This window comes from Streptomyces sp. NPDC057099 (genome assembly GCF_042671245.1).
Classification (GTDB): domain Bacteria; phylum Actinomycetota; class Actinomycetes; order Streptomycetales; family Streptomycetaceae; genus Streptomyces; species Streptomyces purpurascens.
Genome location: NZ_JBHUTX010000024.1, coordinates 1 through 55,434, shown reverse-complemented (window position 1 = coordinate 55,434; position 55,434 = coordinate 1). Strand labels below are relative to the sequence as shown.

At 71.2% G+C, this 55,434-nt stretch carries 56 protein-coding genes and 2 riboswitches (1 of these 58 only partly in view); of the genes, 21 read left to right on the top strand and 35 right to left on the bottom strand.

The annotated features are described in order from the left end of the window. The 5 genes from metF to ACFT4A_RS26160 form a co-directional block, all read right to left on the bottom strand. Positions 1-277, bottom strand: the 5' end (the start) of a protein-coding gene (gene metF / locus ACFT4A_RS26180) for a methylenetetrahydrofolate reductase [NAD(P)H] (protein WP_382834153.1). Its footprint begins 647 nt before the window's first position; 277 of the gene's 924 nt are visible here — the first part of the coding sequence; the start codon lies at positions 275-277; its stop codon lies beyond the left edge, outside the window. A gap of 105 nt (positions 278-382) precedes the next feature. Next, complete coding sequence (thiE, locus tag ACFT4A_RS26175) at positions 383-1,042, bottom strand: thiamine phosphate synthase (RefSeq protein WP_382834150.1); 660 nt, start codon at positions 1,040-1,042, stop codon at positions 383-385. Between the two features lie 555 nt (positions 1,043-1,597). Further along, positions 1,598-1,963, bottom strand: coding sequence for an Rv2175c family DNA-binding protein (locus tag ACFT4A_RS26170; RefSeq protein WP_184596507.1), 366 nt, complete (start codon positions 1,961-1,963; stop codon positions 1,598-1,600). 77 nt (positions 1,964-2,040) lie between these two features. Then, complete coding sequence (locus ACFT4A_RS26165; protein WP_382834147.1) at positions 2,041-3,282, bottom strand: NAD(P)/FAD-dependent oxidoreductase; 1,242 nt, start codon at positions 3,280-3,282, stop codon at positions 2,041-2,043. A 32-nt stretch (positions 3,283-3,314) separates the two neighbouring features. Continuing rightward, the gene (locus tag ACFT4A_RS26160) at positions 3,315-3,665 is read right to left on the bottom strand and encodes a hypothetical protein (RefSeq protein ID WP_382834144.1); all 351 of its coding nucleotides are present in this window, start codon (positions 3,663-3,665) and stop codon (positions 3,315-3,317) included. Between the two features lie 52 nt (positions 3,666-3,717). Next, positions 3,718-3,829: riboswitch (TPP riboswitch) on the top strand. Here ACFT4A_RS26160 and thiO point away from each other — a divergent pair. From thiO to ACFT4A_RS26135, 5 genes are all read left to right on the top strand, one after another. Beyond that, the gene (thiO, locus tag ACFT4A_RS26155; protein ID WP_382834141.1) at positions 3,827-4,996 is read left to right on the top strand and encodes a glycine oxidase ThiO; all 1,170 of its coding nucleotides are present in this window, start codon (positions 3,827-3,829) and stop codon (positions 4,994-4,996) included. (Overlaps the previous riboswitch by 3 nt.) After that, positions 4,993-5,193 carry a sulfur carrier protein ThiS gene (gene thiS / locus ACFT4A_RS26150; RefSeq protein WP_059423245.1) on the top strand — a complete coding sequence of 67 codons (201 nt, stop codon included), beginning with the start codon at positions 4,993-4,995 and terminating at the stop codon, positions 5,191-5,193. The genes thiO and thiS overlap by 4 nt, the downstream gene beginning before the upstream one ends. A 2-nt stretch (positions 5,194-5,195) precedes the next feature. Next, positions 5,196-5,993 (top strand): thiazole synthase, encoded by a 798-nt coding sequence (locus ACFT4A_RS26145; protein WP_382834138.1) that lies wholly within the window; start codon positions 5,196-5,198, stop codon positions 5,991-5,993. 93 nt (positions 5,994-6,086) lie between these two features. Next, on the top strand, positions 6,087-8,021 hold the full coding sequence (pknB, locus tag ACFT4A_RS26140; RefSeq protein WP_382834135.1) for a Stk1 family PASTA domain-containing Ser/Thr kinase: 1,935 nt from the start codon (positions 6,087-6,089) through the stop codon (positions 8,019-8,021). A 59-nt stretch (positions 8,022-8,080) separates the two neighbouring features. Further along, positions 8,081-8,959 carry a deoxyribonuclease IV gene (locus tag ACFT4A_RS26135; protein ID WP_382834132.1) on the top strand — a complete coding sequence of 293 codons (879 nt, stop codon included), beginning with the start codon at positions 8,081-8,083 and terminating at the stop codon, positions 8,957-8,959. Between the two features lie 19 nt (positions 8,960-8,978). Here ACFT4A_RS26135 and ACFT4A_RS26130 read toward each other — a convergent pair whose 3' ends face one another. Continuing rightward, entirely contained in the window at positions 8,979-9,629 is a 651-nt protein-coding gene (locus tag ACFT4A_RS26130; RefSeq protein ID WP_382834129.1) for a sulfite oxidase-like oxidoreductase, read from the bottom strand. Between the two features lie 175 nt (positions 9,630-9,804). On the opposite strand from ACFT4A_RS26130, the gene bfr reads away from it, so the two are divergent. Continuing rightward, positions 9,805-10,281, top strand: coding sequence for a bacterioferritin (gene bfr / locus ACFT4A_RS26125; RefSeq protein WP_215122005.1), 477 nt, complete (start codon positions 9,805-9,807; stop codon positions 10,279-10,281). A 10-nt stretch (positions 10,282-10,291) separates the two neighbouring features. On the opposite strand, the gene ACFT4A_RS26120 is transcribed toward bfr, so the two are convergent. Together ACFT4A_RS26120 and ACFT4A_RS26115 are read right to left on the bottom strand one after the other, a co-directional pair. Next, positions 10,292-10,534: a bacterioferritin-associated ferredoxin gene (locus ACFT4A_RS26120; RefSeq protein WP_251057968.1), complete on the bottom strand. Its 243-nt coding sequence runs from the start codon at positions 10,532-10,534 to the stop codon at positions 10,292-10,294. A 148-nt stretch (positions 10,535-10,682) separates the two neighbouring features. After that, positions 10,683-12,035: a class II 3-deoxy-7-phosphoheptulonate synthase gene (locus ACFT4A_RS26115; protein ID WP_382834125.1), complete on the bottom strand. Its 1,353-nt coding sequence runs from the start codon at positions 12,033-12,035 to the stop codon at positions 10,683-10,685. Between the two features lie 96 nt (positions 12,036-12,131). Here ACFT4A_RS26115 and ACFT4A_RS26110 point away from each other — a divergent pair, with 96 nt between their 5' ends. Both ACFT4A_RS26110 and ACFT4A_RS26105 read left to right on the top strand, forming a co-directional pair. Next, positions 12,132-12,188, top strand: coding sequence for a trp operon leader peptide (locus ACFT4A_RS26110; RefSeq protein WP_082319877.1), 57 nt, complete (start codon positions 12,132-12,134; stop codon positions 12,186-12,188). 114 nt (positions 12,189-12,302) lie between these two features. Beyond that, a complete protein-coding gene (locus tag ACFT4A_RS26105) occupies positions 12,303-14,159 on the top strand; it encodes an anthranilate synthase family protein (protein WP_382834122.1) in 1,857 nt (618 codons plus the stop codon). A 39-nt stretch (positions 14,160-14,198) separates the two neighbouring features. Here the strand turns inward: ACFT4A_RS26105 and ACFT4A_RS26100 are convergent, their stop codons facing one another. The 4 genes from ACFT4A_RS26100 to ACFT4A_RS26085 are packed head-to-tail and all read right to left on the bottom strand — an operon-like array spanning position 14,199 to position 18,044. Then, complete coding sequence (locus ACFT4A_RS26100) at positions 14,199-15,227, bottom strand: 6-phosphofructokinase (RefSeq protein ID WP_382834119.1); 1,029 nt, start codon at positions 15,225-15,227, stop codon at positions 14,199-14,201. A 53-nt stretch (positions 15,228-15,280) separates the two neighbouring features. After that, the gene (locus ACFT4A_RS26095) at positions 15,281-15,970 is read right to left on the bottom strand and encodes a response regulator (protein WP_382834116.1); all 690 of its coding nucleotides are present in this window, start codon (positions 15,968-15,970) and stop codon (positions 15,281-15,283) included. Then, entirely contained in the window at positions 15,967-17,193 is a 1,227-nt protein-coding gene (macS, locus tag ACFT4A_RS26090; RefSeq protein ID WP_382834113.1) for a MacS family sensor histidine kinase, read from the bottom strand. Before macS ends, ACFT4A_RS26095 begins: the two co-directional genes overlap by 4 nt. Before the next feature lie 29 nt (positions 17,194-17,222). Further along, complete coding sequence (locus tag ACFT4A_RS26085) at positions 17,223-18,044, bottom strand: lysophospholipid acyltransferase family protein (protein WP_382834110.1); 822 nt, start codon at positions 18,042-18,044, stop codon at positions 17,223-17,225. A gap of 202 nt (positions 18,045-18,246) precedes the next feature. Between ACFT4A_RS26085 and ACFT4A_RS26080 the strand changes: the two genes are divergently transcribed. After that, positions 18,247-19,044 (top strand): alpha/beta hydrolase, encoded by a 798-nt coding sequence (locus ACFT4A_RS26080; protein ID WP_382834107.1) that lies wholly within the window; start codon positions 18,247-18,249, stop codon positions 19,042-19,044. Further along, positions 19,037-19,669, top strand: a complete 633-nt coding sequence (locus tag ACFT4A_RS26075; RefSeq protein ID WP_382834104.1) for a hypothetical protein — start codon at positions 19,037-19,039, stop codon at positions 19,667-19,669. The genes ACFT4A_RS26080 and ACFT4A_RS26075 overlap by 8 nt, the downstream gene beginning before the upstream one ends. Here the strand turns inward: ACFT4A_RS26075 and ACFT4A_RS26070 are convergent. The 6 genes from ACFT4A_RS26070 to ACFT4A_RS26045 form a co-directional block, all read right to left on the bottom strand. Then, the gene (locus ACFT4A_RS26070) at positions 19,666-20,409 is read right to left on the bottom strand and encodes an endonuclease/exonuclease/phosphatase family protein (protein WP_382834101.1); all 744 of its coding nucleotides are present in this window, start codon (positions 20,407-20,409) and stop codon (positions 19,666-19,668) included. The two genes, ACFT4A_RS26075 and ACFT4A_RS26070, sit on opposite strands and share 4 nt — an antisense overlap. A 138-nt stretch (positions 20,410-20,547) precedes the next feature. Then, positions 20,548-21,501, bottom strand: coding sequence for an ROK family glucokinase (locus ACFT4A_RS26065; RefSeq protein WP_184596461.1), 954 nt, complete (start codon positions 21,499-21,501; stop codon positions 20,548-20,550). A 71-nt stretch (positions 21,502-21,572) separates the two neighbouring features. After that, on the bottom strand, positions 21,573-22,073 hold the full coding sequence (locus ACFT4A_RS26060; protein ID WP_382834097.1) for a DUF5304 domain-containing protein: 501 nt from the start codon (positions 22,071-22,073) through the stop codon (positions 21,573-21,575). A gap of 57 nt (positions 22,074-22,130) precedes the next feature. Continuing rightward, positions 22,131-23,300 carry an ArsA family ATPase gene (locus ACFT4A_RS26055; protein ID WP_382834094.1) on the bottom strand — a complete coding sequence of 390 codons (1,170 nt, stop codon included), beginning with the start codon at positions 23,298-23,300 and terminating at the stop codon, positions 22,131-22,133. Positions 23,301-23,432: 132 nt separating this feature from the next. Then, a complete protein-coding gene (locus tag ACFT4A_RS26050; protein ID WP_261680591.1) occupies positions 23,433-23,870 on the bottom strand; it encodes an SRPBCC family protein in 438 nt (145 codons plus the stop codon). A gap of 111 nt (positions 23,871-23,981) precedes the next feature. Continuing rightward, a complete protein-coding gene (locus tag ACFT4A_RS26045) occupies positions 23,982-24,737 on the bottom strand; it encodes a metallophosphoesterase (RefSeq protein ID WP_189729217.1) in 756 nt (251 codons plus the stop codon). 339 nt (positions 24,738-25,076) lie between these two features. On the opposite strand from ACFT4A_RS26045, the gene ACFT4A_RS26040 reads away from it, so the two are divergent. Then, positions 25,077-26,873 (top strand): AMP-dependent synthetase/ligase, encoded by a 1,797-nt coding sequence (locus ACFT4A_RS26040; protein ID WP_382834090.1) that lies wholly within the window; start codon positions 25,077-25,079, stop codon positions 26,871-26,873. A gap of 13 nt (positions 26,874-26,886) precedes the next feature. Here ACFT4A_RS26040 and ACFT4A_RS26035 read toward each other — a convergent pair whose 3' ends face one another. Both ACFT4A_RS26035 and ACFT4A_RS26030 read right to left on the bottom strand, forming a co-directional pair. Continuing rightward, the gene (locus ACFT4A_RS26035; RefSeq protein WP_382834087.1) at positions 26,887-28,473 is read right to left on the bottom strand and encodes a GMC oxidoreductase; all 1,587 of its coding nucleotides are present in this window, start codon (positions 28,471-28,473) and stop codon (positions 26,887-26,889) included. A 165-nt stretch (positions 28,474-28,638) separates the two neighbouring features. Then, a complete protein-coding gene (locus ACFT4A_RS26030) occupies positions 28,639-29,781 on the bottom strand; it encodes a glycosyltransferase family 4 protein (protein ID WP_382834084.1) in 1,143 nt (380 codons plus the stop codon). Between the two features lie 119 nt (positions 29,782-29,900). Between ACFT4A_RS26030 and ACFT4A_RS26025 the strand changes: the two genes are divergently transcribed. After that, a complete protein-coding gene (locus tag ACFT4A_RS26025; protein ID WP_382834081.1) occupies positions 29,901-31,136 on the top strand; it encodes a glycosyltransferase 87 family protein in 1,236 nt (411 codons plus the stop codon). On the opposite strand, the gene ACFT4A_RS26020 is transcribed toward ACFT4A_RS26025, so the two are convergent. Beyond that, positions 31,097-32,419 carry an MATE family efflux transporter gene (locus tag ACFT4A_RS26020; protein ID WP_382834078.1) on the bottom strand — a complete coding sequence of 441 codons (1,323 nt, stop codon included), beginning with the start codon at positions 32,417-32,419 and terminating at the stop codon, positions 31,097-31,099. The two genes, ACFT4A_RS26025 and ACFT4A_RS26020, sit on opposite strands and share 40 nt — an antisense overlap. A 136-nt stretch (positions 32,420-32,555) precedes the next feature. Between ACFT4A_RS26020 and ACFT4A_RS26015 the strand changes: the two genes are divergently transcribed. Then, a complete protein-coding gene (locus tag ACFT4A_RS26015) occupies positions 32,556-33,086 on the top strand; it encodes a PadR family transcriptional regulator (RefSeq protein ID WP_382834075.1) in 531 nt (176 codons plus the stop codon). Here the strand turns inward: ACFT4A_RS26015 and ACFT4A_RS26010 are convergent. From ACFT4A_RS26010 to ACFT4A_RS25990, 5 genes are all read right to left on the bottom strand, one after another. Then, positions 33,074-34,264 (bottom strand): hypothetical protein, encoded by a 1,191-nt coding sequence (locus tag ACFT4A_RS26010; RefSeq protein WP_382834072.1) that lies wholly within the window; start codon positions 34,262-34,264, stop codon positions 33,074-33,076. The two genes, ACFT4A_RS26015 and ACFT4A_RS26010, sit on opposite strands and share 13 nt — an antisense overlap. A gap of 33 nt (positions 34,265-34,297) precedes the next feature. Beyond that, a complete protein-coding gene (locus ACFT4A_RS26005; protein WP_382834069.1) occupies positions 34,298-35,311 on the bottom strand; it encodes an NlpC/P60 family protein in 1,014 nt (337 codons plus the stop codon). 202 nt (positions 35,312-35,513) lie between these two features. Continuing rightward, positions 35,514-36,554 carry an NlpC/P60 family protein gene (locus ACFT4A_RS26000; protein WP_382834066.1) on the bottom strand — a complete coding sequence of 347 codons (1,041 nt, stop codon included), beginning with the start codon at positions 36,552-36,554 and terminating at the stop codon, positions 35,514-35,516. Between the two features lie 248 nt (positions 36,555-36,802). Continuing rightward, the gene (locus ACFT4A_RS25995; protein WP_382834063.1) at positions 36,803-38,152 is read right to left on the bottom strand and encodes an NYN domain-containing protein; all 1,350 of its coding nucleotides are present in this window, start codon (positions 38,150-38,152) and stop codon (positions 36,803-36,805) included. Positions 38,153-38,188: 36 nt separating this feature from the next. After that, on the bottom strand, positions 38,189-38,428 hold the full coding sequence (locus ACFT4A_RS25990) for a hypothetical protein (RefSeq protein WP_184596435.1): 240 nt from the start codon (positions 38,426-38,428) through the stop codon (positions 38,189-38,191). A gap of 159 nt (positions 38,429-38,587) precedes the next feature. Between ACFT4A_RS25990 and ACFT4A_RS25985 the strand changes: the two genes are divergently transcribed. The 7 genes from ACFT4A_RS25985 to ACFT4A_RS25955 all read left to right on the top strand — a co-directional run bounded on the left by ACFT4A_RS25985 (position 38,588) and on the right by ACFT4A_RS25955 (position 44,811). Continuing rightward, on the top strand, positions 38,588-39,340 hold the full coding sequence (locus ACFT4A_RS25985) for a rhomboid family intramembrane serine protease (protein WP_382834060.1): 753 nt from the start codon (positions 38,588-38,590) through the stop codon (positions 39,338-39,340). After that, positions 39,337-39,618 carry an Lrp/AsnC family transcriptional regulator gene (locus ACFT4A_RS25980; RefSeq protein ID WP_097216160.1) on the top strand — a complete coding sequence of 94 codons (282 nt, stop codon included), beginning with the start codon at positions 39,337-39,339 and terminating at the stop codon, positions 39,616-39,618. Before ACFT4A_RS25985 ends, ACFT4A_RS25980 begins: the two co-directional genes overlap by 4 nt. An 87-nt stretch (positions 39,619-39,705) precedes the next feature. Next, positions 39,706-40,017, top strand: a complete 312-nt coding sequence (locus tag ACFT4A_RS25975) for a small secreted hydrophilic protein (protein ID WP_382834057.1) — start codon at positions 39,706-39,708, stop codon at positions 40,015-40,017. Next, positions 39,947-41,458: an ATP-binding protein gene (locus ACFT4A_RS25970; protein WP_382834253.1), complete on the top strand. Its 1,512-nt coding sequence runs from the start codon at positions 39,947-39,949 to the stop codon at positions 41,456-41,458. Before ACFT4A_RS25975 ends, ACFT4A_RS25970 begins: the two co-directional genes overlap by 71 nt. After that, positions 41,455-42,114 carry a response regulator transcription factor gene (locus ACFT4A_RS25965; RefSeq protein WP_215121980.1) on the top strand — a complete coding sequence of 220 codons (660 nt, stop codon included), beginning with the start codon at positions 41,455-41,457 and terminating at the stop codon, positions 42,112-42,114. Before ACFT4A_RS25970 ends, ACFT4A_RS25965 begins: the two co-directional genes overlap by 4 nt. Positions 42,115-42,191: 77 nt before the next feature. Then, a complete protein-coding gene (locus tag ACFT4A_RS25960) occupies positions 42,192-43,607 on the top strand; it encodes an SLC13 family permease (protein ID WP_382834055.1) in 1,416 nt (471 codons plus the stop codon). 10 nt (positions 43,608-43,617) lie between these two features. Beyond that, complete coding sequence (locus ACFT4A_RS25955; RefSeq protein ID WP_382834052.1) at positions 43,618-44,811, top strand: glycerate kinase; 1,194 nt, start codon at positions 43,618-43,620, stop codon at positions 44,809-44,811. On the opposite strand, the gene ACFT4A_RS25950 is transcribed toward ACFT4A_RS25955, so the two are convergent. The 6 genes from ACFT4A_RS25950 to ACFT4A_RS25925 form a co-directional block, all read right to left on the bottom strand. Beyond that, the gene (locus tag ACFT4A_RS25950; protein WP_382834049.1) at positions 44,766-46,133 is read right to left on the bottom strand and encodes an aminotransferase class V-fold PLP-dependent enzyme; all 1,368 of its coding nucleotides are present in this window, start codon (positions 46,131-46,133) and stop codon (positions 44,766-44,768) included. The two genes, ACFT4A_RS25955 and ACFT4A_RS25950, sit on opposite strands and share 46 nt — an antisense overlap. A gap of 134 nt (positions 46,134-46,267) precedes the next feature. Further along, positions 46,268-46,384: riboswitch (SAM riboswitch) on the bottom strand. A gap of 74 nt (positions 46,385-46,458) precedes the next feature. Continuing rightward, the gene (gene trpD / locus ACFT4A_RS25945; RefSeq protein ID WP_382834047.1) at positions 46,459-47,523 is read right to left on the bottom strand and encodes an anthranilate phosphoribosyltransferase; all 1,065 of its coding nucleotides are present in this window, start codon (positions 47,521-47,523) and stop codon (positions 46,459-46,461) included. A 125-nt stretch (positions 47,524-47,648) separates the two neighbouring features. Then, positions 47,649-49,271 (bottom strand): cytochrome bc complex cytochrome b subunit, encoded by a 1,623-nt coding sequence (locus ACFT4A_RS25940; protein ID WP_382834044.1) that lies wholly within the window; start codon positions 49,269-49,271, stop codon positions 47,649-47,651. Next, on the bottom strand, positions 49,268-50,338 hold the full coding sequence (locus ACFT4A_RS25935) for a Rieske 2Fe-2S domain-containing protein (protein ID WP_382834041.1): 1,071 nt from the start codon (positions 50,336-50,338) through the stop codon (positions 49,268-49,270). The genes ACFT4A_RS25940 and ACFT4A_RS25935 overlap by 4 nt, the downstream gene beginning before the upstream one ends. Beyond that, on the bottom strand, positions 50,335-51,147 hold the full coding sequence (locus tag ACFT4A_RS25930) for a c-type cytochrome (RefSeq protein ID WP_184596416.1): 813 nt from the start codon (positions 51,145-51,147) through the stop codon (positions 50,335-50,337). Before ACFT4A_RS25930 ends, ACFT4A_RS25935 begins: the two co-directional genes overlap by 4 nt. 81 nt (positions 51,148-51,228) lie before the next feature. Beyond that, positions 51,229-51,849 carry a heme-copper oxidase subunit III gene (locus ACFT4A_RS25925; RefSeq protein ID WP_328338040.1) on the bottom strand — a complete coding sequence of 207 codons (621 nt, stop codon included), beginning with the start codon at positions 51,847-51,849 and terminating at the stop codon, positions 51,229-51,231. A 145-nt stretch (positions 51,850-51,994) separates the two neighbouring features. On the opposite strand from ACFT4A_RS25925, the gene ACFT4A_RS25920 reads away from it, so the two are divergent. After that, positions 51,995-52,396 carry a hypothetical protein gene (locus ACFT4A_RS25920; RefSeq protein ID WP_382834036.1) on the top strand — a complete coding sequence of 134 codons (402 nt, stop codon included), beginning with the start codon at positions 51,995-51,997 and terminating at the stop codon, positions 52,394-52,396. A gap of 76 nt (positions 52,397-52,472) precedes the next feature. Here ACFT4A_RS25920 and ACFT4A_RS25915 read toward each other — a convergent pair whose 3' ends face one another. The 3 genes from ACFT4A_RS25915 to ACFT4A_RS25905 form a co-directional block, all read right to left on the bottom strand. After that, positions 52,473-53,735, bottom strand: a complete 1,263-nt coding sequence (locus tag ACFT4A_RS25915; protein WP_382834034.1) for an Ig-like domain-containing protein — start codon at positions 53,733-53,735, stop codon at positions 52,473-52,475. Between the two features lie 143 nt (positions 53,736-53,878). Further along, entirely contained in the window at positions 53,879-54,277 is a 399-nt protein-coding gene (locus ACFT4A_RS25910) for a cytochrome c oxidase subunit 4 (protein ID WP_382834031.1), read from the bottom strand. Further along, on the bottom strand, positions 54,274-55,434 hold a 1,161-nt coding region (locus tag ACFT4A_RS25905), incomplete at its 5' end, for a cbb3-type cytochrome c oxidase subunit I (protein WP_382834029.1). The genes ACFT4A_RS25910 and ACFT4A_RS25905, both read right to left, overlap by 4 nt.

Below are 55,434 nucleotides of genomic sequence, written 5' to 3'. Positions count from 1 at the left end.
CCGTGAGGTGCGCGATCGGGGTGAGGGTGGTGTCGGAGGCGATCGCCTCGGTCGCCTTGACCGTGCCCGCACGGGTGGAACCGCCCGCTCCGTAGGTCACGGACACGAAGTCGGGCGCCACCGCCTCGACCCGGCGCAGCGCGTTCCAGAGATTCCGCTCGCCCTTCGGGGTCTTGGGCGCGTAGAACTCGAACGAGTACGTCGTCTTGCCTGACGCGAGCATGTCGCGGACGGTGCGTGCGTGGTCCGACCTGATGGATGCGGTGCCGAGGGCCATACCGGCAGGTTAGCCAGGGGCGGTCGGTCCCCCAACCGGGCATCGATATTTGACCGATTTGTGTACTTGTTGTCCACGCCTTGGACATCCAGCCCAACCGGCGTACTACTTCTCCCGCAGCCTCTTCGCGAACTCGGCCGCCGCCTCGCCCGGGTCGTCGGCCTCGGTGATCGCCCGTACGACGACGACGCGCCGGGCGCCCGCTTCCAGGACCTGGTCGAGGTTGCCGAGGTCGATGCCGCCGATGGCGAACCAGGGGCGCTCGGTGCCCAGGGCGGCGGTGTACCGGACGAGGTCCAGGCCGGGGGCGTGGCGGCCGGGCTTGGTGGGGGTGGGCCAGCAGGGGCCGGTGCAGAAGTAGTCCACGCCGTCCTGTGCGGCGGCCGCGGCGGCCTCGGACTCGGCGTGCGTGGACCGGCCGATCAGGACGTCGTCGCCGAGGATCGCGCGGGCCGCCGGGACCGGGAGGTCGCCCTGGCCGAGGTGCAGGACGTCGGAGCCGGCGGCGTGGGCGACGTCCGCGCGGTCGTTGACCGCGAGCAGCTTCCCGTGCCGGGCGCAGGCGTCGGCGAAGACGGCCAGCTGCTCCAGCTCCTCGCCCGCCTCCATGCCCTTGTCCCGCAACTGCACGATGTCGACCCCGCCGGCCAGCACGGCGTCGAGGAACTCCACGAGGTCGCCCTGCCGCTTGCGGGCGTCGGTGCAGAGGTAGACCCGGGCGTCGGCGAGCTGAGCCCGTGCGGTGGTGGCGGCGGTGGCGGGCATGCGTGTCCCTCTGGGTGTCGGTGGCGTACGGGTGCGGGCACCCGCGCCGGTGGCGGTGGCAGTGGCAGTGGCAGTGGCGTACGGGTGCGAGACGCCTCCGAGCCGGTGGAATCCCGGGCCCAGGCGCCCGTGTCGGCGTCCGGGCCGGGCGGGCGGCCGAAGCGCCTTGGCGTACGGGGCGCGACCAGGGCGCCGGAGCGCCCCGTGCCGGTGCCGGCAGGGCGGCTGCCAGGCCACTCTGCCGACGAGGTGCGGGCGGCGGCCCGCTGTCGGTCGCTGCCCTCGGGGACCGCGGCGAGCCCCGGGCGGGTCCCGGGTCCGTCACCCGGACCGGGCCGCAGCCCAGCCCTGACGGTCCGCGGAGACCCGCCCCGGGCCGGGCAGCCCAAGGCCCCCGGCAGGGGTCCGGAACCGCCCGCCCCGGCGGCCCACGCCCGAACCGGGCGCGAGCCACCCCGGGGCCGCGGCCCCGCGAGCCGCGGCCCGTACTCCGGGCAGGTGTTCAGGTCCGGCCCCGCTCGCACGGCACCGGACGGTTGTTCCGTCGAGGCCGGGTCAGACCGCGAGCGCCTGGGCGCGGCGCTTCACCTCCGTGCCGCGATTCTCACTCAGTGCCTGCGCGGGGGTGCCGGGCAGGCTCGGGTCGGGGGTGAAGAGCCACTCCAGCATCTCCTCGTCCGTGAAGCCGTCGTCCCGCAGGAGCGTCAAGGTCCCGGACAGGCCCTTGACGACCTTGTCCCCGTCGATGAAGGCGGCGGGGACGTGCAGCGCGCGGTTCTCACCTCGGCGTACGGCGATGAGCTGGCCGTCCTTGACCAGCTGCCGCACACGCGTCACCTCGACATCGAACTGTTCGGCGATGTCGGGGAGGGTGAGCCAGGCGGGGACGAGAGCATCGATCTTTGCGTCAATCTCGGTCACGGAACCAGCCTGCCATCCCCCACTGACAGTCGGAAGTCGGCCCGGCCCGCCCGGGCCGGCCACCCGCTCCCCGGCGGCTACGCCGTCGCCGCCTTCAGCGGCCTGGCCGGGTCCTCCAGCAGCACCGGATTCATGGCGGCGCCCGACTCGATCAGGCGACGCCCCTGCGCCAGGTCCCGGGGGCGGCCCACCGCCAGCAACGCGACCAGCCGGTCACCGCGAAGCCAGCACACCGTCCAGGCCGGCCCGGCCGGGTCGCCCCGCCACAGGGTCGTGTCGGCCCCCGCGTGGTGCCCGGCGTACTGCACGAACCGCCCGAACTGCTCGGACCAGAAGTACGGCACCGGGTCGTACACAGCCGGAGCCTCCCCCGAGGCGCGGCCGACGATGTTCAGGGCCACCGTGCGCGGCCCCTGGAGGGCGTTGTCCCAGTGGTGCACCAGCAGGCGCTCGCCGTACCTCCCCGAGGGGAAGGAGGCGCAGTCGCCGACCGCGTACACGTCCGGCACCGACGTGCGCAGGTGCTGGTCGGACACGATCTCGCCCTGGGCACCGAGTTCCACTCCGGAGCCGGCCAGCCACGCCGTCGCGGGGCGGGCGCCGATGCCGACCACGACCGCGCCCGCCGGCAGCCGCGTGCCGTCGTCGAGGAGCACCGCCCCGGGCTCGACGCGCTCCACGCGCGCGTGGGTGCGCAGCACCGCCCCCGCGTCGGCGTACCAGCCGGCCATCGGGGCCGCGACCTCGGCGGGCAGGGCCCCGGCGAGCGGCCGTTCGGCGGCCTCCACGACGGTCACCGCGCAGCCCGCCTCGCGCGCGGCCGTGGCGAACTCCGCGCCGATCCAGCCCGCGCCGACGACCACGATGTCGTGCTTGCGGGCCAGCACGGGCCGCAGCCGCTCGGCGTCGTCCAGGGTGCGCAGCAGATGCACGCCCGGCACGCCCTCCGCGCCGGGCAGCCGGATCGGTTCGGCGCCGGTCGCGACGACGAGGGCGTCGTACGGCACGGGCCCGTCCTCGGTGTCCAGCTCGTGATCGCCGGGGCGCAGGCCCAGCACCTCGCAGCCGAGTCGCAGTTCGATGCCGAGGGCCTCGAAGTCGAGGTCGAAGGCGGAGCCCTCGGCCTTGCCGAGCAGGACGGCCTTGGACAACGGGGGCCGGTCATACGGCTGGTGGGGTTCGGCGCCGATGAGGATCACGGTGCCGGTGAATCCCTGCTCCCGCAGGGCGACCGCGGTCTGCACACCGGCCATGCCCGCACCCGCCACGACCACGCGCCGGGGCGCCGACGGACCTGGTTCCTGTGTCTGCTCGCTCACCTGATCACCATAGACACCTGACGTTCTGTCAGTCAGTGCTCATGCGCAGTGACCTGCTCCACAACGCTCGTCCCGCTGCCCCGCTGGGACTCCCATTCCCACGTCTCGTCCAGCCGCACCCGCCCGTCGGGCAGCTCCACGACCGTCGACACACAGTGCCCCGAGGACGTGGTTCCGTCCTCCTTGAGCTGTACGTAGCGGAAGTCCAGCCGGTCACCTTCCCGGGTACCCACGAGATGCCCGCGTACGACGTCGCCGCCGGTGTACTCGGCCCAGATCTCGCCGTCCTTCTCGTGGTACGTGAACCGGGTGCGGGTCCCCACCTGGCCCGGCGCCTGGTCGGCGACCGGGGCGAGGAGAAGACCGTCGAGGGATCGGGCCATGGACGGAGGCTCCCTTACTGCGACATACGGCATCGGGCTAGGGTGGCCAACCTAGAGCACTCGCGGGAGCCCGGACGCACCGGGCTGAGAGGGAGGCTGGCGGCCTCCGACCGTACGAACCTGATCCGGGTCATGCCGGCGAAGGGAGGGGCTGGACGCCCATGTCGCGCACGCGAACGTCAGACGTCCTCGTCATCGGGGGCGGCATCATCGGCCTGGTCACCGCGTGGCGGGCCGCACAACGCGGGCTGGCCACGGCCGTGGTGGATCCCGAGCCGGGCGGCGGGGCCGCTCAGGTGGCGGCCGGCATGCTGGCCGCCGTCACGGAACTGCACTACGGAGAGCAGACCCTGCTCGGGCTGAACCTCGCCTCCGCCCGGCGCTATCCGGACTTCGCGGCCGAGCTCACCGACCTCACGGGCCATGACCTCGGCTACCGCCGCTGCGGCACGCTCGCCGTGGCCCTGGACGCCGACGACCGGGCCCATCTGCGTGAACTGCACGCCCTGCAGCAGCAGTCCGGTCTGGAGTCGCAGTGGCTGTCGGGGCGGGAGTGCCGTCGCCTGGAGCCGATGCTCGCGCCGGGCGTGCGCGGCGGGCTGCGGGTCGACGGCGACCACCAGATCGACCCGCGGCGGCTGTCCGGGGCGCTCGTGACGGCGTGCGAGCGGGCGGGCGTGGTCTTCCACCGGGCGTGGGCGGAGCGGCTCACCGTCGTACAGGACCGGGCCGCGGGTGTCGTCACGGCCGACGGGACCGCGCTGGACGCCGGGCAGGTGGTGCTGGCCGGGGGCAGCCTCAGCGGGCGGCTCGCGGGCGTCCCGGAGGACGTGCTGCCGCCCGTGCGGCCGGTGAAGGGGCAGGTCGTACGGCTGGCCATGCCGGAGCGGCACGGGCCCTTCCTGAGCCGGACCGTGCGCGCGGTCGTGCGCGGCAGCCATGTCTATCTGGTGCCGCGCGAGAGCGGCGAGCTGGTCATCGGGGCGACCAGCGAGGAACTGGGCTGGGACACCACCGTGACCGCGGGCGGCGTGTACGAGCTGCTGCGCGACGCGCACGAGCTGGTCCCGGGCGTCACCGAGCTGCCGTTCACCGAGACCCGGGCCGGGCTGCGGCCCGGGTCCCCCGACAACGCGCCGCTGCTCGGCCCGACCGGCCTCGAGGGACTGCTGCTGGCCACCGGGCACTACCGCAACGGTGTCCTGCTCACACCGGTGACCGGCGACGCCATGGCGCACGTCCTGGCGACGGGCGAACTCCCCGAGGAGGCCCGTCCCTTCACCCCGAAGCGCTTCAGTACCGCCACCGCACTCACGGAGCAGCCCGTATGAACATCTCCGTCAACGGGGAGCCCCGGGACGTCCGGCCCGGCACGGCTCTCGACACCGTCGTGAGGTCGCTCACCGCATCGCCCTCCGGAGTGGCCGCCGCCCTCAACGAAACCGTCGTCCCGCGCGCGCAGTGGCCGTCCACTCCCCTGGCAGAGGGAGACCGCGTGGAAGTCCTCACCGCCGTCCAAGGAGGCTGACCATGGCCGACGATCCGTTTGTCCTCGGTGGTACGTCCTTCACGTCCCGCCTGATCATGGGTACGGGCGGGGCACCCAGCCTCGACGTGCTGGAGCGTTCGCTCGTCGCGTCCGGGACGGAGCTGACGACGGTCGCGATGCGCCGGGTGAACCCCTCGGTGCACGGTTCCGTGCTGTCCGTCCTGGACCGGCTCGGCATCCGGGTGCTGCCCAACACGGCGGGCTGTTTCACCGCCGGAGAGGCCGTCCTCACGGCCCGTCTCGCGCGCGAGGCCCTCGGCACCGACCTGGTCAAGCTGGAGGTCATCGCCGACGAGCGCACGCTGCTGCCGGACCCGATCGAGACGCTGGAGGCGGCCGAGACGCTGGTCGACGACGGGTTCACGGTGCTGCCGTACACCAATGACGACCCCGTGCTGGCCCGCAGGCTGGAGGACGCCGGCTGCGCGGCGATCATGCCGCTCGGCTCGCCGATCGGCTCCGGGCTCGGCATCCGCAACCCGCACAACTTCCAGCTGATCACCGAGCACGCGCGCGTGCCGGTGATCCTGGACGCCGGGGCGGGTACGGCGTCGGACGCGGCGCTGGCGATGGAGCTGGGCTGCGCGGGTGTGATGCTCGCCTCGGCGGTGACACGGGCGCAGGAGCCGGTCCTGATGGCCGACGCGATGCGGCATGCCGTGGAGGCGGGGCGGCTGGCGTACCGGGCCGGGCGCATCCCGCGGCGGCATTTCGCGGAGGCGTCGTCCCCGACGGAGGGAAGGGCCGCGCTGGATCCGGAGCGCCCCGCTTTCCAGTAGGCGCCGGCTTACACGTCACAGGTCAGTCGCAGTACCGGGCCCGAGAGCGGACGGGGCGGCGGGCTGTCGGTCGTGGCTCGTACACTCGCCTGCGTGGACACGACCCTTCAGGACCCCTTGGTCGGGCAGGTGCTCGACGGCCGGTATCGCATCGACGCGCGCATCGCCGTCGGCGGGATGGCGACGGTCTACCGGGCTGTGGACACCCGGCTGGACCGCGTTCTCGCGCTCAAGGTGATGCACCCCTCGCTCGCCGTCGACGGCTCGTTCGTCGAGCGGTTCATCCGCGAGGCGAAGTCCGTCGCCCGGCTGGCCCATCCGAACGTGGTGCAGGTATTCGACCAGGGCACCGACGGCTCGTACGTCTATCTCGCCATGGAGTACGTCGCGGGCTGCACCCTGCGGGACGTGCTGCGCGAGCGCGGGGCCCTGCAGCCGCGCGCCGCCCTGGACATCCTGGAGCCGGTGCTGGCCGCGCTGGGCGCCGCCCACCGCGCCGGATTCGTGCACCGGGACATGAAGCCCGAGAACGTCCTCATAGGGGACGACGGCCGGGTGAAGGTCGCCGACTTCGGACTCGTCCGGGCCGTGGACACGGTGACGAACACCACAGGGACCGTGCTCGGAACTGTCGCGTACCTCGCGCCCGAGCAGATAGAGAACGGCACCGCGGACCCCCGCGTCGACGTGTACGCGTGCGGCGTGATGCTGTACGAGATGCTGACCGGCGACAAGCCGCACGACGGGGACTCCCCGGCCGTGATCCTGTACAAGCACCTGCACGAGGACGTCCCGCCGCCGTCGGCCGCCGTGCCCGGTCTGGCCTACGAGCTGGACGAGATGGTGGCCTCGGCGACCGCCCGCACCCCGGACGTCCGCCCGCACGACGCGGTGGCGCTGCTCGCCCACGTTCGCGACGGGCGCGCCGGGCTGAGCACGGAGCAGCTGGACCTGGTGCCGCCGCAGGCGCTCACCGCGGATCACGACGGCGCCGACGACCGTACGAGCGTGATCCCGCGCGCGCTGACCGTGGTGCGCCCGCTGCCGGTCAACGAGGACGACGAGACGTCCGAGGCGGCGCTCAACCGCACCAGCCGTTTCGAGTCCCCGCCACCCCCGCCGTCCCGGCGCCGCCCGGGGTCCCGGCGCGGCCCGCTGGCGATCGTCGTCGCCGTGCTGCTCGTACTGGGCCTCGGCGCCGGCATCTGGTACATCAACTCGGGCCAGTTCACCGAGGTCCCCCCGCTGCTGGCCAAGACCCAGTCCCAGGCCGAGAGCCGGCTGGAGGACGCCGGGCTCGATCTCGGCAAGGTCGAGCACGCCTACAGCGACACCGTGGAGCGGGGCCAGATCATCAGCTCCGACCCGAAGCCCGGGGCGCGCATCCGCGGCAGCGACTCGGTGAGCATCACCGTCTCCGACGGCCCCGAGACCGTGCGGGTGCCCGCCCTGGAGGGCCAGACGCTGGTCAAGGCGCGGGCCCAGCTGAAGGAGGACGGTCTTGAGCCGGGCATGGTCACCCGGGAGTTCAGCGAGGACGTGCCGAAGGGCTCGGTGATCTCCGCGCGGCCCGCCGACGGCACGAAGGTGCGCGCGGGCACGGCCGTCGCGCTCGTCGTCAGCAAGGGCAGCCCCATCGACATCCCCGACGTCAGCGGCGCGGACGAGGCCGACGCCCGGGCGCAGCTGCAGGACGCCGGGCTCAAGGTGAAGGTCGCCACCGAGCGGGTCAACTCCTCCGAGTTCGACAAGGGCCAGGTCGTCAAGCAGAGCCCGAATCCCGGCGGCCGTGCGGCGGAGGGCGACACGGTGACGCTGACGCTCTCCAAGGGCCCCGAGATGATCGAGGTGCCGGACGTGGTCGGCCAGAACGTCGACGACGCCACGCAAGCGCTGGAGAGCGCCGGGTTCCAGGTCGACGAGGACCGTGGTCTGCTCGGCCTGTTCGGCGACGAGGTCAAGGGACAGTCCGTCGAGGGCGGCGAGACGGCGCCCAAGGGTTCGACGATCACCATCAAGATCAGGTGACGAGCGCGGGCCGGGAGCCCGTGGACGGAGCGGGGCCGGCCGCATGACACCCTGAACGGGTGAACAATCAGCTGTCCGGCCCCTCCCGCAACCCGGTGGGCGGCCATGTCCCCGTGGCCGGTGGGCTGCACTCCGTCGGTCTGTCGTACGCCCGTGATCTGAGGGCGGAGACCGTCCAGGTCTTCGTCGCCAACCCGCGCGGCTGGGCCACACCGACCGGGAACCCACAGCAGGACGAGGCGTTCCGCGCGGCCTGCGAGGCCGAGTCGATCCCGGCGTACGTGCACGCCCCCTACCTGATCAACTTCGGCTCGCACACCGAGGCGACCGTGGAGAAGTCGGTGGAGTCGCTGCGGCACTCGCTGCGCCGCGGGCGGGAGATCGGGGCGCTGGGCGTGGTCGTGCACACCGGCAGCGCGACCGGCGGCCGGGAGCGGTCCGTGGCGCTGAAGCAGGTGCGGGAGCGGCTGCTGCCGCTGCTCGACGAGCTGACCCACGACGACGACCCGTATCTGCTGCTGGAGTCGACCGCCGGCCAGGGTGCCTCGCTGTGCTCGCGGACCTGGGACTTCGGCCCGTACTTCGAGGCGCTGGACGCCCACCCGATGCTCGGCGTGTGCCTGGACACCTGCCACATCTTCGCCGCGGGGCACGACCTGACCGGCCCGAGCGGCATGCACCAGACGCTGGACCTGCTGGTGGACACGGTCGGCGAGGGCCGGCTGAAGCTGATCCACGCCAACGACTCCAAGGACGTGGTGGGCGCGCACAAGGACCGGCACGAGAACATCGGCGTGGGCCACATCGGCGAGGACCCGTTCCGGGCCCTGATGACGCACCCCGCGACCGAGGGCGTGCCGCTGATCATCGAGACGCCGGGCGGCAAGGAAGGGCACGCGGCGGACGTGGAGCGGCTGAAGAAGCTGCGCGACTGCTGACGGCCTGGACGGCCTCGGGTCAGAGGTCGGGGCCGTCCCCGGGCTCCTCCTGGTACGAGTAGCGCTGCTCCTGCCACGGGTCGCCGAGGTTGTGGTAGCCGCGCTCCTCCCAGAAACCGCGCCGGTCGGCGGTCATGTACTCCACGCCGCGCACCCACTTGGGGCCCTTCCAGGCGTACAGGTGGGGCACGATCAGGCGCAGCGGGAAGCCGTGCTCGGCGGTGAGGAGTTCGCCGTCCTTGTGGGTGGCGAACAGGGCCTGCTCGGAGGCGAAGTCGGACAGCCGGAGGTTGGAGCTGAAGCCGTACTCGGCCCACACCATCACATGGGTGACGTCGTCCGCGGGCGGAGCGATGTCGAGGATGGTGCGCGCGGGGACCCCGCCCCACTCGGCGCCCAGCATGCTGAACTTCGTGACGCAGTGCAGATCGGCCACGACCGTGGTGTACGGCAGGGCCGTGAACTCCTCGTGGGTCCAGCAGTGCTTGCCGCCGTCGGCGGTGGCGCCGAAGACCCTGAACTCCCAGCGCTCGGGCCGGAACTTGGGGACGGGCCCGTAGTGCGTGACCGGCCAGCCGCGCTGCAATCGCTGTCCCGGCGGAAGCCCGGGCTGCGTCGCTCCCGCTGGATCGCGCCCTTCTCCCGATTCACGTCCCACCGGCTGACCCATGTGTCCATCCTGACAGACCTCGGGTCATGCCCCTGACCCGGGCCATTCCAAATCGGGACATTAAGAACTAAGCATGCCCTTACTTACTAAGTGAAGACTTACTGGACGATCTTCTTCCGCGGTGGAATCATGCGGCGCAACCTGCCAGTTCTTACGCGTGGAAGGAGCCTCTGCGATGCAGGGCGACCCCGAGGTCCTCGAATTCCTGAACGAGCAGTTGACCGGCGAGCTGACGGCGATCAACCAGTACTGGCTGCACTACCGGATCCAGGACAACAAAGGCTGGACCAAGCTCGCCAAGTACACGCGTGAAGAGTCCATCGATGAGATGAAGCACGCGGACAAGATCACCGAGCGCATCCTCATGCTGGACGGCCTGCCCAACTACCAGCGGCTCTTCCATGTCCGGGTGGGCCAGACGGTCACCGAGATGTTCCAGGCCGACCGGCAGGTCGAGGTCGAGGCGATCGACCGTCTCAAGCGGGGCATCGAGGTGATGCGCACCAAGGGCGACATCACGTCCGCGAACCTCTTCGAGTCGATCCTCGAGGACGAGGAACACCACATCGACTATCTGGACACGCAACTGGAACTCATCGAGAAGCTCGGCGAGGCGCTGTACCTCGCGCAGCAGATCGAGCAGCCGAGCTAGGGCCCGCCTCCTAGGCGGCGTCCTCCAGATCCGACAGGTCCGAGAGCACCGGTTCCCCCCGGTCGGCCATGTCCCGGCGAGGGCAGGCTCCCCTGCCGAGGAGCGCCTGGATACGACGGACGCACGACCCGCAGTCCGTGCCCGCCTTGCAGGCGGAGGCTATCTGGCGGGGGGTGCAGGCGCCGCTGTCCGCGTGCTGTTTGACCTGCTGCTCGGTGATCCCGAAGCAACTGCAGATGTACACGCGGCTCACCTCCCGGCAGGTTCGTTCTCTCGGCGCCGTCCCGTTGATCGGTGAGGCTAACCTAACCTTACCCGCCGGGTCGGAGCCACAAAAGTGGAGAGGGGCGCGGATCGTGTGATCCGCGCCCCAGTCCATGTCCGGGTAACAGGCGATCCCGTTACTGGTCCCTGTACATCTCGGCCACGAGGAACGCCAGGTCGAGCGATTGGCTGCGGTTGAGCCGCGGGTCGCAGGCCGTCTCGTAGCGCTGGTGCAGATCGTCGACGAAGATCTCGTCGCCGCCGCCCACGCACTCGGTGACGTCGTCGCCGGTCAGCTCCACGTGGATGCCGCCCGGGTGGGTGCCGAGCGCCTTGTGGACCTCGAAGAAGCCCTTGACCTCGTCGAGCACGTCGTCGAAGCGGCGGGTCTTGTGCCCGGAGGCCGCCTCGAAGGTATTGCCGTGCATCGGGTCGGTCACCCAGGCCACGGTGGCGCCCGAGGCGGTGACCTTCTCGACCAGCTCGGGGAGCTTGTCCCGGACCTTGTCGGCGCCCATGCGGACGATGAAGGTCAGCCGGCCCGGCTCACGCTCCGGGTCGAGGCGCTCGATGTACTGCAGCGCGTCCTCGGCCGTGGTCGTCGGGCCCAGCTTGATGCCGATCGGGTTGCGGATCTTCGAGGCGAACTCGACATGCGCGTGGTCCAGCTGCCGGGTGCGCTCGCCGATCCACACCATGTGCCCGGAGACGTCGTACAGCTGCCCGGTGCGCGAGTCGACCCGGGTCAGGGCGGACTCGTAGTCGAGCAGCAGCGCCTCGTGCGAGGCGTAGAACTCGACGGTCTTGAACTCCTCCGGGTCGGCCCCGCAGGCGTGCATGAAGTTCAGCGCGTTGTCGATCTCGCGCGCCAGCTGCTCGTAGCGCTGTCCCGAGGGGGACGACTTCACGAAGTCCTGGTTCCAGGCGTGCACCTGGCGCAGGTCGGCGTAGCCGCCGGTGGTGAAGGCGCGCACCAGGTTCAGCGTGGAGGCGGACGCGTGGTACATCCGCTTCAGGCGCTCGGGGTCCGGGATGCGGGCGGCCTCGTTGAAGTCGAAGCCGTTGACCGAGTCGCCGCGGTAGGTCGGCAGGGTCACGCCGTCGCGGGTCTCGGTGCCCTTGGAGCGCGGCTTGGAGTACTGGCCGGCGATGCGGCCGACCTTCACCACGGGCACGGACGCGGCGTACGTGAGCACGGCGCCCATCTGGAGCAGCGTCTTCAGCTTGTTGCGGATGTGGTCGGCCGATACGGCGTCGAAGGCCTCGGCGCAGTCGCCGCCCTGGAGGAGGAACGCCTCTCCCTTGGCGACGGACGCCATCCGGGCGCGCAGCTGGTCGCACTCGCCCGCGAAGACGAGCGGCGGATACGACTCGAGGTCCGCAACGACTGCGCGCAGAGCCTCGGTGTCGGGGTACTCGGGCTGCTGCGCCGCGGGCAGGTCTCGCCAGGTGTTGCCAGCACTCGCGCTGGTCTTAGCGTTCACGGTCACGACCTCAACATTACGGGGTCGTGTCGGGCGTCCTGACCCATGCCCAGCAATTGAGACACCGCGTACGCTCCTCGGACATGGGGTAGGGTGCGTCGCATGTTCGCGCATTCGATCCAGACCTGGTGGTGGACCGCTCATCCGGCGGCCCACTGACTGCGCGTACGACTGACTTCGCGAAGGCCGCCCGAGGGGCGGCCTTCGGCGTTTCCGGGGTCCGTTCCTCACCGACATCGATCTACGTCGATCGACATCCACGGAAGAGGAACCATGGACCTGGCACAGCTCCTGCACGATCCGCGCCCCTTCGCGCTGCTGCGCCGCCGCACCCCGGGCCAGGACCACGAGCAGGTCGAGGTCCTGATCGGCCCGGTCGCCACCTGCGACCGTCTCGCCGACCTTCCCGACGAGGGCCTCGCGCTCGTCCCCTTCAGGCAGATCCGCGAGCGCGGCTTCGACGTCCGCGACGACGGCACGCCCCTGGCGGTGCTGACGCCCGAGGAGTCGTACGAGATCCCGCTGGCCGACGCGCTGGACCAGCTCCCGGGGCATGACGTGCGGGTCGAGGGCGGCGGCTTCGACGTCGGGGACGAGGAGTACGCGGAGATCGTCGGGCGGGTGCTGCGGGAGGAGATCGGGCGCGGCGAGGGCGCGAACTTCGTGATCCGGCGGACGTACGAGGGTGAGATCCCCGGGTTCGGGCGGGCCGACGCGCTGGCGCTGTTCCGGCGGCTGCTGGAGGGCGAACGGGGCGCGTACTGGACGTTCGTCGTGCACACCGGAGACCGGACGCTGGTCGGGGCGAGCCCGGAGGTGCATGTCCGGATGTCCGGCGGCACGGTCGTCATGAACCCGATCAGCGGCACCTACCGCTACCCCGCCGAGGGGCCGACCCCCGAGCATCTGCTCGGCTTCCTCGCCGACGGCAAGGAGATCGAGGAGCTGTCGATGGTCGTCGACGAGGAGCTCAAGATGATGTGCACCGTCGGCGACATGGGCGGGGTCGTGGTCGGGCCCCGGCTGAAGGAGATGGCGCACCTCGCGCACACCGAGTACGAGCTGCGCGGGAAGTCCTCGCTGGATGTGCGGGAGGTGCTGAAGGAGACCATGTTCGCGGCGACCGTCACGGGCTCGCCGGTGCAGAACGCCTGCCGGGTCATCGAGCGGCACGAGGCCGGAGGACGGGGCTACTACGCCGGGGCGCTGGCGCTGCTCGGGCGGGATTCCGGCGGGGCGCAGACCCTGGACTCCCCCATCCTCATCCGTACCGCCGACATCGACGCGGACGGCGCGCTGCGGGTGCCGGTGGGCGCCACGCTCGTGCGCGGGTCGGACCCGGAGGGTGAGGTCGCGGAGACGCACGCGAAGGCGGCGGGCGTGCTGGCGGCCCTGGGCGTACGGCCGGGCAGGCCGCGTGCGGAGTCCGTGCGGCCGAAGCTCGCCGACGATCCACGCGTGCGTGCCGCGCTCGACGGGCGCCGGGCGTCGCTGGCGCCGTTCTGGCTGCGGATGCAGGAGCGGTCCGAGGGGCTCGCCGGACACGCCCTGGTCGTCGACGGCGAGGACACCTTCACGGCGATGCTCGCGCATGTGCTGCGGTCGAACGGTCTGGAGGTGACCGTCCGGCGGTACGACGAGGCGGGGCTGCGGGAGGCGGTGCTGGCGCACGAGGGGCCGGTGGTGCTCGGCCCGGGTCCCGGGGACCCTGCCGATCTCACCGACCCCAAGATGCGGATCCTGCGCGGTCTCACCGCCGAGGTCATCCGCGGCCATGCGCACGGTGTGCTCGGCGTCTGCCTCGGGCACGAGCTGATCGCGGCCGAGCTGGGGCTGGAGATCGTACGGAAGGACGTGCCGTACCAGGGCGCGCAGACGGAGATCGAGCTGTTCGGGCGGCGTGAGACCGTCGGCTTCTACAACAGCTTCGTGGCGCGCTGCGACGAGGAGGCCCACCAGGAGCTGGCCGCGCACGGCGTCGAGGTCAGCCGGGCCGCGAACGGCGAGGTGCACGCGATGCGCGGGCCTGGGTTCGCCGGTGTGCAGTTCCATCCGGAGTCGATCCTGACGCTGAACGGCGCCGCGGTCGTGCGGGAGCTGGTGGGGCAGTTGCGCAACACGACCGTGTAGCCGTTCGGGGGCGGTTGCCCCCGGACTTCCCTGTCCCGGTCAGCCGAAGAAGACGCCGACCTCCTCGTACAGCGTGGGGTCCACCGTCTTCAGGCGGGCCGTCGCGTCGGCGATCGGGACCCGGACGATGTCGGTGCCGCGCAGGGCGACCATCGTGCCGAAGTCGCCGTCGCGGACGCAGTCGATGGCGTGCAGGCCGAAGCGGGTGGCGAGCCAGCGGTCGAAGGCGCTGGGGGTGCCGCCGCGCTGGACATGGCCCAGGACCGTGGTGCGGGCCTCCTTGCCCGTGCGCTTCTCGATCTGCTTGGCCAGCCATTCGCCGACGCCGGAGAGGCGGACGTGCCCGAAGGAGTCCAGCGACTGGTCCTTGAGGACCATGTCGCCGTCCTTCGGCATCGCCCCTTCGGCGATGACGACGATCGGCGCGTACGACGCCTTGAAGCGGGAGGTCACCCAGGCGCAGACCTGCTCGACGTCGAAGCGCTGCTCGGGGATGAGGATGACGTTCGCCCCGCCGGCCAGGCCCGAGTGGAGGGCGATCCAGCCGGCGTGCCGGCCCATCACCTCGACGACCAGGACCCGCATATGGGACTCGGCGGTGGTGTGCAGCCGGTCGATCGCCTCGGTCGCGATGCCGACCGCGGTGTCGAAGCCGAAGGTGTAGTCGGTGGCGGACAGGTCGTTGTCGATCGTCTTCGGGACGCCGACGCAGGGCACGCCGTGATCGTCGGACAGCCGGGCGGCCACGCCCAGGGTGTCCTCGCCGCCGATGGCGATGAGCGCCTCGACCTCCATCGCGGCGAGGTTCTCCTTGATACGGCGGATGCCGTTCTCCACCTTCAGCGGGTTGGTCCGCGAGGAGCCGAGGACGGTACCGCCGCGGGGCAGGATGCCGCGCACGGCGGGGATGTCGAGACGGACGGTGTCGCCTTCCAGGGGTCCTCGCCAGCCGTCCCGGAAGCCGGTGAAGTCATAGCCGTACTCCTGCACGCCCTTGCGGACGATCGCCCGGATGACGGCGTTGAGCCCGGGGCAGTCGCCGCCTCCGGTCAGTACTCCGACGCGCATGGAACAGTCCCTTCGCCGCAGGTGCCTGACGAAGGGTCAGTGTGACGTGCGCCTCACTCGTCGTCGAGGCCGCGTTCTATCGCGTACCTGACCAGCTCCACGCGGTTGTGCAGCTGGAGCTTGCCGAGGGTGTTCTGGACGTGGTTCTGCACCGTGCGGTGGGAGATGACCAGCCGTTCGGCGATCTGCTTGTAGCTCAGGCCCTTGGCGACCAGGCGCAGCACCTCGGTCTCCCGGTCGGTGAGCCGGGGCGCCTTCGGTTCGTCGGTGTCCTGGGCGGGGGCGGGTTCGGAGGCCAGGCGGCGGTACTCGCCGAGGACCAGTCCGGCGAGGCCGGGGGTGAAGACCGGGTCGCCGACGGCAGTGCGGCGCACCGCGTCCTGGAGTTCCCCGGTGGAGGCCGACTTCAGCAGATAGCCGGTCGCGCCGGACTTCACGGCCTCCAGGACGTCGGCGTGCTCACCGCTGGCGGACAGCACGAGGACGCGCAGCGCGGGGTTGGCGGCGACGACCTCCTTGCAGACCTGGACGCCGGGCTTGGCGGGCAGGTTCAGGTCCAGCACGAGGACGTCGGGTGCGGCGGCCTTGGCGCGGCGCACGGCCTGGTCGCCGTCGCTCGCGGTGGCGACCACCTCGAATCCCGACTCGGCCAGGTCACGGGCGACGGCGTCGCGCCACATGGGGTGGTCGTCGACGACCATGACCTTGATCGGCTCCCGCCGGTCCGCACTGCTCTCCGTCATCGCTGCTCCGCCTTCCCCCGTGCGTCCGTCACGTCCTTCGGTACCTTCAGCTCGACCTCCGTGCCCTGGCCCGGCACCGAGATCAGTTCCGCGCTGCCGCCGAGGTCGCGCAGCCGGCCGCGGATCGACAGGGCGACGCCGAGCCGCCCCTCGCCCTCGGCCTGGGCGAGCCGGCCCTGCGGGATGCCGGGTCCGTCGTCCCGGACGGTGACGATCACCTCGTCCGGCTCGTCCTCGACCAGGATCCACGCGCGCGCCTGCTCCCCGGCGTGCCTGCGGACATTGTCCAGGGCGGCACCGACGGCCGCGGCCACCTCGCGGGCGGCGACCGGGGGCAGCGGTACGGTCGCGCCGGGCTCGGCGAGGCTGACCTTGGCCCCGGCGTAGGGCGCGAGCAGGGCGCGCAGGTCGACGGGGCCGCTGTCCTGCGGCTCCTCGTCGACCGTCCGGACGACCGCGCCCTCGGCGGCGTCCTCGGAGACCCGGGAGACGGGCACGAGCCCGCCGGAGACCAGGGTGCGCAGCGCGACCTCCTGCTCGCCGGCCATCCGGCCCAGCTCGGCCGCCTCGCCGCCGATCACCGCCCCGCGCCGCTGCACCATGGCCAGGACCTGGAGCACGCTGTCGTGGATGTCGCGGGCGAGCCGCTCCCGCTCCCTGGTGGCGGCCTCGATCTCCAGGGCGCGGGCGAGGGTGCGCTCGGAGGCGCGGGCGACCTCGACGACGTAGCCGATGGCGACGGAGGCGATGCAGACGAGGATGACGTTGTGGACGGTGTCGCGGGCCGGGGTGCCGCGTTCGACCAGGTTGGCGACGGCCACGAGGCCGGAGGCGAGGGCCGCCCAGCGCCAGCCGCCCTTGACGGCGAAGGCGAGGACGGCTCCGGCGGTCCAGATCGACGGCAGCGTCGGGCCCCCGGCCTGGACCCGCTCGTGGGTGTCGGCGACGGGCGTGAGCATGATGCCGGCGATCGCGATGGTGAGGTCGGCGGCGAGGAACCGCTTGGTGCAGCCCGCGGCGTTCGCGACCCGGGGCAGGGTGGCCAGGGTCCACACGCCCAGCACGGCGTAGTAGGCGACGGCGACCCAGGGGCGGGTGAACTCGTCGTAGGCGGTGGCGAACAGGCCGACCGCGTACAGCATCGTGAGCACCCGGTAGCCGGACAACGCCCGCCACAGCGGCTGCTCGACCGACATCCTCATGACGCGCTCGCGCTTGGCCATCTCCCCCGCCCCCCGGCGTCGAGCCCCGACTAGGGCTCGGTCCGCCGCTGCTCCGTCTGGTCCTTCTCGGCCTGGTCCTTCTCGGCCTGGTCCCGCTCGGCCTTTTCCTTCGCGGCCTGTTCCTTCTCCGCCCGCGCGAGTGCGGCCTTCGCCGCCTTCTCGGCTTCCTTCTCCGCCTTCGCCGCGTCCGCGATCTGCCGCTTCATGGCCGTCGCGTACATGTCGACGTACTCCTGGCCGGAGAGCCTCATGATCTCGTACATGACCTCGTCGGTCACCGCGCGCAGCACGAAACGGTCGTGCTCCATGCCCTGGTAGCGGCTGAAGTCCAGGGGCTTGCCGATCCGGATGCCCGGGCGCATCAGCTTGGGCATGACCTTGCCGGGCGGCTGGATCTTCTCCGTGTCGATCATCGCGACGGGGAGGACGGGGGCGCCGGTGGCGAGGGCCACGCGCGCGAGGCCGCCCGGCTTGCCCCGGTAGAGCCGCCCGTCGGGCGAGCGCGTGCCCTCCGGGTAGATACCGAACAGCTCGCCGCGCTCCAGCACCTCTATGCCGCTCTTGATCGCGGCCTCACCCGCGCCGCGCGCACCGGAGCGGTCCACGGGCAGCTGGCCGACGCCCTTGAAGAAGGCGGCCGTCATCCGGCCCTTCACCCCGGGCGTCGTGAAGTACTCCGCCTTCGCGATGAACGTGACCTTGCGGTCCAGGACCGCGGGCAGGAAGAACGAGTCCGAGAAGGACAGGTGGTTGCTCGCCAGGATCGCGGCGCCCTCTGCGGGAACGTTCTCCAGGCCTTCCACCCAGGGCCTGAAGGCGACCTTCAGTGGTCCCCCAACAGCGACCTTCATCGCGCCGTACAACAACCGAGTGCCTCCTGTATGTGTCGGTCAGACCTTAACCCGGAGTGCTGTCAAAGGCGCCGACGGCCCTGGTCGGTGTCAGTGCGGTCGCGTACGGTGAAGGTCCCGCGAACGACGTGCGACCCCTTCCATGACGTTCCGTGACATTCCGTGATCGTGTCAGTCCCTTCTCACGACCAGGAGGCCGAAGGTGCCGGTCCTTTCCGGAGCCGAGCCGTTTCGCCACGAGGGCGGGGAGGTCGCCGTCCTCCTCTGCCACGGTTTCACCGGATCACCGCAGTCGCTGCGCCCCTGGGCGGAGCACCTCGCCGAGCGCGGCCTGACCGTCTCCCTGCCGCTGCTGCCCGGGCACGGCACCCGCTGGGAGGACCTGCGGATCACCGGCTGGCAGGACTGGTACGCGGAGGTGGACCGCGAGCTGCGCCTCCTGTGCGAGCGCCGTGAGCAGGTGTTCGTGGCCGGTCTGTCCATGGGCGGCGCCCTGGCCCTGCGCCTCGCCGCGAAGCACGGCGACGCCGTCAGCGGCGTGGTGGTCGTCAACCCCGCGAACAAGGTGCACGGCCTGGCCGCGCACGCCCTGCCGGTGGTCCGCCACTTCGTCCGTTCGACGAAGGGGATCGCCAGCGACATCGCGAAGCCGGACAGCAGCGAGCTGGGCTACGACCGGGTGCCGCTGCACGCGGCGCACTCCCTGCGGCAGTTCTTCCAGATCACCGACGGCGAGCTGCCGCAGGTCACGCAGCCGGTGCTGCTGCTGCGCAGCCCGCAGGACCATGTGGTGCCGCCCGCCGACTCCGCCCGCATCCTCGGCCGCATCTCCTCGACGGATGTGAAAGAGGTCGTCCTGGAACAGAGCTACCACGTCGCCACGTTGGACCATGACGCGGACCGGATCTTCGAGGAGAGCGTCGAGTTCATCGGCCGGCTCGCGTCCGGTCTCGGCAAGGAGCCCGGTCTCGGCAAGGAAGGGACGACCGCAGGTGGCTGAGCACGACTCGGACCGCGAGGACCGCGAGGGCCGTGAGCCGGACGAGCAGGGCGTCCCGTTCGACGAGGAGGCCGCCTGGGCCGCGATCGTCGCCGCGTACGGCGAGGAGCCGCCGGACCCGCCGGGCGCCAAGCCGTTCAAGTCGATCGAGGACCTGGCCCTGCTGGAGACCGGGACCAACGACGACCGGGTGGACACGGCCGGGGCGGCCGGGGAGGCGGTCAAGCCCGCCGAGCCCGAGGAGGCCGCGAAGCCCGGGGACAAGCCGGTCGAGCCTGCCACCCCGCTGGGCGGCTCCATCTCCTTCGCGCCCGGCGTCGGCCCGCGCGACTACTCCGCGCCCGAGCCCGCCGAGGAGGACTTCGACGAGGACGACGAGGGCCACTTCGTGCCGCCGGAGCCGCCCCCGCTGCCGGCCGCCGACGCCACCGCGAAGTTCGCCTGGCTGGGCGTGCTCGGCGGGCCGGTCCTGCTGCTGCTGGCCGTGGTGCTCGGCTGGGAGATGACGTGGTGGCTGGCCACGGCGGGGATCGGCGGGTTCCTCGGCGGGTTCGCCACGCTGGTGATGCGGATGCGGACGGATGACGAGGACGACGAGGACCCGGGGCGCGGGGCGGTCGTCTAGCCTGCCGGCACCTTGAGGGCGGCCAGGACCGGGAGATGGTCCGTGGCCGCCCTCAGGTCTGTCGCGGTCACCCCGGGGTGGCCGGCCGGCACGCCGCAGCCCAGCACCTCGATGCCCTTGGTCGCGAAGATCGCGTCGATGCGCTGGTAGGGGTCGGCGGGGGTCCAGGTGTGCTCGCCGCCCCAGGGCGCGGCGGCCCGGCAGTCGGTGAGGCCGTCGGTCAGGCGGCGGAAGGTGCGGCCGTCCGGGCGTTCGTTCAGGTCACCGCCGGCGATCGCGTGCTCCACGCCCATCCCGGCGAGCCGGTCGAGGAGCATGCCGCCCTGCTCGTAGCGCTCGTCCTTCTGCAGCGACAGATGGCAGCTCAGGACGCCGAGCCGGGTGCCGGCGAACCGGACGACGGCGGTGGCGAAGCCGCGGCGGTGCAGGCCGGGGGTGAGGGGCAGGAGGACGTCCTCCGTGCGCTCGATCGTCGCCCGCAGCGAGCAGAGGATCGCCGGGCCCGCGGCGGTGGCGCCGCCGGTGAGGACGACGAGGTCGGCCGCGCGGGCCAGGCGGGCGAGTTTCTTGCGCCAGCGGAAGAAGCGGGGGGCTTCCTGGACGAGGACCAGGTCGGGCTCGCATGCCCTGATGACGCGGGCCAGGGCGGCTGTGTCGTCGCGCATCGAGCGGATGTTGTAGGTGAGGACCCTGATGACCGCGGAACCGTCGGGTTCGGTCCCGGAGTTGGGGAGCGCCATGTGAGCAATTTACGCCCAATGGCTCGGGGCGCGGGGATGGTGCGCGAGTGCCGGTCGTATGTGGCTGATCGCGCCCGCGCGGCGGAGCCGCACGTCTATACAGCCCCGCGCCCCTTGGGGCACAAACCCTGAAGGCGATTACATGATCGGGTCGGGTTCCCTTGCCAGGTCCGCCGCGCCCACCAGGCCTGCCTTGTTGCCCAGTTCTGCCGCTCTTACCTCCGCGACCGGGCGCCAGTTGCCGCCGACCAGCCAGCGCTTGTAGGACTTGCGGATCGGGCCGAGGACCAGTTCGCCCTCGTCGGAGAGGCCGCCGCCCACGATGAACGCGGAGGGGTCGAAGAGGGAGGCGAGGTCGGCGAGGCCCGCGCCGACCCAGCGGGCCAGCTCGCGGTAGGAGTCGACGGCCACGCGGTCGCCCTGGCGGGCGGCCATGGAGATGTGCTTGCCCTCGATGCCCTCGGGCGTGCCGTTGCCGAGACCGAGCAGGATCTCGGCGTTCTCCGGGGTGGCGTTGGCGCGCTGCTTGGCGTACCGGACGAGCGCGCGCCCCGAGGCGTACTGCTCCCAGCAGCCCTGCGAGCCGCAGCCGCACAGCAGGCCGTCCGGCACCATGCGGATGTGGCCGAACTCGGCGGCCACGCCGAAGTGCCCGCGGCGCAGCTTGTTGCCGATGATGATGCCGCCGCCGAGGCCGGTGCCCAGGGTGATGCAGATGACGTTGCGGTGGCCCTTGCCGCCGCCGAACTTGTACTCGCCCCACGCCGCGGCGTTCGCGTCGTTCTCGACGATCACCGGAAGGCCCACGCGGGCCTCGACCTTCTCCTTGAGCGGCTCGTTGCGCCAGTGGATGTTGGGCGCGAAGTAGACCTCGGAGCGCTGCCGGTTCACATAACCGGCGGCGCCGATGCCCACGCCGACGATGTCGTGCCCGACGCGGGCGCCTTCCACCGCCGAGGCGATGGCGTCCACGATGCCCTCGGCCGTGCCCGGGGTCGGCACCTTGTGGGTCGAGAGGATGTTGCCTTCCTCATCGACCACGCCGGCCGCGATCTTCGTGCCGCCGATGTCGACGCCGATGGTGAGTCCCATGAATCCCTCAGTTTCGGTCGAGCCCCGCTACGGCCAACGGTACCCGAGAGGCCGGGGGCTCGGCCGGGGGCTCAGTCCAGGTCGATGCGCTCTCCGGGGCCGTCGTCGTCGCCCCGGTCACGGCGTTCGTCGTGGTCACGGGGATCGGTGTCGTCGTCGCGGCCGGTCCAGCGCCGCTCCTGGGCCTGCACGGCGGAGCGGTAGGCGGCGAGCAGTTCGTTCCCGGCCGCCGCCAGGTGGTCGAAGACGTCCGGGTTGCGCTCGATGACGGGTTCCACGGCGTCCTTGGCCTGCTGGACGACCTGGCGGACGACCTGCTGGGCGGCGGGCCCTGCGACCGCGCCGAACAGCGGGGACTCGAGTCCCGACAGCTTGTCCGCGACGGCGTCGACGAGCTTCTTCAGTTCCTCGGCCGCGGAGCCCGGGGGCGGGCCGTACTCGGCGCGGCGGCGGGCCTTCTCCGCCTCGAGGTCCTCGGCGCACGCGGTCGCCCAGGCGTCGGCGTCGGTCGCCCGTACCTCGTCCACGGCCTCTTCGCGGGCGGCGTCGGACGGGGGGAGCTCTTCGCTCATGACGGACTCCTGACTACGGTTCGTCTCTACGACGTTACCCGAACGGGCGTACCCCGCTCACCGGGCCTGCGGCCACAGTTTCGGGTCGGGTGCGAAGCGGATGCGCAGCTCGTCCTCGCGCAGGGCGGCCCCGTCGACGGTGCAGCGGCGCAGCGCGGAGGGCAACGGGACGATACGGCGGAACCGCCCCGCGGTGACGACCAGTTCGTCGCCGCGCCGGACGAGGTCCAGTTCCTCGCGTATGGCGCCGGGCAGCGGGATGTGCCAGACGAGCACACCGTCCTCGCCGAGCCGGTCGGTCACGGGCCATTCGACCGGGGAGGCGGTGTGCTCGGCGCCGGGCACATCGAGGGCGGTGAGGTCGTCGGCGCCGCGCGGGTCGTGTCCGAGGTGGGCGACGGTGCGCACGTCGTACGCCTCCCGCCATTCCTCCAGCGTCTTGCGCTGCTGGGCGACCGGCCCGGCGAGCCAGGTGTCCGGGGACGCCTCGGGCAGGACGCGGTTGGCGACCACGACATCGGTGCGCAGACCGCGCAGGGCGAGGCCGAGGCCGGCACAGCGGACGGCGTCGGCACCGGCCGGGCCGGGCTCGGCGACCAGCCGTACGACGGTGTCCCGGTCGGCGACGACCGCTTCCACGGCCGCCAGCTCCAGATCCCAGCGGCCTGCCGTCTCGTACAGCCACTCGGCGGGCATGGGCACGCCGGCCAGCCGTCCCAGGACGGGGCGCAGGGCCCGGGCGGCCTGCCGTTCCGGCGGCAGCAGCCGGCGCAGGTAGCGGCGCAGCTCCTCGGGCAGGGCGAGAAGGGCGAGGGCCTGCGGCGCCGGCGGCAGGTCGACGACGAGGAGGTCGTACGACTCCGACAGGGCCGCGTCGCGCAGGGCCCGCAGCAGGGCGAGTTCCTCGGCGCCGGGCAGCGGGGTGAGTTCCTCGGGGTCCAGCCGCGAGGCACCGAGGAGATCCAGGGCGGAGGAGGCACGGTCCTGAAGGGCGGTGAGGTCCTCGCGGAAGTCCTGGGCGGGGTCGGGCCGCCAGGCGGTGAGAAGGGGTGCGGCTTCGACCGGGGTCGGGCCGGTGCCGATCCCCAGCGCGGCACCGAGGGTGTCGGTGCGGTCGGCGCTGAGGACGAGGGTGCGGGTGCCCTTCGCCGCCGCGGCCAGGGCGGTCGCGGCCGAGAGGGTGGTACGACCGCTACCGCCGGGGCCGGTGATCAGGATGGTGCGCATGGGAATGAACGGTAACCGAGTCGCCCTCAGGGGCGCGGGGCCGCGTTGATCGAACATGCGGCTCCGCCGCGGGGGCGCGACCAGCCACAACGCACCCGCACCCGGCCGATCACAGGCACTCCAGCGGCGCGATCACGCAGACTCGACCCGCTTCTTCAACCCGGCCAACGCCCGGTCGATGATGACCTTCTCGGCCTTCCGCTTGATCATCCCCAGCATCGGGATCTTGACGTCCACGGTCAGCACGTACGTGACCTCCGTACCCCCCGCCCCGGCCGGCTTGAGAAGGTACGAGCCGTCCAGAGACCGCAGCATCTGGGACTTGACCAGCGTCCAGGACACCTCGTTCTCGCCGGTCCAGGTGTACCCGAGCACCTGGTCGTCCTTGATCGCACCCGCGTCCATGACGAGGCGGACCTGCTCGGCGCGGCCCTGCTCGTCGGTCTTGAGGACCTCCGCCTCCTTCACCTCACCCGTCCAGTCCGGATAGCGGGCGAAGTCGGAGATGACCGCCATGACGTCGGCCGGGGCTGCCTCGATGGTGATGCTCGAGCTGGTGTGTTCCGCCATCGCCGTGGCTCCTCCAGATACGGGCCGGTAAGACGTCGTCGTGCGCACGTGTGTGCAGCGTGAAGGCTACCGCGCACGGGGCCCGCCGATCTCACCCGACCTGGGACGTCCTCACCATTCCAGCGCCCAGGGCGTCCCGGTCCCCGCGAAGTGCCCCACGTTCACGCACTCGGTGGCCCCGATCCGCATGCGCCGCGTGAGCGGCTGGTGGACGTGCCCGAACAGGGCGTACCGGGGCCGGGTGCGGTGGATGGCGTCCAGGAGGGCGCGGCTGCCCCGCTCGAAACGGCGGGCGACGGTGTCGTAGACCAGCTCGGGAACCTCGGGCGGGATGTGTGTGCAGAGCACGTCGACCTCGCCGACGGCCTCGATCTTCGCCGCGTACTCCTCGTCGCTGATCTCGTACGGCGTCCGCATCGGCGTGCGCAGGCCGCCGCCGACGAAGCCGAAGACCCGGCCGCCGATCTCGACGCGCTCGCCGTCGAGGACGGTCGTGCCGGGCCCGGCGTACTCCGGCCACAGCGGCGGCATGTCGACGTTGCCGTAGGTCGCGTACGTAGGGGTGGGGAACGCGGCGAACATCTCGGCGTACTGCTTGCGCACCGCCTGCTCGATCACCGAGGCCCGGTCCGCGCCGACGCCGGCCCACAGCCGGGCCCCGAGTTCCCGCGCCTCCTCGAAGCGGCGGGCGGTGCGCAGCGCCACCAGGCGGTCGGCGTTCTCGACGCCGAACAGGTCGGGGAAGATGCCGCGCGAGTGGTCGGCGTAGTCGAGGAAGAGGACGAGGTCGCCCAGGCAGATCAGGGCGTCGGCGCCTTCGCCGGCCCTGGCCAGGTCACGGGCGTTGCCGTGTACGTCGCTCACCACGTGCACGCGTGTCCTGTGGTTTCCGGCTGGTGTGGGTGCCATGGCGATCAAGAGTAGGCCGAGCGCTGTCCTTGTGAACAGTGGCGGCCCTACCTGCGGTTACTGGCCAGTCAGTTAGTACGTGGACTACTGTGCGCGAAGGAATACCCAAGTGTGTGACGCAGCGAACATCTCGACAGGACCCCCTGTCGCAGAAGCCATACCGGCGGGTAACGTCCGGGCCGTCCAGTCGTGCTCTGCATTTCAACTAGTGAATGCCTGAGCACCTGCCCGAGCCTTGGACCGCACCGTCGCAGCACACAACGTCGTGGCGCCGGCGCCCTATGAGGAGCAGCAGTCTTGCGCGAGTTCAGCCTTCCGGCTTTGTACGAGGTCCCTGCGGACGGAAATCTCACCGACATCGTCCGCAGAAACGCCGCGCAGCACCCGGACGTCGCCGTCATCGCCCGCAAGATCGGCGGTACCTGGCAGGACGTCACGGCCACCGCGTTCCTCGCCGAGGTGCACACGGCCGCGAAGGGGCTGATCGCCGCCGGTGTCCAGCCGGGCGACCGGGTCGGCCTGATGTCCCGCACGCGCTACGAGTGGACGCTGCTGGACTTCGCGATCTGGAGCGCGGGCGCGGTGACGGTGCCGGTGTACGAGACCAGTTCGGCGGAGCAGGTGCAGTGGATCCTCGGTGACTCGGGCGCCACCGCGTGCATCGTGGAGTCGGACGCGCACACGGCCGCCGTCGAGTCGGTGCGCGACCGACTGCCGGCACTGAAACACGTGTGGCAGATCGAGGGCGGCGGTCTCGACGAGCTGGGCCGGCTCGGGCAGGACGTCACCGACCGGACGGTCGAGGAGCGCGGCTCGATCGCCAAGGCCGACGACCCGGCGACCATCGTCTACACCTCGGGCACCACCGGCCGCCCCAAGGGCTGTGTGCTCACCCACCGCAGCTTCTTCGCCGAGTGCGGCAACATCGTGGAGCGGCTGCGTCCGCTGTTCCGCACGGGCGAGTGCTCGGTGCTCCTCTTCCTGCCGCTGGCACACGTCTTCGGACGGCTGGTGCAGATCGCGCCGATGATGGCGCCGATCAAGCTCGGCTGCGTCCCGGACATCAAGAACCTCACCGACGAGCTGGCCTCGTTCCGCCCGACGCTGATCCTCGGGGTGCCGCGCGTCTTCGAGAAGGTCTACAACTCGGCGCGCGCCAAGGCGCAGGCCGACGGCAAGGGCAAGATCTTCGACAAGGCCGCCGACACCGCGATCGCCTACAGCAAGGCGCTGGACACCCCCTCGGGCCCGTCCTTCGGCCTGAAGATCAAGCACAAGACGTTCGACAAGCTCGTCTACAGCAAGCTCCGCGCGGTCCTCGGCGGCCGGGGCGAGTACGCCATCTCCGGCGGTGCCCCGCTGGGCGAGCGCCTGGGCCACTTCTTCCGCGGCATCGGCTTCACGGTCCTGGAGGGCTACGGCCTGACCGAGTCCTGCGCGGCCACGGCGTTCAACCCCTGGGACCGGCAGAAGATCGGCACGGTCGGTCAGCCGCTGCCCGGCTCGGTGGTCCGGATCGCCGACGACGGCGAGGTGCTGCTGCACGGCGAGCACCTGTTCAAGGAGTACTGGAACAACCCCGACGCGACCGGGGAGGCGCTGGCCGACGGCTGGTTCCACACGGGTGACATCGGCACCCTCGACGAGGACGGCTACCTCAGGATCACCGGCCGTAAGAAGGAGATCATCGTCACCGCGGGCGGCAAGAACGTCGCCCCGGCCGTGATCGAGGACCGCATCCGGGCGCACGCGCTGGTCGCGGAGTGCATGGTGGTGGGCGACGGGCGGCCGTTCGTGGGCGCGCTGGTCACCATCGACGAGGAGTTCCTGGGCCGTTGGTGCGCGGACCACGGCAAGCCGGCGGGTGCCACCGCGGCGTCGCTGTGCGAGGACCCGGACCTGCTGGCCGCGATCCAGGCGGCGATCGACGACGGCAACGCCGCGGTGTCGAAGGCGGAATCGGTGCGGAAGTTCCGCATTCTGTCCTCCCAGTTCACGGAGGAGTCGGGCCACCTGACCCCCTCACTGAAGCTGAAGCGGAACGTGGTGGCGAAGGACTACGCGCACGAGGTCGAGGCGATCTACGCCAAGTAGTGCGCGAACGGCGTCATGGCGCGGTGTCCTCGGCGAGGACCCGCGCCATCGTGCGTTCGGCGAGGGCGGTGATGGTCACGAAGGGGTTGACCCCGAGGGACCCGGGCACGAGGGAGCCGTCGGTGACGTACATCCGGGAGCAGCCCTTCACCCGCCCGTAGTCGTCCGTGGCCTTCCCGAGCACGCAGCCGCCCAGCGGGTGGTACGTGAAGTCGTCGGCGAAGACCTTGCTGGAGGAGCCGAACAGGTCGTACCGGTAGATCGTCGCGTTGGCCGCGTTGATCCGGTCGAACAGCTTCTTGGCCATGGCGACGGAGGCCGCGCTGTGGGCGCTCGTCCAGCCGAGCCGCAGTTCGCCCGAGCCCGTGTCGTAGGAGAAGGACGCCCGCTCCGGGTTCCCGGTGATGGCCAGGTAGAGGCTCACCCAGTGCTCCAGGCCGGTCGGCAGCGGGGCGATCTCGGCGAACACGGGGTTCGAGGTGTTCGCCCAGTCGTCGATGCCCATGACCGGCATGGTCGACTGGTTCGCGCCGACCGTGTCCCACAGGTGGTTGGCGCGGCCGAGCATCACATTGCCGTTGGTGCCCCAGCCGGCGCCGACACCGGCGTCGAGGCCGGGCAGGGCGCCCGTCTCCCGGGCGCGCAGGAGCAGTTCGGTGGTGCCGAGGCTGCCGCCGCCCAGGAAGAGGTACGTGCAGCCGTACTCCTTGGTCTCCACGACCCGGCCGGTCTCGTCGATGCGGTCGGCGGTCAGGACGTAGGTGCCGTCCGGCGTCCGGCTGATCGCGCGCACCTTCTCCAGGGTGTGGAGGGTGACGTTGCCGGTGCCGAGCGCACCGGCGAGGTAGGTCTTGTCGAGGCTGCGCTTGCCGTGGTTGTTGCCGTAGATGACCTCGCCGCCGAGGGCCGACTTCGGGGCCGTGCCGGCCGCCTCGCGCTGCATGTGACCGAAGTCGTAGACGCTGGGCACGAAGGTGGTGCGCAGGCCCGCCCGCTCGGCGTGTTTGCGGGAGACGCGGGTGAAGCGGTACCACTCCGTCGACTCGAACCAAGCCGGGTCGACGGTGTTGACGCCGAGGGCGGCGCGGGCGCGCGGGAAGTACGTGCCGTACATCTCGTCGGCGTCGACGGTGGGGAACTGCCGCTCGAAGTAGGACCTGGGCGGCGTGACCGCCATGCCGCCGTTGACGAGTGAGCCGCCGCCGACGCCCCGGCCGACGTAGACGGACATCTGCGCGAAGTGCACCCGGTCCAGGGCGCCCGGGTAGCGGCCGATGTCCTGGTTGACGACGTCGAGCCAGAGGAAGGTGCCGAGGGGGGCCTCGGTGCGGGTGCGGAACCACATGGAGCGCTGGTCCGGGGTGCGGGTCGAACAGAAGATCTTGCCGTCGGGACCGGGGGTGTTCCAGAGTCGGCCCATTTCCAGGACGAGGGTGCGGATGCCGGCCTGGCCGAGGCGGAGGGCGGCCACGGCACCACCGTAGCCGGAACCGACCACGATCGCCGGGGCGTTGTCGACTGCGTCGGGCTCGGCGGCGTGGGCCGAGCGGAGGCCGATGCGGGTGAAGCCGAGGGCGGCCGCGGTTTGGAGGGCCGCCATTCCCAGGATCTGACGTCTTGTCAGCTGACGTCCTATCAGGTTTGCTGTCATGTGCGCAGCATGGGCGGATTATTCGGTTCCGCCTAGTGGGGTGCGCGTTATTCGTCGTGGGCGGGTGCGGGTTGTTTGTGGCTTGTCGCGCGGTTCCCCGCGCCCCTGAGACAACTACAGCAAGTTCTTGAGGTGCTCCGCGAGTAGGTCCCAGCGCCACTTCTCCTCGACCCAGGCCCTGCCTCGCTCCCCCATCCGGTGGCGGAGCTCGGCGTCTCCCAGGAGGGTGACGATGCGCTCGGCCGCCTCCTCGGAGGAGCCGCCCCGGACGACCCAGCCCGTCTCGCCGTCGAGGACCGCGTCCGGCGCACCGCCCGAGTCCCCGGCGACGACGGGCAGGCCGGTCGCCGAGGCCTCCAGGTAGACGATGCCGAGGCCCTCGACGTCGAGGCCGCCGCGCCGGGTCCGGCAGGGCATGGCGAAGACGTCCCCGGCGCCGTAGTGGGCGGGCAGCTCCGACCAGGGCACGGCACCGGTGAAGCGTACGGAGGCGGCGACGCCGGTCTCGTGGGCAAGCCTGCGCAGGTCTTTCTCGTACGGGCCGCCCCCGACGATCAGCAGTACGGCGTCCGGCTCGGCGGCCAGGATCCGGGGCATGGCCCGGATCAGCGTGTCCTGCCCCTTGCGCCGCACCAGCCGGGACACGCACACGATCACCGGCCGGTCGGTCAGCCCGAGCCGGGCCCGGATCTCGTCGCCGCCCGAGTCCGGGTGGAAGGTCTTCTCGTCGACCCCGGGCGGCAGCTGCGCCATCCGCGCGGCGGCCTGGGGGCTCAGCGCGTCGGCGATCCGCGAGCGCGTGTACTCGCCGAGGTAGGTGATCGTGTCCGTGGAGTCCCCGATCCGGCGCAGCAGCTGCCGGGCCGCGGGCAGCTGGGCCCAGCCGGCCTCGTGCCCGTGCGTGGTGGCCACCAGCCGCTCGGCGCCCGCGCCGCGCAGCGCCGGTGCCATCAGGCCGAGCGGCGCCGCCGCCCCGAACCACACCGAGGCGCAGCCGTGCTCCCGCAGCAGCCCGACGGCACGCCGGGTGACGGCGGGCGTCGGCAGCAGCATGGTCGTACGGTCCCGTACGACGGTGAAAGGCTGCTCGGCGTCGAAGGCGGCGGTCGCCTCGACGCCCTCCCGGCTCCGCTTCCACGTCGACGCGTAGACGACCAGCTGCTGCGGATCCAGCCGCAGCGCCATGTTGTGCAGAAACGCCTGGATGCCGCCGGGCCGGGGCGGGAAGTCGTTGGTCACGATCAGGGTCTTGCGCACGCCGCCGACCCTACCGAACCCGACCCTCACAGCCGTGCGGGGCAGCTCTTATGGCACGCTCACAGCTGTCCGGGACATCATGACCCCATCGACAGAGCACGCGGACGGGCAGGGATCAGGTGAAGACGACGGGCGCGAGGCGGTCCCTGGCATGGCTGCCGGTGGTCTGGTGTCTCACGAGACTGGCGCTGCTGCTGTTCGTGATGAAGGTGTACGTCTTCCCGGGCCCGGACGTGACGAGCGACGTGCACGTCATCTACCAGGGCTGGTACGAGGTCCTGCGCACCGGAACGTTCCCTCAGAACGACGTCACCTGGCAGTACCCGCCCGCCGCCGCCCTGGCGATCCTCTCCCCCGCGCTGCTGCCCTTCCTGCAGTACGCCACCGCGTTCTTCGTCCTGGCCTGCGTCACCGACCTGGCCGTCCTGGCCCTGCTGACGTACGCCGGGCGGCGCCCCGGCAGGACCCTGCGCGGCGCCTGGGTGTGGGTCGTGGGCGTCCCGCTGCTGGGGCCGACGGTGTACTCGCGCTACGACGTGATGGTCACGGCCGTGGCGATGGCCGCGCTGCTCGCCGGGGCCCGGCACCCGAAGACGATGGGGGCGCTGGCCGCCTTCGGCGCGCTGCTGAAGGTCTGGCCGGCGATGCTCCTGCTGGCCGCCCGCCGGCGGAGCGCCTGGGTGTCGGCCCTGGTGACCGGCATCGCGGTGACGGGCGCCTTCGCCCTGGCCATGCCCGGCGGGTTCGCCTTCCTGACCTTCCAGCGCGACCGGGGCACCGAGGTGGAGTCGCTGGGCGCGCTCGTCTTCCATGTCGCCCGGCATTTCGGCTGGCAGGGCGAGGTGCGGCTGAACTACGGGTCGATCGAGTTCCTCGGGCCGTATGTGAGCGAGGTGAGCACGGGCGCGCTGTTCCTGACGGGGGCCGCCTTCGGCTGGCTGGTGCTGTGGCGGCTGCTGGCCCGGCGTTTCGAGGAGCACACGCTCGCCGACGCGGCCTTCGTGGCGGTGCTGATGTTCACGACGACCAGCCGGGTGATCAGCCCGCAGTACATGGTGTGGCTGGTCGGGCTGGCCGCGGTGTGCCTCTGCTTCCCCGGGAGCCGGATGCGGCTGCCGGTCGGCCTCGTCCTGGTGGCGTGCTTCGTGACGGTGCTGGAGTTCCCGCTCTACTTCGCCAACGTGGTGGCCAGCGACGGCCTCGGCCTGACCCTGCTGTTCCTGCGCAACGGCCTCCTGGTGGCCGCCACCCTCCTCGCGGCCCGCGCCCTGTGGAAGGCGACGGTGCCGCGCACGGTCCCCGCTCCCCTGCCCTCTCAGCCGGCCCGCGCGGGCGAGACCCCCGTCTCCTCCTGAGCCGGGGCCCGCCGGAACAGCACCCCCGCCAGCCCGCACTGCACCGCCGTCGCGAGCGCCAGCGCGAGACACACGCCCGGCAGCCCGAGCCCCGTCAGGCCGTACGCCAGCGCCAGCTGCACCGCGGTCCCGAGCACGGTCACCCGCAGCAGCACCGAGGCGCCCCCGCTGCCCTCGAAGACCCCGCCGAGCGCGATGAGGCAGGCCATCAGCAGCAGATAGGGCCCGACGCAGCGCAGGAACAGCACCCCCTCGCCCGCGACCCCTGGCCCGGCTCCGAAGGCGGCCATGAGCCACGGGGCGCCGGCGGCCAGCAGGACGGCCGCGGTGAGGCCGAGGGCGCCGGAGAGGAGCACGGCCTGCCGCCCGATCGCCCGCCGCGCGTCCTCCCCCGCGCCCCGGGTGTGCGCGGTGTGGATGGCGGCGGCCTGGCGGACGGCGTAGAAGGCCATGGTCGCCACGTACATGACCTTGTAGGCGATCGCGTACGCGGCCACCGACGTCACCCCGAGCCGCGCCACAATCGCGATCAGGACCAGGGCGCCCGTCTGCCGCACGGTGAAGTCGGCGGACATGGGCAGGCCGGTCGTCAGCGTCCGGCGCAGGGAGACGCCCAGGGACTCGCCCGCCGCCGCCTCGCGAGCCGTCCGCAGCAGCGCGTTGCGCCGCACCGCGACGAGTCCCGCCCCGAGCGCCACGGACCGGGACAGCACCGTGGCCGCCGCGGCGCCCTGGACGCCGTAGAGGTGGATGAAGAGCGGGTCGAGGGCCAGGATCAGGCCGTTGGAGAGCAGGGCGAGCCGCAGCGGGGTTCTCGTGTCGCCGGTGCCTTTGAGGAGGCCGTCGACGAGTTGCTGGGCGAAGAAGACGGCCATGCCCGGCAGGGAGAGCGTGAAGTAGGCGACGGCGAGCGGGAGGGCTGCGCTGTCGGCCCCGCCCAGCACCAGCCGGGCCAGCGGTTCGCGTCCCAGCAGACCGCCCGCCACCACCAGCGGCGTCACGAGCGCCCACAGTGCCCATCCGCCGCGCACGGCCGCCCGTACGGCCATGGGGTCGCGGGCGCCCCGGGCGTGTGCGACCAGCACGGTCGTGCCGGAGCCGAAGACCAGGGCGATGCCGAGCAGCACGTTCTCCGTGTTGGTCGCCACCGCCACGGCGGCCACGGCCGGGCCGCCCAGCCGCGCGACCCAGACGGTGTTGATGATCCCCGCGGCGACGGAGGCGAGGAGCGAGAGATAGACGGGGCCGGCGAGCAGGAGGAGGTGCTTGCGATGGGCGTTCACCGTGACTGTCCCCCTGACCCCGAGTCCCATGACCCTCGATACGAGCTATCTCTGTACGAGCTATCTCGATTCGAGGTAACTCGTTAAGAGGTAGCATGCGTCACACGTCACCCGCAAGGAGGACCGGAGGAGGACCATGCTGGAGCTGTCGATCCTGGGGTTCCTGGCCGAGGAGCCCCTGCACGGCTATGAGCTCAAGGAGCGCATCAAGGCTCTGACCGGCCATGTCCGGCCCGTGAGCGACGGCGCGCTCTACCCGGCGATCACGCGCCTGGTCGGGGCGGGCCTGCTCGACCAGCACACCGAGCCGGGCGCGAGCGCGGCCCCGCGCCGGATCCTCGCCCTCACCGACCGGGGCCGCGAGGAACTGCTGGAGCGGCTGCGCCGGCCGAAGCAGACCGAGATCACCGACCACGTCCGCTTCAACACGGTCCTGGCGTTCCTGCGCCATCTGCCCGACCGGCACGAGCAGGCCGCGGTGCTGCGCCGACGGCTGGACTTCCTGGAGACCCCGACGAGCTTCTTCTACGTGTCCGGCAAGCCGGTCCGCGCCGAGGAGGCTGACGACCTGTTCCGCCAGGGCGTGCTCCGGGTCGCGCGGGCGACGGGCGAGGCGGAACGGGCCTGGCTGCGGGAGACGGTCGCCCTGCTCGATCAGCCGAGCTGAGCCCGCAGATACTCCTGCCACTGCTCGGTGAAGGCCTCCGGCGTCGTCCCCAGCACGTCCCGCATCGCCTCCGCCACCGCCCCGGCCCGCTTCCGGTGCTCCCCGACGGCCCGGTAGAACTCCCCGAGCCTGGACTCGCCCCAGCGGTCGGCGATCAGCCGGCACGCCGTCCAGCCGCTCTCGTAGGCCCGGGCCAGGCGGCTCGCGTCGCCGGTGAAGCCGAAGTCCTTGTCCTCCGGCAGCGACTCCGGGACCTCCCCCTGGCTCACCGCCCGGGACAACTCGGGCGCGGCCTCGGAGGGGATACGGCCGGTGGCGCGGTAGCCGACCCAGTCGGCGTACCCCTCGGACAGCCAGAGCGGGGTGGCGGCGCCGGTGTGGGCGCGGGTGGCGACATGGGTGGTCTCGTGGGTGACGACGACCTGCTCGCCGAGGCCGCCGAGGAGGGTGAAGGCGTCCGGGTTGACGATGATCCGGTCCGCCGGTGCCCGGGCCGGAGCGCCCGTCTCCCCGGTGGTGACCGCCGCGATCCCCCGGTAGGAGGAGGCGGGCGAGCCGAGCAGTCCCGCCATCCCCTCCAGGGACTTCGGCACGAGCAGGACCACGTGCCGGGACCAGTCCGTGCCCCACGCGTCGGACACGGCGGGCACCGCACGGTCGGCCAGGTCCGCGAAGTCGCGCAGCGACCGGCCGGACTGCCCGACCCCGAGGACGAGGCTGCGGGCGCCCCGGACGGCCTGCACCGCGCCCTGGTCCCACAGTTGCTGCGCGGACTTCCTCGCGGGCCGGTCCGCTTCGACGGACCACCGCCCGTCCGTCGAAGCGGACCGGCTCAGCCGCAGGGTGCGGCCCGCGGTCACCGGCGCCCGGTCGTACCCGGCGACGCGGTAGCGCAGTTCGGCGTCGGCGGTGGCGGTGTCGCCGGTGCGGCGCACGTCGGTGACGCGGTACGACCAGGCGGCCAGGGGCACCGCGCGCAGCCGGGCGAATGCCACCCCCGCGCCCGTCCGTTCGTAGGCCCGCTCGTCGCGGTCGAGGACGGCGGCGGACCGCCGGTCCAGGAGCCGCTGGACGTCGGCCGTGGCGCTGTCGGCCGCGGACCGCCCGCCGCACCCGACCAGGGCGACGAGCAGCACGACGAGCGCCACCACCGCGGACCCCGACCTTCGACCAGCCACGTTCCTGATCGTACGGGCGCCGGGCCGCGCCGGTCAGACCCTGGTGACCGAGGAGACGGGCATCATCCCGACCGGGTCGTAGCGCACGGGTGCGCCGGGGTAGGGCGCGTGGATGACCTGGCCGTTGCCCATGTACATCCCGACATGGCTGGCGTCGTCCCGGTAGACGACCAGGTCACCGGGGCGCGCCTCGGACAGCGGGACCTGCCGGCCGGCGTACCGCTGGGCCTGCGAGGTGCGCGGCAGGGACACCCCGGCCTGCGCGTACGACCACTGCGTCAGGCCCGAACAGTCGAAGCCGGAGGGGCCGTTGGCGCCCCAGACGTAGGGCCGGCCGACCACGCTGCGGGCGGCTGCGACGGCGGCGGCCCCGCGTCCCGAGGCGGGGGTGGCGTTCCCGAGGTAGGGCAGGTCGCCGCGGCCGGAGCGGGAGGCCCGGTCGTAGGCGGCGCGCTCGGCCTCCGGCAGGGAGTTGAGCAGCCGCCGGGCCGTGGCGAGCTTCCGCTCGACGGACTTCTTGTGGACGGCGACCGTCCTGCGGCTCTTCTCCAGTTCGCGGAGCTTCCCGGCGGCCTCTTCGCGGTCCTGGGCGAGTGTGCGCATGGCGTCCTGGAGGTCCTTCAGCTCACCGGCCTGGTGGGCGGTGACGCGGTCCAGCCGGGCGGCCCGGTCGAGGTAGTCCTCCGGGTCGTCGGAGAACAGCAGGGCGAGGGCCGGGTCGAGGCCGCCCGAGCGGTACTGGGCGCCGGCGAGCGAACCGAGCGACTCCCGCATGGAGTTGATGCGCTGCTGCTGCCGGGCGATCCGGTCCCGGGCGGTCCCGGCCTCCTCGCGCAGTTCGTCGGCGCGCTCGTCGGCCTTGTTGTAGGCCTCGGTGGCCTTCTCGGCCTGTGCGTAGAGGCGGTCCACCTCGGCCCGGGTGTCGTCGTGCGGTGCGGACGCGGCCGGTACCGCGCACAGGGCGGTGGCCGCGACGGACAGGAAGCCGACCGCGGCACCGGCGCCCCGGTCGAACCCGGACGGTGCAAGTCGGCGATGGGACCCCACGGGAAGCCGCACTCCTTCCGCTGGCGGACATGGAAACGCGGCAGACAGTAGCCCCGGGACGGGGGGCAGCCAACGACCATCCGTGGGTGCGCGGCACGACGCCCCGCCGCTGACGCAGGTCACCGGCGGGGCGTGGGCTTACTCGAGACTGTGGTGATTCCCCCGAACGGCGGACACGGTGTCCTCGGGAGGGGGCCGTTCGTCAGACGCGGACGCCGAACATGAAGGGGCCGCCGATGGTGTCCATCGACTCGTAGCGGACGACCGTGCCGGTGCGCGGGGCGTGGATGATCTGTCCGTTGCCGGCGTAGAGGCCGACGTGGTGCAGGTCGTTGAAGAAGAAGACCAGGTCGCCGACCTTGAGCTGGCTGACCGAGGAGATCCTGGTGCCGGTCTGGGCCTGCGCCTCGGAGGTGCGCGGGATCTGCATGCCGGCGGCCGCGTAGGCCCGGGAGGTGAGACCGGAGCAGTCGTAGGAGCTGGTGCCGGTGGCGCCGTAGACGTAGGGCTTGCCGAGCTGGCTCTGGGCGAAGGCGAAGGCCGCGGCGGCCCGGCCGGAACCCGGCGGGACGTTGTCGGTGAGGGCGTCGCGCTGGCTGTCCCGGCTGGCGCGGTCCTGCTCGGCGGCGAGCGCCTGCTTCTCGGCGGCGGTGAGGCTGTTGAGCAGCTTCTGCGCGGAGCCGAGCTTGCCCTGGACTTCCTTCTTCTTCTTGCCCAGTTCGGTGCGGGTGGAGGCGAGGTCCTTGAGCTTCTCGGAGGCCTCGGCGCGCTCCTGGGCGAGTTCGCGCTGCTTCTCCTGGACCTTCTTCAGCGCCTCGACCTGCTGGCTGCTCAGCTGGTCGAGCGTGGAGGCCTTCTCGAGGTAGTCGTCCGGGTTCGAGGAGAGGAAGAGCTGGACCGAGGGGTCGATGGAGCCGGTGCGGTACTGCGACGCGGCCGCGAGGCCCAGGCTGTCGCGCAGCTCGTTGAGCTCTTCCTGGCCGCGGGCGACGTTGTCCTGGATGGTGGAGATCTCCTTCTGGAGCTTCTCCTGCTTCTCCTTGGCCCCGTTGTACTTCTCGGTGGCCTGCTCCGCCTCTTCGTAGAGCTTGTCGACCTTCGCCTTGACCTCGTCCTTGCTCGGCTTCTCGCTGGGGGCCGCGTTGGCGGCCTGCGAGCTGAAGGCGACGGCAGCGGCGGCGGCGGTGGTCAGCACGGTCACACGTGCGCGGCTCGGCTGCTTGGGACGACGGTGGGACGCCACGGGTGAAAAGCTCCTTCTGCTCCCTCCGCCGTCTCTCCCGATGAGTGATCACCCGAGCGGAGGTTTCGGAGCCCGACCCTAGTGACCTTCCTGTGATCAGTTCAAATCCTCAGATGAAAAATTGCGTCACAGTGAGCCAACTTTTCCCCTGGACTCACAGGCGGTGAGACTCACTTGACTTAACGTGGCCCACAGGTCTCACCAATTCGGGCATCACGCCCGGACGTTACGCATCGCCCGTACGGTGCCTAGGCGCGCGAAAGGCGCTTGAGGAGCATCGCCGAGGCCACGGGCCGGGCGCCGGCCCGGGCCACCCCGTCGGCGACCTCCCGGTCGGTCGACGCCACGATGACCGGCCGTCCGGGTGGTTCGGCGCGCACGAGTTGACGGATGAGCTCGTCGGCGGTGACACCCGGCTTCGAGAACAGCACCCGTACGCCGCGCGGCGGCGCCAGCAGGACCGGCGCGGCCAGTTCGGCACCGTCGAAGACGCAGGTCACCTCGGCGCCGCTCTGCGCGGCCAGTTGGGAGAGCTGCCCCAGCAGCCTGAGGCGCTGCTTCTCCAGCGGCATCTGCGGATAGCCGGTCTTGGTGACGTTGTAGCCGTCGACGACCAGATGGGCCTGCGGCAGCGCCAGCAGCTGGTCGAGGACCTGCGGGTCGTTCTCGGAGAGCGCGCGAGCGGCGATGTCCTTCGGGGTCATCCGGCCGGGCTCGACGGCGTCCACGGTCTCGGCGGGCCGTACCGACACCGGAGGCAGGGCCAGTTCGCGCCGGAGCCCCTGGGTGGCGTCCAGCAGGGTGTCCAGCAGCAGCCGCACCCGCATGTCCTCGACGCTGCGGCCTTCGCGGGCCGCCCGGCGCGTGGCCTCCAGGGCCGCCTCGGTCTCCCCCAGCCGGGCCTTGAGCCGCCGGGTCTCGCTCTCGGCGGCGGACACCTGGGCGTGCCCCTCGGCGCGCACGGCCTCCATCTCGCCGTGCGCCTTGCGCAGGGCGGCCTCACCGCGCTTCACGTCACTGAGGGCGGCGCGGAGCTTGCGGTGCAGCGACTCGTTTTCCTTCTTGGCCGATTCCAGCTCCAGGCGCAGCCGCTCGGTCTCGGTCCTGGTGTGGTCACGGGCCCGGTCCAGCTCGTCGCGCAGCCGCTCCAGCTCGGCCCGGCTCTCCTCGTCGGCGCGCTCGGCGTCGGCCCGCTGGGCCTCCTCGCCGGCGGCGGTCACCAGCTTCACCCAGTCGGTCGGCCGCAGTACGTAGGCCGCGGCCGCCACGTCGAGCGGGTCCGCGGCCGGGGGCGGGGAGCCTGAGTCGAGGGCGCCGGCCAGTTCCGGCTGGGCCTCTCTGAGCTTCTCCCCGATGCGCTGCCGGAAGAGCGGGTCGGTCTCCAGCGCCGAGGCCATGGCGTTGCCGGCGAACTTGGCCCTGCGGTTCGGGGCGAACCGGGCGTACTGCCTGAGCTGTGCGGGCAGCTCGCCGACCGTCAGCGCTCCGAAGCCGTCAGAGACGATCTGCACGACCTTGCGGCGCACGCCGTCGGGCAGCGGACGGTCGAGCACCTCGGCGGCGCCGTCGCCCGGCCCCCCGCCTGTGGTCTCCACCATCCGTCACACCCCAATGCCTGTGCGGGCCCGCTCCCCTCAGGAGCCGGCGCCCGGCCTGTCCACGAGTTCCACCTGGTCCACCGCGTTGCACCAGCGGCAGCGCACCGACTCGATGGTCTCACTGAGCACCTCGCGCTCCTCGACCTTCGCCTCTCCGGCGAGGTCGAGGTGGACGTACTCGACGACCTTCGACGAGCGGGTCACGTCGAAGCGTGTGAGGTTGCCGCAGAGGGTGCAGCGCCACCGCGTCTCGGCGGTCGGCAGGGGAACCGTCATCGTGGCCTGTTCTCTTTCCTTCTAGTGTCCGTGACGCCACCGGCCTCCCCGGTGCGTGTGGCTCGTAACCCTACGGCCTGCGAGGTCCTCGTCGCCTGCGTGTCCACGGCGGCGAGGCGGTCTGTGCGGTTGCGTCCGGTTACGTCATGCTCTGTGTCCATGATCAGCAAGTGGAGCGCCTCGATCGGCCGGGTGAGCGGATCGATCAGGGGGTCGTCGGCGCCGGTGACGTACACACTGATCGCCCTGTGCTGCACCGTCTTCCTGGCCGGGCCCGCCTCGGGCATCGGCCCGGCGTACGGCTCGGGCGACGAGCTGCTCGCCGCGCAGCGGGCCTACTTCCGGCACTGGGGCGTGATTCCCGCAGAACTGTTCGAGGGATCCCCCGGGCCGGCCCTCACTCCGGCGACGGCGCTCTTCGTCCACGGCACCTGGGTGCACCTGCTCGGCAACATGCTCTTCCTCTACGTCTTCGGGGCGATGACCGAGGAGCGGATGGGGCGGGTGCAGTTCACCCTGTTCTACGTCGGCTGCGGCTACCTGGCCCTGCTCGGGTACGCCGTCGCCAACGCGGACTCCGGGCAGCCCCTGGTCGGTGCCTCCGGGGCGATCTCGGCGGTCCTCGGCGCGTTCCTCTACCTGTTTCCCCGTGCCCGGGTGACCAGTCTCCTGCCGTTCCTCTTCTTCCTGCCGGTGCGCTTCCCGGCCTGGGTCGTGCTGCCGTTCTGGGCGGCACTGCAGTGGCTGGCGGCGGGACGGGCCTCGGACGGGCCAGGGGTGGCCTACCTCGCCCACCTGATCGGCTTCGGTCTGGGCTTCTGCTACGCCTCGGTCCGCTACGGCCGTCCCACCGGCCCCACTAGAGTGAAGACCGCCCCTGCTCCGGCCCCCGAGGGAGAGAACCAGCCGTGATCACCGCGATCGTCCTGATCAAGACCAGCGTGGACCGGATCCCCGAGATCGCGGAGTCGATCGCGGCGCTGGACAGCGTCAGCGAGGTCTTCTCCGTCACCGGCACCTACGACCTCATCGCGATGGTCCGGGTGAAGCAGCACGAGGACCTCGCCGAGGTCATCCCCGGCCGGATCAGCAAGATCCCCGGCGTGGAGGGAACGGACACGCACGTGGCGTTCCGTACGTACTCGCAGCACGATCTGGAGGCGGCGTTCTCGATCGGGCTGGACAACTAGGGCCTGCAGGTCTGACCGGCTCCGGATGAAGAGTTCTTCATCCGGGGTTCATCATCCGCCGCGGGTTCCGTCCGCAGGATCGGGCGCATGGCATTCTCCCGTCGTATGGCCGCCCTCTCCGCGGTCGTGCTGATCCCCCTGGGCATCGCGGCGACCAGCTACGCCCTCGCGGACAGCCCCCAGTCGCCGAAGGTCCCGTCCCAGCAGGTGGAGCTGGACAGCGGCACACCCACCCCCACCTCCACGCTCGGGCCCACCCCGAAACCCACGCCTGGCGACGAGGTCGTCTCGCGGCCCCCGGTGACCGACAGCTCAGCGAGTGACGATGATGACGACGACCGCGGCCAGGGCAACGGGGACGACGGACCGGGCGACGACGGGCCCGGCTCCGACAACTGACCCCGGCCGGCGGCGCGTCTCCGCCCGGGTCCGCATCCTGCTCTGGCTGCTGTTCGTGATGGCGGTCGCGCTCGCCTCGGTGGCCATGACCACCCGCTCCTTCCTGCTGCGGGACGTCGACAACCGGATCAACCGCCTGCTCACCCAGGAGACCGGCGAGTTCGCCAACTTCGAGGAACGGGGCGGGGATCCGCAGACGGGCCGCCCCTTCACCGACGCGAACCGGCTGCTGACGGTGTTCCTGGAACGGCAGTACCCCGACGCGGACGAGGAGCTGATCGGCCTGGTCGGCCGGGCGGGCAGCGCCCCCCGGCAGATCCGCCAGCGGCACGACCTGCCCGTCGCCCTGCCCCTGCACCGGGATCCCGCCGCCAAGCGCGCCGTCTTCGACTCGCCCGAGTCCTCCGGGGTGCTGCGGCGGCCGGAGGGCGAGATCCGCTGGGCGAAGGTCACCGTGGCCCAGCAGGGCCGGGCGCCGGACGCCGCGTTCGTCGTGGTCTTCCACCCGGAGCGCGAGCGGGCACGGGTGAACGACATGTTCCGCACGCTGCTCGTCATCTCCGGGGTCGCCCTGCTGCTGACCGTCGGCATCGCCTGGGCGGTCGCCGGGCGGATCCTCAAACCGGTGCGGGTGGTGCGCACCGCGGCGGCGCAGCTCACCGAGCAGGGCCTCACCCGGCGGATCCCGGTGCACGGCAACGACGACATAGCGGCCCTCGCCGAGACGTTCAACGGCATGCTCGACCGGCTGGAGCGGGCCTTCGCCGCCCAGCGCGAGTTCGTCGACGACGCGGGGCACGAACTGCGCACCCCCATCACCATCGTGCGCGGCCATCTGGAACTGATGGGCGACGACCCGGCCGAACGCGAGGAGACGGTCCGGCTGGTCACCGACGAGCTGGACCGGATGAGCCGCATCGTCGAGGACCTGCTGCTCCTCGCCAAGGCCGAACGCCCCGACTTCGTCACCCCCGAGCCGGTCCAGGTCGCCGAACTCACCGCCGACGTCTACGTCAAGGCCCGCACCCTGGGCGAACGCGACTGGCGGCTCGACGGGGTCGCCGACCTGGAGGCCGAGCTGGATCCGCAGCGGATCACCCAGGCCATGGTGCAGCTCGCGCAGAACGCCGTGCAGCACACCACGACCGGCCAGACCATCCGCATCGGCTCCCGCACCGACGGCCCGGACCTGGAGCTGTGGGTGGCCGACTCCGGGCCCGGGGTGCAGCCCCAGGACGCCGAGGTGATCTTCGAACGCTTCCGGCGCGGCACGGCCCGCCGCGGCACCCGGGGCTCCGGCGCGGGCCTCGGGCTGTCCATCGTCAAGGCGATCGCCGAGGGCCACCGGGGCCGGGTACGGCTCTACGGCACGCCCGGTGGCGGCGCCACCTTCGCCCTCGTTCTGCACGCGCCCCGGGCACCGGAAGGGGACCCCTCGTGAACCGCATCCTCATCGTCGAGGACGAGGAGCGCATCGCCTCCTTCGTGGAGAAGGGCCTGCGCTCCAACGGCTTCACCACGACCGTCGTCACCGACGGCGACGCGGGGTACGAGTACGCCCTGACCGGTGGCTTCGACCTCGTCGTCCTGGACATCGGGCTGCCCGGCCGGGACGGCTTCACGATCCTGCGCGAGCTGCGGGAGGCGCGGGTGTCGGTGCCGGTGATCGTGCTGACCGCGCGGGACTCCGTACGGGACACGGTGGCCGGCCTGGAGGGCGGCGCCGACGACTGGATGACCAAGCCGTTCCGCTTCGAGGAGCTGCTCGCCCGGGTACGGCTGAGGCTCCGTACGGCGGCGCGGGCGCCGGAGGTGACGGTGCTCAGGTCGGGCTCCCTGAGCCTCGATCTGCGCACGCGGCGTGCCCGTTCCGGGGAGCGGACGGTCGATCTGACGGCGCGTGAGTTCGTGCTGCTGGAGCTGTTCCTGCGGCATCCCGGGCAGGTGCTTTCGCGGGAGCAGATCCTGTCGCATGTGTGGGGGTACGACTTCGATCCGGGGTCCAACATCGTGGATGTGTATGTGCGGACGCTGCGGAAGAAGCTGGGGGCGGAGCGGGTGGAGACGGTGCGGGGTATGGGGTACCGGGTGCCGTGAACTCCGTTGAGGGCAGGTGAGAACTCCTTCATGCAAGGCTCATGGAGGGCTCACCGCGCTCGCCGAACCTCGATGGCGTGACCCTGAATCTGCGCTCCACCACCGCCCTGTGCCTGGCGCTGTCGTTGTGCGCGCTGCTCGCTGTACCCACGAACTTCCCGGGACTCGGCGGTGACGCCCGTTTCACGCTCGTCGTGTTCGTGTTCGCGACCTGTGCCTGGATCGGGACGTCCATCGACGACACCTATATCGCGCTGGGTGCCGGACTCGCGCTCACGGTGACCGGGGTGATCAGCAGCGACACCCTGTTCGGCACGCTCGGCGATGCCACGGTGTGGCTGCTGATCTGCGCGTTCGTACTGGCGGCGGCGGTGAGCCGGACCGGGCTCGCGGGCCGGGCGGCGGTGTTCCTGGTCAGCGGGGCGCGCACCGTGCGGCAGCTCGTGCACCTGACGACGGCCGCCCTGGTCGTCACGGCGTTCGCGGTGCCCGCCACCTCGGGCCGGGCCGCGCTCGCGCTGCCGGTGTTCCTCGCCCTCGCGAAGGTCCTCGCCGACCGGAAGCGACTGGTGGTGATGCTGGCGTTGCTGTTCCCGACCGTGATCCTTCTGTCGGCGGTGGCGACCCTGATCGGCGCGGGCGCGCATCTGATCACCGTGTCGGTGCTGTGGGAGACGACCGGGCAGCACATCGGCTTCACGGAGTGGCTGCTGCTGGGTCTGCCGCTGGCCGTGGCCTCGTCCCATCTGGCCGCCGAGCTGGTGATGCTGACGACGACCCGGCGGGCGGACCGCCGCGGCCCGGTCAGCATCACCCCCGAGCAGATCCAGGAGCACAGCGAGCAGCCGGTGACCGGCCCCTGGAGCCAGGCCGAGAAGCGCTGCGCCCTGCTCCTGGCCACGGTGGTGCTGCTGTGGTGCAGTGAGCCGCTGCACCGGGTGCCGCCCGCCCTGGTCGCGCTGATCGGTGCCGTCATCGCCTCCTCCCCCGCCCTCGGCACCGTCCGTCTGAAGGACGCGCTGAAGACCGTCCCCTGGTCGCTGCTGCTGTTCATGGCGGCGACGATGGCGATGGGCGTCGCGCTCGCCGACTCGGGAGCCGCGAAGTGGCTGGTCTCGGGGCTGCCGACGGGCGAATCGCCGGTGCTGTTCCTCGCGATCGTGATCGCCGTCAGTACGGCGGCCCACCTGGTCCTGCAGTCCCGCTCGGCCCGTTCGTCGGTCCTGGTCCCGCTGGTCGTGGCCGCCGCGGTCGGCGTCGGCGTCAACCCGGTCGCCGCCGCGCTCGCCTCCACCGCCGCCGCCGGCTTCTGCCACACCCTGCCCGCCTCGGCCAAGCCGGTCACGCTCTTCGCGCAGCTCCCCGGCACTCCCACCTACACCCCGCGCGACCTGCTGCGGCTGTCCGCGTTGCTGGCCCCGCTGACCGCCGTGCTCGTCCTGCTCTTCGCCGTCGCGGTGTGGCCGCTGCTCGGCGTGTCCGTCACCCGTTAAGGAGCCCTCCATGCTGACCCGTGTCGTCGTAGCCCCCAGCGGCTTCAAGGAGTCCCTGTCCGCGGAGGCGGCGGCCGACGCCATCGCCGCGGGTGTCCGCCGTGTCCTGCCCGACGCCGAGATCGACCTGGTTCCGCTGGTGGACGGCGGCGAGGGCACGGCCGTCGCACTGGCCGCCGCGACCGGCGGCCGGCTCGTCACCGTGCCCGCCACCGGCCCCGTCGGGGAGACCATCGGCGCCCCTTTCGCCCTGCTGGGCTCCGGGGACACGGCGGTGGTGGAGATGGCGGCGGTCGCGGGCCTCTCCCTCGTCCCGCGCGACCAGCGCGACCCGGGCGCCACCACCACCTACGGCGTCGGCGAACTGATCCGCTCCGCGCTCGACCGGGGCGTCCGGCGGATCCTCGTCGGCTGCGGCGACTCGGGCACCTCGGACGGCGGCGCGGGCGCGCTCCAGGCGCTCGGGGCCCGGCTCCTGGACGAGGAGGGCCGGGAACTGCCGTACGGAGGAGCCGCGTTGACGCGTCTGCACCGCATCGATCCGCGGGGCCTGGACTCCCGGCTGGCGGACGTGGAACTGCTGGTGGCCTGCAACCCCTACAACGTGCTGTGCGGCGAGCGGGGCGTCGCCCGGGTCTTCGGCCCGCAGAAGGGCGCGACGCCGGTTCAGGTCGAGGAGCTGTCGGCCGGCCTGGAGAACTGGGCCTTCGTCCTCACCCGCGATGTCGCCGTCCCGGACACCAACCTCCGCCACGGTCCCGGAACCGGAGCCTCCGGCGGTCTGGGAGCCGGCCTCGCCGCCCTGGGCGCCCGGCTCCTCCCCCGCTTCGACGTGCTGCTGGACCATCTCGACCTGGACGCCCGCCTGGCCCGCGCCGATCTGGTCGTCACCGCCGAGGGCGCCCTGGACCACCAGACACCGCGCGGCAAGGTCCCCGCCGAGGTGGCCCGCCGGGCCAAGCTCCACGGCCGCCCGGTCCTGGCCCTCGCGGGCACGCTCGGCGAGGGCGCGCGCGAGGTGCCGGGCGTGGACGCGTTCAGCGGCATCCTGCCGGCTCCGATGGCCCTGGCGGAGGCCCTGGTGCGGGCCTCCGAACTCCTCACGGACGCGACCGAACGCGCCCTGGGGATGATCCTGCTGGGCGCCCGGCTACCGGCTCAGGCGGAGGTGTCCGGGACGCAACGGCCGTCCTCCGTGCGGTAGTTCCACCGCGCGCCGTCCTGGACCAGCTCCTTGACGGCGCTGACGAACCGCTCGACGTGCTCGTCGGGCGTGCCCGCGCCGAAGCTCACCCGGATGGCGTTGAGGGACTTCTCGCCGGGAGCCGCCTCCGGTGCGCCGCACTCGCCCTGGGTCTGCGGGTCGCTGCCCAGCAGGGTCCGCAGGAGGGGGTGGGCGCAGAACAGCCCGTCCCGCACCCCGATGCCGTACTCGGCGGAGAGGGCGGCGGCGAAGTGGGAGCTGTTCCAGCCCTCGACGACGAAGGAGATGACGCCGACGCGCGGGGCGTCGTCGCCGAAGAGGGAGAGGACCCGGACCTCCGGCACCTCGGCGAGGCCCGTACGCACCTTCTCGATCAGGTACTGCTCGCGCGCGACCAGGTTGTCGAACCCGGCCTCGGTGAGCGCCGCGCAGGCGGAGGCGATGGAGTAGGCACCGATGACGTTCGGGGAGCCGGCCTCGTGACGGGCGGCGCTCTCGTGCCACTCCACGTCGACGCCGCCGTCCGTACGCCGCGCCACCTTGCGCGAGGCACCGCCGCCCGCGAGGTACGGGTCCGCCTCGCGCAGCCAGTCGGACCGGCCGGCCAGGACGCCGGAGCCGAAGGGCGCGTACAGCTTGTGCCCGGAGAAGGCGACCCAGTCGACGTCGAGGTCCGCGACGGACACCGGGTGGTGCGGGGCCAGCTGCGCGGCGTCCAGCACGATCCGGGCACCGTGGGCGTGCGCGGCCGCCGCGAGTTCCCGTACGGGCCACAGCTCGCCGGTGACGTTCGAGGCGCCGGTGACGCAGACGAGGGCCGGTCCGTAGGGCTCGCGGTCGGCGAGGGCGCGCTCCAGGGTCTCGACGGCCTGGCTCGGGCTGCTCGGGGCGTCCAGGTAGGTGACGCGCGCGTTCCGCCACGGCAGCAGGGAGGCGTGGTGCTCGGTCTCGAAGACGAACACCTGGCAGTCGGCCGGGAGCGCGGCGGCGAGGAGGTTCAGGGAGTCGGTGGTGGACCGGGTGAACACCACCTGGTCGCCGTCCCGGCAGCCGAGGAACTCCGCGACGGTCCGCCGGGCGTTCTCGAAGAGGTCGGTCGACAGCTGGGACAGGTACCCGGCACCGCGGTGGACGCTGCCGTAGTACGGCGCGTAGGCGGCGACGTCGTCCCAGACGCGCTGGAGCGCCGGGGCGCTGGCGGCGTAGTCGAGCGCGGCGTAGGTGACCTCGCCGCCGGTCACGAGCGGCACGGTGACATCCCGGCCGAGAACGGGCAGCGAGGCACAAACGGACTGGTCGGCGGCAGCGGTGGAGACAGACATGGCGGAACTCCCGTGAAGGCAGGCTGAATCCGCCCGCGAGCGCGTACGGCTCAAGCGGGGGGTGAAGGAAGAAGGGGGTGCGGAGGCGGGGCTCTGCGGCCCTATCGCATTCGCTGGTTCACGAGAAACTCCTCGTCACGCGCTTGCCACAGACCTCGCTGCCTACGGCCTGGTCTTCACCCGGGGCACCCCGCCACGGACGGAGGGTTGCCGGACAGTCGGCCGGGGCCTCATGACTGTCACTCATGACCTGATCAGGAAAGTACGCGAAAAGATCGGCGTCCCGCAACCCGAGTCCGGATCGCGGGACGCCGTACGCATTCCGCTAGGCGTTGCTCGCGGCCACCCAGCGCTCCAGGGTCCGCTTCGCGGCCCCCGAGTCGATCGACTCCGCGGCCTTCGCCATCCCGGCACGGACCTGGTCGGCCAGGGGCGCCGCCGTGGGCTCCAGAGCCACCAGCGCGGCCGCCGAGTTCAGCAGGACCGCGTCGCGGACCGGCCCGGTCTCGCCCTCCAGCAGGCGGCGGGCGACCTCGGCGTTGTAGGAGGCGTCCGCGCCGCGCAGGGCCTCCACGGGGACCAGTTCGAGGCCCACGTCACGCGGGTCGAAGGGCTCCTCGGTGACCGTGCCGTCCCGGACGATCCACACCCGGGAGGTGGCCGTGGTGGTCAGTTCGTCCAGGCCGTCGTCGCCCCGGAAGACCAGGGACGAGTTGCCGCGCTCGGCGAAGACGCCCGCGACGATCGGCGCCATGCGCGGGTCCGCCACACCGACGGCCTGGGAGCGCACCCGGGCCGGGTTGGTCAGCGGGCCGAGCGCGTTGAACACCGTACGGATGCCCAGCTGGCCGCGGGCCGCGCCCGCGTGGCGCAGGGCCGGGTGGAACTTCACCGCGAAGCAGAAGGTGATCCCTGCCTCGTCGGCGACCTCCGCGACGCGGTGCAGCGGCAGCTCCAGATTGACCCCGAGCTTCTCCAGCACGTCGGAGGCCCCGGACGCCGAGGACGCGGCGCGGTTGCCGTGCTTGACGACCTTGGCGCCCGTGCCGGCGACGACGATCGAGGACATCGTGGAGATGTTGACCGTCTTGGCGCCGTCACCGCCCGTGCCGACGATGTCGACCGTCGCCCCGGGCACCTCGATCACATTGGCGTGCGCGTACATCGTCCGGACGAGGCCGTTGATCTCCTCGACGGTCTCGCCCTTGGCCCGCAGGGCCACCACGAAGCCCGCGATCTGCGCCTCGGTCGCCTCGCCGCGCATGATCAGGTCCATCGCCCAGGCGGTGTCGTCCGCGCTCAGGTGCCTGCCGTCCAGCAGGCCGTTCAGCAGGGCGGGCCAGGAGCGGCCCGCCGCGGTGTCGCCTCCAGCGGGGGTCACAGCGCTCATCAGCCGCTCCTGGGTCGTCGTACGTCACGTAAAAGCAGTGGTCCCACCCTATCCAGCCCCGGGCACCACGAAGGGCCCCGTCCGAACACCGGACGAGGCCCTTCTGTGGCGTGGCGAAGCAGCGATCAGTGGTGGCCGTGGCCGCTCGTGATCTCCCGGTACTCCTCGGCGGTGGGCTTGGGGATCTGGGCCCCCTCGCCGTAGTAGGACTCGCTGAGCTTGGCGCGCAGCTTCTCGGAGCCCTTCACCTTGCGCTCGACACCGTTCTCGTCGGTCGTCGCACCGATCTCGGCCGGCTGGTACTGCTCGTGCGCGGTGAGCGTGTACATCTGCTCCTGGCTGAGCGGCTCGTGCACCTCGATGAACTCACCGTGCGGCAGGCGCTTGATGATGCCCGACTCACGGCCGTGCAGCACCTTCTCCTTGTCCCGGCGCTGCAGGCCGAGACAGATGCGCTTGGTGACGATGAACGCGAGGACCGGTCCGAGGAAGAACCCGATCCGGACGAACCAGGTGACCGAGTTGATCGACAGATGGAAGTGCGTGGCGACGATGTCGTTGCCGCCGCCGATCAGCATGATGATGTAGCCGGTGATCCAGGCGACACCCACACCGGTGCGGGTCGGGGCGTTGCGCGGGCGGTCCAGGATGTGGTGCTCGCGCTTGTCCCCGGTGACCCACGACTCGATGAACGGGTAGAGGGCGATGATCCCGAGGAAGACACCGAAGAGCACCAGCGGGATGAACACGCCCAGGACGAGCGTGTGGCCCCAGAAGTTGACCTCCCAGCCCGGCATCGCACGGATCAGACCCTCGGCGAAGCCCATGTACCAGTCGGGCTGGGCACCGGTCGACACCTGGTCGGGACGGTAGGGGCCCAGGACCCAGATCGGGTTGATCGTCGCGATGCCGGCGAGGGCCGCGATGACACCGAAGACCAGGAAGAAGAAGCCTCCGGCCTTGGCCATGTAGACCGGCAGCAGCGGCATGCCGACGACGTTCTTGTTGGTCCGTCCGGGACCCGCGAACTGGGTGTGCTTGTGGTAGAAGACCAGGATCAGGTGGCCGACCACGAGCCCGAGCATGATGCCCGGCAGCAGCAGGATGTGGATCGAGTAGAACCGGGCGACGAAGTCGGTGCCCGGGAACTCCCCGCCGAACAGGAACATCGAGATGTACGTGCCCACGATCGGCACGGACAGGATCGCGCCCTGCGTGAAGCGGACACCGGTGCCGGAGAGCAGGTCGTCCGGGAGCGAGTAGCCGGTGAAGCCGGTGAACATGCCCAGGACGAACAGCAGGAAGCCGAACATCCAGTTGATCTCGCGCGGCTTGCGGAACGCGCCGGTGAAGAAGACGCGCATCATGTGCACGAACATGCCGGCGAGGAAGATGATCGCCGCCCAGTGGTGGATCTGCCGGATCAGCAGACCGCCGCGGACGTCGAAGCTGATGTCCAGGGTGGAGGCGAAGGCCTCCGACATCAGCTGCCCCTGGAGCGGGACGTAACTGCCGTGGTACTCCACCTCGTTCATCGACGGGTGGAAGAACAGCGTCAGATACACACCCGTGAGGATGATGATGATGAAGCTGTAGAGGCAGATCTCACCCAGCATGAAGGACCAGTGGTCCGGGAAGATCTTGCGCATGTTGGCCTTGGCCAGGGAGTAGATCCCGAGGCGGCCGTCGGCCCAGTCGGCGACCCGCTCACCCGCGGGTGCCTTGCGGCGTTCTTGTGCAGTGCTCATCCGCGCTCCCAGAAAGCAGGGCCGACGGGCTCGTCGAAGTCGCCGAGCGCCTCAAGATAGCCCTCGTCGTTCACGCCGATGCGGAGCTGCGGCAGGGCGTGACCGGCGGGACCGAAGATCACTCGGGCACCGTCGGAGAGGTCGAAGGTGGACTGGTGGCAGGGGCAGAGCACGTGGTGCGTCTGCTGCTCGTACAGGGAGATCGGGCAACCGACGTGGGTGCAGATCTTCGAGTACGCGACGATGCCCTCGTGCGACCACTCGAGCTCGCGCTTGTCCTTGATGTTCTCCGGCTGGATCCGGACGATCATCAGGGCGGCCTTGGCGATCTCGTTCTGGAAGTCGTGGTCGTGCTCCTCCAGGCCCTCGGGCTTGGCGAAGGTCAGCGAACCGACCGCGACGTCGGAGGGACGCAGCGGCTCGTCCGTGTTCATGTTGACGAGCAGCTTGCCCTTGGACCACAGCGTGTGGCGGAGCTTGGTGCCGGGCAGCGGGCCGAGGTCGCGCAGCAGCACGACGCCGGAGAGCGGCACCAGCGTGAGCGCGCCGAGCATGGTGTTGCGGATCAGCTTGCGGCGGCCGAGCGCCGACTCCTTGGCGCCCTGCTTGAAGTCCGCGAAGACCTTCTCGCGGACCTCGGGCGTCGCCGCGATCGCGTGCCGCTCGTCGGCGACCTCCACGTCGGACATCAGGGTGCGCGCCCAGTGGACGGCGCCCGCGCCGATGCAGAACAGCGCGATGCCGAGCGTCATGCCCAGCGCGAAGTTCAGCGCGCTGATGTGACCCAGCGGGAAGATGAAGACCGACTTGTCGACCGGGATCGCCACGAACGCGGCGATGAAGGCGACGGTGGCCAGCATCGACACCGTGAACAGCAGGGCGACCGTACGCTCGGACCGCTTGGCGGCCCGCTCGTCGATGTCCTGGACCCGGTGCTCGTGGGGAGGCAGGCCCGGGTCCGCGAACGGGTGCTTCTCGTCCGGGACGCTCACCGCGTCGTGCCCGTGCTCGTCACGTCCCGCGTGCTCGGCGGGCAGGTTCTCTTCTGGAATGTCTTGGCTACTCATGACTTCTTGGCCTTTGCGGTCCGGGCGGCGACCCACACGGCGACGGCGATCAGTCCGCCGAGACCGAAGATCCAGCCGAACAGGCCCTCGCTGACCGGCCCGAGGCCGCCGAGCTCGAGGCCGCCGGGGCTCTCGGTCTTGTCGCTGTTGACCGCGTCGAGGTAAGCGATGATGTCCTTCTTGTTCTTCTCCGACAGCGTGGTGTCGGGGAAGGACGGCATGTTCTGCGGGCCGGTCTGCATGGCCTCGTAGAGGTGCTTCGCGGAGACGCCCTCGAGGGTCGGCGCGTACTTGCCGTGCGTCAGCGCACCGCCCTTGCCGGTGAAGTTGTGGCACTGCGCGCAGTTGGTGCGGAACAGCTCACCGCCCTTGGCGATGTCGGCGCCCTCGGGGCCGTACTGCTCCTCCGTCGGGACGGACGGACCGGCGCCCAGCGAGGCGATGTACGCCGCGAGCTGGTCGATCTCGGCCTGCGAGTAGATGTTCTTCTTCGCCGGGACCTGCGGGCCCTGCGAGGTGGCGGCCGGCATACGGCCCGTGCCCACCTGGAAGTCGACGGCCGCGGCGCCCACACCCACCAGGCTCGGCCCGTCGGAGGTGCCCTGACCGCCGGTGCCGTGGCAACTGGCGCAACCGACCGAGTAGAGCTTCTTGCCCTCCTCGATGGTGAGGGACTGGGCGGTTTCGTCGGCCTTCGCCGGGCTCGTCGGTGCGAACACGGCATACAGCCCCCCGGTGCATGCCAGCGCGAGGAGTAGGACGACGAGCGCCGCCAGCGGGTGGCGTCGTCGTGCGGAGAGCTTTTTCACGGATTACCCCGGTGTCAGGATCTTCTGCGTCGATGCTTCTGGGATGCGTGCTTCGTCGGGCACGCGTGGATGCGGGCCCTGCTACTTGATCATGTAGATCGTGGCGAAGAGGCCGATCCAGACGACATCGACGAAGTGCCAGTAGTAGGACACGACGATCGCGGCGGTCGCCTGCTCATGGGTGAACCTGCTGGCCGCGTAGGTCCGGCCGAGGACCAGCAGGAAGGCGATGAGACCGCCCGTCACGTGCAGGCCGTGGAAGCCGGTGGTCAGGTAGAACACCGAGCCGTAGGGGTCGGAGGACAGGGACAGGCCCGCCTCCTTGACCAGCTCCGTGTACTCGAGGACCTGACCGCCGATGAAGATCGCACCCATCACGAAGGTGACGATGAACCACATCCGGAGCTTCTTCACATCACCGCGCTCGGCGGCGAAGACGCCGAGCTGGCAGGTGAGGGAGGAAAGCACCAGGATGGTGGTGTTCGCCGCCGAGAACGGGAAGTTGAGATGGCCGGCCATCTCCTTCCAGTGATCGGGACCCGTCACCGATCGCAGGGTGAAGTACATCGCGAAGAGGGCCGCGAAGAACATCAGCTCGGAACTCAACCAGATGATGGTTCCGACGCTGGTGAGGTTCGGCCGATTGACCGACGGGTGCGCGTGCCCGGTTTCTGCTGTCGTTGCTGTCGCCACGACCGACATTATGTCGGTCGCTTATCCCGCCCTCACTCCGGGGGGTGCCGTTCGGAGTGTCTCTGCCTGTCGTACCGGTGTTGACGTGGTGTTCAAGGGAGTAGCATCCCGCCCATCGGGCCTGTCCTTACGACGCTGACGTCACGGAGGAACAATGCAGCCGACCGCCACGGTGCTGGTCTACAGCGACGACTCCAACACCCGCGAGCAGGTGCGGCTCGCCACGGGACGGCGGCCGGCGCCGGACGTCCCGGTGGTGGAGTTCCTGGAGTGCGCGACCCCGGCCGCGGTGCTCAAGGAGCTGGACCGGGGTGGGATCGATGTCTGTGTGCTGGACGGGGAGGCCGTGCCGATGGGGGGCATGGGGCTCTGCCGGCAGATCAAGGACGAGGTGTTCGAATGCCCGCCGGTGCTGCTGCTGATCGGGCGGCCGCAGGATGCGTGGCTGGCCACCTGGAGTCGGGCCGAGAGTGCGGTGACCCTGCCGGTGGAGCCGGTGGAGTTCGCGGCCGCCCTGGCCGCTTTGCTGCGGGAGAAGAAGGCTTTGAACGCCTAGGGGCTCGGTTCGACCTGTTGTGTGGCGTGTGCGGGTGTGTGGGGGCTGTTCGCGCAGTTCCCCGCGCCCCTTCAGGTCAGATGCTCTGAGGGCGTAGACGGGCCCTGTCGGCCTCTGCGGGGCCGTCCGGGGTGCCGCCCAGGAGGGCGCTGCCTGTGCGCCACTTCTGCCAGTCGAGGTTCCAGTCGCCGAAACCGTTGCCGAAGGGGGCCATGGTGTCGCCGCCGGAGTTGATGACCTTGACGATGTCGCCCTCGCGTACGGTGTCGTAGAACCACGCGGCGTTCTCGGTGCTCATGCCCGTGCAGCCGTGGCTGACGTTGGCGGCTCCCTGGGAGCCGACCGACCAGGGGGCGGCGTGGACGTACTCGCCGCTGTTGGTGACGCGGACGGAGTGGTGGACGATCAGGTCGTAGAAGTCCGAGGCGCCGATGCTGGCACTGGTCATGCGGACGGTGCCTTCCTTGGCCAGGACGACCTTGACGCCGTTGCGGGTGTCGTAGCCCGGCATACCCGTGGTCACCGGTATCTGGCGGATGATCTCGTCGTTCTTGTAGACCGTCATCTGGTGGGCGCCGGCGTCCGTGACGGCTATGAGCTTGTCGGCGGTGCTGATCGTCAGCGGCTTGGCCTTGCCGCCGCCCCAGAGGCGGTCGCCGATCTTGATGCCCTCCAGGTTGCTGCGGACCTGGACGGTGGCCTGTGCGGGCCAGTAGTCCTTCGGGCGGTAGTGGAGCTTCTTGTCGTCCACCCAGTGCCAGGCGCCGTCCACCGCGGGCATGGAGGAGACCTTGAGCGCGCGTTCGACGACGGCCCGCTGGGCCCTGTCCTTGACGGGCCGGCTCAGTTCGGCGGTGACGGGCTGGCCGACGCCGTAGGTGCCCGCCTTGGGGCCGAAGGCGACGTCCAGGCGCTTCTTGGTGGTGGGCTTGCCGGTGTCGAAGGTGAGGACCTTGCGGCCGGGCGCCCCGTCCTCGTCCTCGGTGCTCACCCGGACGGTGTAGCCGGCGTTGGCGGCGAGCGGTGCGGTGCTGTGCCAGCGGCTGCCGTCGGCGGCGAGTTCGCCCGCCAGGTGGCGTCCGGCGGCGTCGTAGGCCGTGACGTCCGTGATGCGCCCGTCGGAGTCCTCGGCGACCACTTCCAGGGGCTTGTCCGGGTCGGCCTTCTCACGGCCCTCGGAGGGGCCGTTGAAGGAGATCTGGTCCGCCGCGTCGTAGGGGCGGTGGGAGAGCGGGTTGCCGTCCGAGCCGCAGGCGGTGATGACGCCCGCGCTGAGGGCGATCACCAGCAGCGTGCAACTGACGACGGTGCGGGGCCGGGATATCGCTGTGTGGCTCATGACCTCACGCTAGGAAGGCCCGTCAACAGCGGCACGCCGAGTGAATCGTACGAGTGACAGATATTGCGGCAGAAAGACGGCAGAAAGCAGGGGCCCGGACGCTCCTGTCGGAGTGTCCGGGCCCCTGAAGCGCTCGGCGCGTATTACTGGGTGCGGTTCTCACCGCGGTAGTACTCGAAGACCCAGCCCCAGATGCCGATCAGGACGATCGGCAGCGAGAAGTACAGCAGCCACCAGCCGATGGCGACCGACAGGAAGGCCAGGGCGCCGCCGATGGCCAGCGAGAGCGGCTGCCAGCTGTGCGGGCTGAAGAACCCGACCTCGCCGGCGTCGTCCGCGACGTCCGCCTCCTTGTTGTCCTGTGCGCCCACGTCGACCCGCTTGGCCGTGAAGCCGAGGTAGAAGCCGATCATGATGCACAGGCCGAAGGTCAGGAAGAGGGCCGTGGTGCCGGCCGGCTCCTTCGACCACACGCCATAGACGACCGCCATGACGAGGACGAAGAAGCTCAGCCACATGAACATCTTGCCCTGGATCTTCACTTGCCGGCCTCCTTGCCGCCGGCGAGGGCCTTCTCGCCGTGCCCCGCGTTCTCGAGCTGGTCGAGAGCGGCGATCTCCGGGTGGTGCAGGTCGAACGCCGGGGATTCACTGCGGATCCGCGGCATGGTGATGAAGTTGTGCCGCGGCGGCGGGCAGGAGGTGGCCCACTCCAGGGAGCGGCCGTAGCCCCACGGGTCGTCGACCTCGACCGGCTTGCCGTACTTGGCCGTCTTCCACACGTTGTAGAAGAACGGCAGGATCGACATGCCGAGCAGGAACGAGCTGATCGTCGAGATCGTGTTCAGCGCGGTGAAGCCGTCGGCCGCGAGGTAGTCCGCGTAACGACGCGGCATGCCCTCGGCACCCAGCCAGTGCTGGACCAGGAACGTGCCGTGGAAGCCGATGAACAGCGTCCAGAAGGTGATCTTGCCGAGGCGCTCGTCCAGCATCTTGCCGGTCCACTTCGGCCACCAGAAGTGGAAGCCGGAGAACATCGCGAAGACCACGGTGCCGAAGACGACGTAGTGGAAGTGCGCGACCACGAAGTACGAGTCGGAGACGTGGAAGTCCATCGGCGGCGAGGCCAGGATGACACCGGTCAGACCACCGAAGGTGAAGGTGATCAGGAAGCCGGTCGCCCAGAGCATCGGTGTCTCGAAGGACAACGAGCCCTTCCACATGGTGCCGATCCAGTTGAAGAACTTCACACCGGTCGGGACCGCGATCAGGAAGGTCATGAACGAGAAGAACGGCAACAGCACACCGCCGGTGACGTACATGTGGTGCGCCCACACCGTCACGGACAGACCCGCGATCGCGATCGTCGCCCCGATCAGACCCGTGTAACCGAACATCGGCTTACGCGAGAAGACCGGAATGACCTCGGAGATGATGCCGAAGAACGGCAGCGCGATGATGTACACCTCTGGATGGCCGAAGAACCAGAAGAGGTGCTGCCAGAGCAACGCCCCGCCGTTGGCGGAGTCGAAGACATGGGCGCCGAACTTGCGGTCCGCCTCCAGGGCGAACAGCGCGGCCGCGAGGACCGGGAAGGCGAGCAGGACCAGCACACCGGTCAGCAGCACGTTCCACACGAAGATCGGCATGCGGAACATCGTCATGCCCGGGGCGCGCATGCAGATGATCGTGGTGATGAA

What these genes read in the sequence shown, in the direction of transcription:
- ACFT4A_RS26105 (WP_382834122.1), top strand. Translation starts at nt 12,303, where the DNA reads ATGGACCTGGCACAGCTCCTGCACGATCCGCGCCCCTTCGCGCTGCTG.
- ACFT4A_RS25955 (WP_382834052.1), top strand. Translation starts at nt 43,618, where the DNA reads ATGCTGACCCGTGTCGTCGTAGCCCCCAGCGGCTTCAAGGAGTCCCTG.
- ACFT4A_RS26160 (WP_382834144.1), bottom strand. Translation starts at nt 3,665, where the DNA reads ATGGCCCGATCCCTCGACGGTCTTCTCCTCGCCCCGGTCGCCGACCAG.
- thiS (WP_059423245.1), top strand. Translation starts at nt 4,993, where the DNA reads ATGAACATCTCCGTCAACGGGGAGCCCCGGGACGTCCGGCCCGGCACG.
- ACFT4A_RS25975 (WP_382834057.1), top strand. Translation starts at nt 39,706, where the DNA reads ATGGCATTCTCCCGTCGTATGGCCGCCCTCTCCGCGGTCGTGCTGATC.
- ACFT4A_RS25990 (WP_184596435.1), bottom strand. Translation starts at nt 38,428, where the DNA reads ATGACGGTTCCCCTGCCGACCGCCGAGACGCGGTGGCGCTGCACCCTC.
- ACFT4A_RS25940 (WP_382834044.1), bottom strand. Translation starts at nt 49,271, where the DNA reads ATGAGCACTGCACAAGAACGCCGCAAGGCACCCGCGGGTGAGCGGGTC.
- ACFT4A_RS26055 (WP_382834094.1), bottom strand. Translation starts at nt 23,300, where the DNA reads ATGCGCACCATCCTGATCACCGGCCCCGGCGGTAGCGGTCGTACCACC.
- ACFT4A_RS26130 (WP_382834129.1), bottom strand. Translation starts at nt 9,629, where the DNA reads ATGGGTCAGCCGGTGGGACGTGAATCGGGAGAAGGGCGCGATCCAGCG.
- ACFT4A_RS25925 (WP_328338040.1), bottom strand. Translation starts at nt 51,849, where the DNA reads ATGTCGGTCGTGGCGACAGCAACGACAGCAGAAACCGGGCACGCGCAC.
- ACFT4A_RS25950 (WP_382834049.1), bottom strand. Translation starts at nt 46,133, where the DNA reads ATGTCTGTCTCCACCGCTGCCGCCGACCAGTCCGTTTGTGCCTCGCTG.
- ACFT4A_RS25970 (WP_382834253.1), top strand. Translation starts at nt 39,947, where the DNA reads ATGACGACGACCGCGGCCAGGGCAACGGGGACGACGGACCGGGCGACG.
- ACFT4A_RS26015 (WP_382834075.1), top strand. Translation starts at nt 32,556, where the DNA reads ATGCTGGAGCTGTCGATCCTGGGGTTCCTGGCCGAGGAGCCCCTGCAC.
- ACFT4A_RS25920 (WP_382834036.1), top strand. Translation starts at nt 51,995, where the DNA reads ATGCAGCCGACCGCCACGGTGCTGGTCTACAGCGACGACTCCAACACC.
- bfr (WP_215122005.1), top strand. Translation starts at nt 9,805, where the DNA reads ATGCAGGGCGACCCCGAGGTCCTCGAATTCCTGAACGAGCAGTTGACC.
- ACFT4A_RS25935 (WP_382834041.1), bottom strand. Translation starts at nt 50,338, where the DNA reads ATGAGTAGCCAAGACATTCCAGAAGAGAACCTGCCCGCCGAGCACGCG.
- ACFT4A_RS26085 (WP_382834110.1), bottom strand. Translation starts at nt 18,044, where the DNA reads ATGAAGGTCGCTGTTGGGGGACCACTGAAGGTCGCCTTCAGGCCCTGG.
- ACFT4A_RS25995 (WP_382834063.1), bottom strand. Translation starts at nt 38,152, where the DNA reads ATGGTGGAGACCACAGGCGGGGGGCCGGGCGACGGCGCCGCCGAGGTG.
- trpD (WP_382834047.1), bottom strand. Translation starts at nt 47,523, where the DNA reads ATGAGCGCTGTGACCCCCGCTGGAGGCGACACCGCGGCGGGCCGCTCC.
- ACFT4A_RS26065 (WP_184596461.1), bottom strand. Translation starts at nt 21,501, where the DNA reads ATGGGACTCACCATCGGCGTCGACATCGGCGGCACGAAGATCGCGGCC.
- ACFT4A_RS26145 (WP_382834138.1), top strand. Translation starts at nt 5,196, where the DNA reads ATGGCCGACGATCCGTTTGTCCTCGGTGGTACGTCCTTCACGTCCCGC.
- ACFT4A_RS26100 (WP_382834119.1), bottom strand. Translation starts at nt 15,227, where the DNA reads ATGCGCGTCGGAGTACTGACCGGAGGCGGCGACTGCCCCGGGCTCAAC.
- thiO (WP_382834141.1), top strand. Translation starts at nt 3,827, where the DNA reads ATGTCGCGCACGCGAACGTCAGACGTCCTCGTCATCGGGGGCGGCATC.
- ACFT4A_RS25985 (WP_382834060.1), top strand. Translation starts at nt 38,588, where the DNA reads ATGATCAGCAAGTGGAGCGCCTCGATCGGCCGGGTGAGCGGATCGATC.
- ACFT4A_RS26095 (WP_382834116.1), bottom strand. Translation starts at nt 15,970, where the DNA reads ATGACGGAGAGCAGTGCGGACCGGCGGGAGCCGATCAAGGTCATGGTC.
- macS (WP_382834113.1), bottom strand. Translation starts at nt 17,193, where the DNA reads ATGGCCAAGCGCGAGCGCGTCATGAGGATGTCGGTCGAGCAGCCGCTG.
- ACFT4A_RS26060 (WP_382834097.1), bottom strand. Translation starts at nt 22,073, where the DNA reads ATGAGCGAAGAGCTCCCCCCGTCCGACGCCGCCCGCGAAGAGGCCGTG.
- ACFT4A_RS26050 (WP_261680591.1), bottom strand. Translation starts at nt 23,870, where the DNA reads ATGGCGGAACACACCAGCTCGAGCATCACCATCGAGGCAGCCCCGGCC.
- thiE (WP_382834150.1), bottom strand. Translation starts at nt 1,042, where the DNA reads ATGCCCGCCACCGCCGCCACCACCGCACGGGCTCAGCTCGCCGACGCC.
- ACFT4A_RS26070 (WP_382834101.1), bottom strand. Translation starts at nt 20,409, where the DNA reads ATGGCGCTCCCCAACTCCGGGACCGAACCCGACGGTTCCGCGGTCATC.
- ACFT4A_RS26035 (WP_382834087.1), bottom strand. Translation starts at nt 28,473, where the DNA reads ATGGCGGCCCTCCAAACCGCGGCCGCCCTCGGCTTCACCCGCATCGGC.
- ACFT4A_RS25915 (WP_382834034.1), bottom strand. Translation starts at nt 53,735, where the DNA reads ATGAGCCACACAGCGATATCCCGGCCCCGCACCGTCGTCAGTTGCACG.